The sequence below is a fragment of the Gilvimarinus sp. 2_MG-2023 genome (assembly GCF_030547685.1).
GTDB lineage: Bacteria > Pseudomonadota > Gammaproteobacteria > Pseudomonadales > Cellvibrionaceae > Gilvimarinus.
On the sequence record NZ_JAUOQM010000018.1, the window covers coordinates 147832 to 205164 of the forward strand.

Sequence of the window (57333 nt, forward strand, 5' to 3'; positions counted from 1 at the left end):
CGCTGGGGTGAATTTCTTATTTGTATAACGCCGCCGGCAAAATTATAATGGAAGCTTCCGGCCGCGAGGCCCTATAGCCTGAGTAAAGGATGGTGATGTGGCGCAATTTTTCCAGGTACACCCCGATAATCCCCAGCCGCGCTTGATCTCTCAAGCCGTCGATATCGTTCGCAGCGGCGGTATTATTGCCTACCCGACCGATTCGGCCTATGCGCTTGGCTGTCATATTGGTGACAAAATGGCTCTGGATCGCATCCGTATGATGCGCAAGTTGGACAAACACCATAATTTCACCTTGATGTGTCGTGATCTGTCAGAGATTGCGACCTATGCCCGTGTCGATAATCAAGTGTTCCGTCTGCTTAAAACGCACACTCCGGGTCCCTATACCTTTATTCTTGAAGGCACCTCTGAGGTTCCCAGACGCCTGCGCCATCCCAAACGTAAAACCATTGGTTTGCGTGTGCCCGATAACAATATTGCGCTGGCTCTGTTGGAAGAGCTCAACGAGCCGCTGATGAGTAGCACTTTGTTATTGCCAGGCGATGAGTTCCCGCTGACGGATCCCTATGACATACGCGATTTGCTAGAGCATCAAGTGGAGCTGGTGATTGACGGTGGGTTTTGTGGGCTGGAGCCTACCACTGTGGTTGGGCTAACCGATGGCACCCCCGAGTTGGTGCGCCAAGGCAAGGGTGATTTTTCGGCCCTGTTAGCCACTTGAATAGCCCTTTGAATCATTTGCATAATGAGCGTGGAGTAAGCCCGTACAGGTTTGTAATAGGCAGTAGCGCCTTGCGTTTGTTACGGTTAATGTTGATGCGATCAATAAACTTCTCACAGCTACTAGCATTTCTGCCACACGCAATGATGCAATTTATAGACTCTGGAGTCTGGGGCGAGCATGAACGAAACCGTTGAGCCACAAGATGTTGCTGTCAGCGCTGATGTAACGGCTCCGGAAACATCTGAGCCGCACCCCGAGCAAGGCGAAATGCCCTTCGCGATGGTGCAGGGCAAAGCCTATACTCAGCTGCCCAAAGATTTGTATATTCCGCCCGATGCGCTCGAAGTCTTTCTTGAGGCCTTTGAGGGGCCTTTGGACTTACTGTTGTACTTAATCCGGCGTCAGAATCTCGACATACTCGATATTGATGTATCGGAAATTACGGCCCAATACATGGCTTATGTCGATTTGATGGATGCTGATCATTTCGAATTGGCCGCTGAGTATCTGGTGATGGCCGCTATGCTGGCCGAGATTAAATCGCGCATGTTATTACCGCGCTCTGTAGAGGAAGAGGAGGAGGGGGAAGACCCACGAGCCTCTTTGATTCGTCGACTGCAAGAGTACGAACGTTTCAAGCAAGCCGCAGAAGATATTGATGAAATGCCCAGAGTGGGGCGCGATGTGCATCAAGCCAACGCCGAGGCGCCAGATCGCAACCTGACCAGGCCCGATCCCGAGTTGGAGTTGCAAGAACTTCTACTGGCTCTGTCGGAAGTGTTGCGGCGTGCCGATATGTTCGAAAGTCATCATGTAGAGAAAGAAAAACTGTCTACCCGCGAGCGCATGGCGCAAGTGTTGGATAATTTGGCGGGGAAGAACTTTGTTCCTTTTGTCAGCTTGTTCAAAGTTCAAGAAGGCCGCTTAGGGGTTGTGGTGACTTTCTTGGCGGTTATGGAGTTGATTAAAGAATCCTTGGTGGAAATAGTTCAAAGCGAATCTTTTGGTGCAATTCACGTAAAAGCGAAAACCCAATAGTATGGAAATTCTACAACTACAAGCCATTATCGAGGGGGCGCTGCTGGCTGCCGGTGAGCCCTTGTCGCTAAAAAAGCTCGAAACACTGTTCGAAGATGACGAGATGCCAGAAAAGGCACAATTTGAAGAGGCATTACAAAGAATTAATGAATCTTGCCAGGACCGCGGTTTTGAACTGAAAGAAATCGCCTCGGGTTGGCGTTTGCAGGTACGCGAAGAGCTAGCGCCCTGGATCAACCGTTTGTGGGAAGAAAAACCGCAAAGATATTCTCGGGCTCTACTGGAGACTTTGGCTTTGATCGCCTATCGTCAGCCGATTACCCGTGGTGATATCGAAGAGATTCGCGGCGTGGCGGTCAGCTCACATATTATTAAAACGCTCACCGAGCGCGAATGGGTTAAAGTCGTTGGCCAGCGCGATGTGCCCGGCCGTCCATCACTGTACGCCACTACGCGCCAATTTTTAGATTATTTTAATTTAAAAAGTTTGGATCAACTGCCGACCTTGAGTGAAATTCGCGATATTGATGAAATGAATTCAGCCTTGGACCTCGGTGGTAATCGGCCCGCTGGTGAGTTGACCGAAGAGCCGGCCGACAGAGACACTGATGTTGATCTCGACTCTGATCCCAATTCGGCGCTACAACCACAGTTGTCCACTCAAGATGAACTGGAGCCGGATGCACAAGTGACCGTACAGGGCGTGCAAAGTGATGAAGACTCGACGAACACCGACCCCGAACACCTTATCGATAGAGACGATAACAGTGAGACAATCCCCGCTGCGGATACACCCGGTAGCGATGAAAACAACGACGATATTAATGCGGTAAGTCCGCCTGAACACTCCCATGATGATGGGGCGCTTGCGTCCATTGCCGATTCTGAAACCGAAAGCGATGAGCGGAGCGTTTAAAACAGACGCCACAATATGGTTAAAAAAGTTAAGCAAACACAGGATCACAAAGAAGAAGACACTACCGTGCCCGCCATGGATCAGCCCGATGAGAAACTGCAAAAAGTTTTAGCGCGGGCCGGTATAGGCTCACGCCGTGAAATGGAGCGTTCCATTTCAGCAGGGGTAGTGACCGTAAACGGCCGCCCTGCGACCTTGGGGGATCGGGTGACGCCTGAAGATGTTATTACCCATCAAGGTAAAACGGTTAAGACCAAAAACGAAGTAAGCCGGCGCCGGGTGATTTTGTATAACAAGCCCGAGGGGGAAATTTGTTCGCGCAATGACCCTCAGGGTCGACGAACCGTCTACAACGCGCTGCCACGATTGTCGGGAGAGCGCTGGATCTCAGTGGGGCGACTCGACTTTAACACCAGCGGTTTGCTGCTGTTTACCAACGATGGCGAGCTAGCTAATCGTCTGATGCATCCATCCTCAGTCATTGATCGTGAGTATCTGGTGCGTATTCAAGGTGAAGTTGATGAGGCTATGAAGCGCCGACTGGTAGAGGGGGTGCTGCTCGACGATGGCACTGCACGTTTTACCGATGTTGTCGATGGCGCGGGTGAGTCCCGCAATCGTTGGTTTTATTGTGTTGTCATGGAAGGGCGCAACCGTGAAGTGCGACGCCTGTGGGAGTCGCAAGGGGTTCGTGTCAGCCGCTTAAAACGTGTGCGCTATGGCAATATCTTTATTCCGTCTCACGTTCGGGTGGGGCAGTGGTTGGAGTTGAACAACAAAGAGATTACCGACTTGTGTATGACCGCTGGCATCGAACCGGTCAAACGTTCCAAGACGGATGATCCTGACTTTAAACGCCAGCGTGAGAGACAGGAAAAGCGTTTGCGCGCTGGTCGTGGTAAACGCCCCGGTAGAGCAAAGCCGCCCGCCAGACCCAAGGGCCCGACTAAGCCTTAACTCCAGTGGCGGCGTCGAGTGGTATCTGGGCCGGCTCGCAGCAACTGCGGTTGCGGCCCTGGCGCTTGGCGTCATAGAGTGCGCGATCCGCTCTTTCCAGTAAGGCCTGTAACGGTTCGCCGGCATCCATACAGGCACTGACCCCAACACTGATCGTGGGGCGAATATGAGCTCCGTCCATTACTATATCGATTCTCTCCACCGCTCGGCGCAGCCTTTCGGCGGTAATTAATCCACCGGCGGCGCCGGTGTCACTGAGCAGTACTGCAAACTCTTCACCGCCGTAGCGGAAGGTCATATCCGTTGCGCGACTGACTTCTTTCAAGGTAGTGGCGATCTGTTTTAGAACGTCATCGCCACGACTGTGGCCATACTTATCGTTGATCTGTTTAAAGTGGTCAATATCCAACATCACCAAAGCAAAAGCTTTACCATTGCGCTGTAAGCGCTGATGCTCGCGTTCTAAGGCCGTGTCGAGTGCGCTGCGGTTGCCCACTTCTGTCAGTGGGTCAACCAGGGCCATGCGCAATGCTTGTTGGTATTTCTTGGCGTTGTTTAGTGGAAAAGCGAGTGACGCGAGTAGAGTCTCTAGCATCAACTGTTGATTTTCGCTGAATCGGCTTTTTCGAAAGAAGGTGATTTCTCCCAAATTACTGCCAGGCAAATTCATGGTGTAGTGACAGCGGTGAAGCGAGCGCTTGCCGACTAGTACTTTACCTAGAATCACGTCTTCGTAAACCAAACCGTGGTATTGCACCAGTTGTTGTGAATGCTTGAAAAACAACGTCAGCAGCTCGGTTGCTTCCAGGCTAATTTGCAAGGCGTGGGCTAAGCGGGCCCGTACGTCCAGTAAGGCCGAATTGGCGAGCTGTTCACTTATCAGTTCAGAGGCGATGGCTTCAGTGCCGATACCTGAAGATAAATCTGCCATAGTCTTTCCGCTCTTGTGTATAGGTGAGCTATCGGTTGGGCTGGCCCTAGCGATAGCGTTGATTGAAAGGTGTACAGCGAATAACGTGCCAAATGTGAGGATGGTGAATAAAAGGTTTTAAAAACAATAGCTTATGTTTGTTTCTCAGAGTTTTTTTGACGTAAAGGTCAAAAGCTTGACTGGTTTTGGCGGCAATGGCGGAAAATTCTTGCCGCCAGTCAAAACAATGGCAGTCCGGTTTTAGGCAGTACAGGGAGGTATTTTGGGAAGTGTCACAGTGATGCAAAGGCCGGTCTGTGGGAGGTTTCTGGCTTCAATGTGCCCGCCATGGAGTTTTATAGTTCGCTGCGCAATGGCCAAACCTAAGCCATAGCCACCACTTTGGCGATCGCGGGCCTGATCGGTTCGATAAAATGGTTGAAAAATAGCGTCTAATTGGTCAGGTGACACTCCGGGTCCGGTGTCGTGAATTTTTATCTGATAGTGATTTCCCCTGTCGTGCAGCTCGGTCCGGATGCAGCCGCCGCTAGGGGTATAGCGCAGAGCGTTGCGTAGGATGTTATCAAAAACACCGGCCAACATATTGCCGCGAGTGGCGACCAGCGCCTCGGGTAGTGAGTTGGATAAACTTAATTGAATCGCTTTTTGTCTTGCGTCTCGTGCTATGGCTTCATGCAGCGCTTCTAATAGGGCTGTTAAGTCCATGGTGTCATCGAGAGTCCAGCTGTCGTCATCTAAAACAGGCAGCGCTAAAATATCTGAAATGATGTCATTCAGATAATCTGCCGCCTGCTTTATGCGCTTTAGCTCGCGGTCGTTAGTACCCTGACTGCGCTGCTGGGCTAGCGCCAGAGCAATTTGCAGGCGGGCCAAGGGTGTGCGCAGTTCGTGCGATACATCCTTGATTAAGCGTTTTTGTTCAGCCATGGCTTTCTCAAGGCGCTCGGCCATATGGTCAAAATCATTGGCCAGAGAAGCAATTTCATCACGCCTTTGGTTAAACCGCTGACTAATGCGCACACTTAAATCCCCCTTGGCAATAGAGCGGGTCGCCCTTTGTAGGGTGGATAAGCTGCGTGCTAAGTGGCGGGCGAGAAAAAAGCACGCGACACCACTGACCAAAATTGAGGTCAGTAGAAGTGGCCAAATATTATTAATAAAAAGCTGCCAGGCGATGTCGCCTGAGCTTTTCTCACCCTTGCCGGCGGCCAAAGTGAAAATCTTAACGCTTTTACCGTCGTTTAGCGTGACGTGACGTCCCCAGGTTTTCTCTTCACCGATTATGGTGTTCTCAAATGGGTGACTGGGATTAATTTTGGGTACCAGCTTCTGCACTCCTTCGGGTAGGGGGCGGCCTAAGAAGTCCCGGTTGTTGGAGTCGACAATATAAAAAAATCGGGTAGACCATTCTGGCATAGTGCGCATATCGGCCAATACTTGGGCCGAGTTGCGATTGATGGCTGAGCCCACCATTTGAAAGAGAAAGCGTTGGGCGGGCTCGGTCCCCCGGTCATCCCGCAAGCGTTGCAGGTTGTTGTCTGGATTAATGTCGCGCCAATGCACAATCACATTGGTGGTGACGATAATCACCGCCGTGATACACCAAAAGGTTAAAAATACCCGCAGGTACAGTCGTGTCATGGTGTCGCGGGGGCTTCACTGGGGCGAGTTAGCATATAACCGGCACCGCGCACGTTGATGATTTGATCCTTGCTGGCTCCCACTGTGGCGAGTTTTTTGCGAATATTACTGACATGCACGTCGATACTGCGATCGTAGGGGGTCAGCTTGCGCCCCAACGCTTGTTCGGTGAGTTCATCTTTGCTGATTACTTGCCCGGCGTGACGCACTAATAATTCCAACACGCTAAACTCAGTACCGGTTAAAGGCAAGGATTGATCGAGCCAAAATGCCGCACGGCTACCCATTTGCAGCGATAAACTATCTACCTGCACCGTGCCGGACTCTGGTGGGGCGCTCTGCGCGGTAGCTGTACGGCGTAAAATGGCCCTTAGGCGAGCGACCAGTTCACGCGGATCGCAGGGCTTGGGGAGGTAATCGTCGGCGCCTATTTCCAGACCAATCACCCGATCAATGGTGTCGCCCTTGGCGGTCAGCATAATGACCGGGGTGTGCTGCTGACCGTATTCGGGATGCTGCCTGAGCATTTTAAGAACATCGAAACCGTTGTGTTGTGGCAGCATAACGTCGAGTATTAAAGCCGAGTACGAGTTGTGGCGTGCCATCTCAAGAGCTTCAGCGCCATCATAAGCGGTGGAAACGCTAAATCCTTCTGCATTGAGATATTCTTGCAGCAATTCGGATAACTCTTTGTCGTCATCAATCAGTAAAATGTCAGCCATTGATACCTCTACATTAACTTTCTTCCTGGCAGCTGTCTGCGCCGCCGCGCAAGTTTGCAACAGGCATGGCATGCTGTCATGGTTTGTACGTTGGCTTAACCTAACTTAACCACACAACTGCCACTTGCGCTAACAGTTGGCAGCTGGGAAAATCCAGCCCAGTATTTCCAGCTAGGTACAGCTAACAGAGAATGTACCTTTTTTAGCGGTGTTTGTACCAGTTATTGCTCGGTTTCGTTGTTTTTAATCAGAAGGTGTTCGCCAGTGGCCAAAGTAGGGCTTTTTTTCGGTAGTGATGAAGGGAATACGGAGTTTATTGCTCAGCGTATTCGCAAGCGTTTGGGCGCAGAGGTGGTAGATGTGCACGATATTGCCGATGTCACTCAATTGGAGTTTACCCAATACGACAATGTCATCCTCGGTATCCCCACCTGGGATTTTGGCCAAATTCAGTCCGACTGGGAAGAGTTTTGGGATGATCTGGCCGAAGTGGACTTTTCCGATAAAACCGTGGCTTTGTTTGGGTTGGGTGATCAATTTGGCTATGGTGATTATTTCCTCGACGCGATGGGAATGATGCACGAGGTGATCGCCGCATCAAATCCCCACAGAGTGGGTTATTGGTCAACCGAGGGTTACGAGTACGAAGCCTCCAAAGCCGAAGAGGACGGCCAGTTTGTGGGTTTGGCCATTGATGAGGATCAACAGGAAAACCTCAGTGCCGAGCGTTTAGACCGCTGGTGCGAACAGATTCATCGCGAGTTTGGCCTGGACACCCCTCTACAATTGGGGGATTAGCCCATATGAAGTGGCCCAGTTAGGTTTCGGCGATAAATACGGCTCGAATGGGCGCTGGGTGCCCCTCTTGGGTGAGACTCGGGTTATCTTCCTTTAAGAAGTTACTGAGCGAGTGATAACGCATCCAATCGGTGGCGCGCTGCTCATCGGTGGTGGTAGGGCAAACATCCACCGTGCGCGGGTTTTTAAAGCCGCACTTGGCCAGCCAGCCGATCATTGTGGGTGCACTGGGCAAAAACCAGACATTGTTCATCATGGCGTAGCGTCCCGGCGGCACCAATACCTCGCCTTCATTGCCTGCGATCACCAGTGTTTCCAACACCAATTGCCCGCCAGGCCTTAGGGTCGCTTTCAGTTCCCGCAAATGGTCCATCGGCGAGCGTCGGTGGTAAAAAACACCCATGGAAAACGTTGTGTCAAACGCGCCTAACTCTGGGGGCAGCGCCTCAATGCCCAGCGGCAGCACGTCGACCGGTAAAGACTGACCCAGCAGTTGTTTGATCATAGCGAATTGCACGATAAACCGCGGAGAGGGGTCGATACCGATCACTCGCAGAGCGCCTGCGCCATGCATGCGCCAACAGTGATAGCCATTGCCGCAGCCTACATCCAATACCAGTCGGTTTTTTAGCGGGGCAATTTGATCTTTAATGCGATCCCACTTCCAGTCTGAGCGCCATTCGGTATCGAGGTGTATGCCATGCAAAAAATAAGGGCCTTTGCGCCAGGGGATTAATTGCTGTAAGGCGTGTAACAGTTGAGCGTGGGTCTCAGGTGCTATCTGCCCGGCAACGCTGACGCGAGTTTTCAGATCGATTTGTTCGGGGTTGATCTCGGGGATTTGTTCAAGCGCGTTTAGCCAACCTGATAAGTCACCGAAACGCTTGGGGCAGAGACCTTGAGCCACTTGTTCTGGCAGCTGTTGCGACCATTGGGCAAGCTTGGGGTGTTCGTTTAAAAACGTGTATAGAGCGTTATAGTCGATCATTTAATGGCGATGATTGAGGCAAAATTTAAACACTGAAACCAGACATCTACACTGCTAAAACCGGCTTGGCGCAAGCGCAGACGGTGAGCGTCGAGTGACTCTGGGATCAAGACGTTGTCGATGGCGGCGCGCTTTTGCGCGATTTCCAGGTCGCTGTAACCATTAGCACGTTTAAACTGGTGATGTAGGTCGGTCATTAGTTGCTGATGGGGAAGGTCGTCAAAGGCGACTTTTTCCGACAAAATTAACACGCCGCCAGTGTTTAGGCCCTGGGCGATATCGCTCAATAACCTATCGCGCGCATTGGGCGCAATAAACTGCAGCGTAAAGTTAAGCACCACCATCGAAGCATTGTCGATTGCAATGTCTTCAATGCCGCATTCTTCTAACCGAACCGGAACCTCTTCATGGCTATCGGCCGCGATAATCTGCCGAGCTCTGGCAATCATTGCTGCCGAGTTGTCGACGCCGATTATGCTGGCCCCTGCGGCGCGAATATTATGGCGCATCGCCAAGGTGGCCGCCCCCAATGAACAGCCTAAATCGTAGCAATGGCTGTCGGAGGTCACGTAGCGCTCGGCCAGCGTGCCGATCATGGATAAAATGGTTGGGTAACCCGGTACCGACCGTTTTATCATATCGGGAAAGACGTCGACCACTTGCTGATCAAAACTAAAGCTGCCGACCTGGGCGAGAGGGTTGGCGTAGAGTGTATCTCGAATATCCGTCATGATCGTGATGCGGGGCCTGTTGGCTAGAATTGCAGTGCGGCTATTTTATCGGTTAGGCGCAAGAGTCTCAATCATTTGTCGAATTAACCGGCCGCAATTGTCATAAAACTGTCATTAGGCAGATTGATAATCCGTTTATGTCGTATCTACCTTCAATACCTGCCCCCAGAACCCACTCGGACACTGAGCCGCAGCGCCTGCGAGATCAGTTACAGTCGGTGATTGATAGCGGTCAACTATACGCCGTTTTTCAGCCTGTCATTAATATGATTAATAGCCAAATTGTCGGTTATGAGGCTTTGATTCGCGGCCCCGAAGGCAGTGCTTTGGCATCTCCTGCGCAACTATTTTCCGCCGCTGCCAGTGAAGGGCAATTGGCTCGGTTGGAATACGCCTGTCGAGAGGCGGCCTGCCAAAGCTTTATAGAGCATTCACTGCCCGGTAAACTTTTTCTTAATATGACGCCACTGGCATTTACCGATAGCCAGTATCGCGATGGCGTTACTATGGCAATATTGCGCAAGCTCAAGCTAGATCCTGAACGTGTGGTCTTCGAGTTAACCGAAAAACAACCTTTAGATGAGTTTGAGTTGCTGACCAATGCCTGCGAGCATTTCCAGCGTCAGGGGTTTGCTGTGGCGATTGACGACTTGGGTGCAGGGTATGCCGGTTTGCGAATTTGGAGTGAATTGAACCCCGATTACGTCAAAATAGATCGGCACTTTATCAGTAACATTAACGCCAGTGCGGTGAAGCGAGAGTTTGTCCGTTTTATGCTCGATATCGCACAAAGGATCGGTAACAAAGTCATTGCCGAGGGGATTGAGACCGAAGAAGAGTTCAAAACCTTAGTGGCTATGGGGGTGGAATATTTTCAAGGTTATTATATTGCACGTCCGGCTCGCACGCCCATCACCCAATGCCCGCCACACCTAAACAAAGCAAAAGCCGTCGCCATGCCGGTATCACGGGATACCTTTCAGCATACACTGCGCGAGGTGACAGTGGCGCATGAGCCGCTGTCGCCCAGCGTAACCGCTGGTGAAGTGGTGCGAATGTTTCGCGCGGATGTACGCCTAACGTGCGTACCCGTGGTCGCCGATGACGGTAAGGCTCTGGGGGTGATCAGCCGCTCTGAACTACTCAACACTTTTTCCTGGCGCTACTCTTACGAATTGCACGCCAATAAACCCATTTCTGGGTTTGTCAGCAGCCGTTCGCTATTGATGGATATCAACAGCGACTTGAACAGTGCCGGAAGGTTGGTGACCGAAGACCCCGCGCAGAATTTAAGTGTGGATATTATTGTCAGTGAAAACGATCGCTACATTGGCGTGGCCAAGGTGCGCAATATATTGCGCTCAATTGCCGATGAAAAGCTGCGCGTCGCGCGCCACTCCAATCCGTTAACGGCACTGCCTGGCAATGTTCCACTGTATGAGTGGATCGATCAGTTATTATGTCAAAAAGCAGATTTTATTGTAGCTTATTGCGATATTAATCACTTCAAGCCCTTCAACGATGCGTTCGGCTATTCTTGTGGCGACGATGTCATTATCTTACTCGGTAACTTATTGCGTCAGGTCATCGATCAAGAACAGGATTTTATCGGCCATGTCGGGGGGGATGACTTTGTGGTCGTCTTTCGCAGCATCAATTGGCGCGAGCGCTGTGAAAAACTGTTGCACAGTTTTACTCAGAGTATCTATCAACAAATGCCAGAGGAGCAGCTCGATTATTGGACGGAAGATCGCAACGGCATGCGGCGCCGGTTCGGCCCGCTGGAGATTGCCATTGGCTGTGTGCACCCCGACCCCGAACTTTGTTTAACCCACCATCATGTGGCCATGCTTCTGGCCGACGCCAAACACCGGGCAAAATCGCTAGGCGGTCACCAGGTTTTCTTCTCGCGCCGCCGCACGCCAGAAAAGCATTGCCCTTCTGAGACTTAATCCGCCCCTGATCAGGCCCCAAGCTCACTGGTATACTTGCTAGGCTGTGTTTGCCTGCCGAGGGTTTTGCGTTATGCTGAGGCAAAACCACAGGCAGGCAGTGACCTATGAGTCCTAACGGATTTGAGTACAAGCGCGTATTAGTTGTAGATGACTTTGATAACTTCCGCACAACGGTTATGCGCATGTTGCAAGAATTTGGGGCTCGCAGCGTGGATACTGCCGCTCATGGGAATGACGCTGTCAGTAAGTGTCGTTCCACGTCTTACGACTTGGTCTTATGTGACTACAATCTGGGGCCGGGTAAAAGTGGCCAGCAGGTGCTGGAGCAGCTGCGCCATGAGAGTTTACTCAAACACAGTTCGCTGTTTGTACTTATCTCTGCCGAATCAAGTAAAAATATTGTTATGGCGACCTATGATTACGAGCCCGACGCCTACCTAACCAAGCCTATTACCGCCAAAACCCTACAGCAACGTTTAGAACGATTATTCCATCAAAGTCGTGAGATGTGTAAAGTCTATAACGCCATGGATGATGGCGATTTAGACGCTGCGATCACTCGCTGCGGTGAGCTTCTGCGTGGACAGAGTCGTGTGCGACCATTAGTGCAAAAGTTATTGGGGCGGCTATTATTGCGAACTGGCCAGTTTAACCCCGCCGAGCAGTTGTTCCGCAAGGTGTTGCAAGTTCGTGAGTTAGATTGGGCCATGGTCGGGCTCGCGCTGGCAAAAAAAGGGCAGGACGATTGGGTGGGGGCCCAGCAGTGGGTCGAACAAGCGCTAAGCTTAAACCCAATGTGCATGCCTGCCTACGATTTGTTGGCGGATATTCATGCGGCTCGGGGCGATCGACAAGAACAACAACATACTTTGGCTCAGGCGGTGGAAATATCTCCCCTGTCGATTATGCGTCAGCAGGAATTAGGCGCTGTTGCCTACCAAAATCACGATCTAGAGCAAGCCCTGGAAGCGTTTAAAAACAGCATTAAATTGGGTGAGCACTCCTGCTACGACGATAAAGACGTATATTTACAATTTATTCGCTCTTGCGCCGAGCTGGCACCGTTGCAGCCGGATGTGGCTAAAAGTTATGCGCGGGAGGTGGGCAAGTCGATAGGAGAGTTTGGCAATCGATTTGGCCGTGATGGTCACAACGACGTATTGCTGCGCTCAGCGAATTGCGCCTACCTAGCTGCAACAGGAGAGCAATTGGCCGCACAACAGTTATTGCAAGAGCTAATGGAGCAGCACCAAGAGTCGCCGGCAACATTAGCCGCTCAGCTCGATTGGATCAGTGCTTGTGAGGTGTTAGGGCGACAAGAGTGGCGCGATCAGTTGGTTAATGGTGTGTTGCAACAATATCAAGGTAATGAGGCGGCGCTGGAAATGATAGATCGCGTGCTGGAAAACCCAACCAGTGAAAAGAATCGTCAGCGTGTGGCACAAATAAATAAACAAGGTATCGCCTATTATGAAGGCACGGATTTTGAGGCTGCGATCGACTGCTTCAATCGCGCAGTACGAGAATTTCCTAAACATGTTGGCATTGAACTGAACCTATTGCAGGCCTTAATTGGGGCATTGGAACAAAGCGGGCAGCCCCATTTGTTAAAGCAGGCAAAGCACTCGTGTGAACGCTTGGGTCAGTTAGTGGATGGAGAGCACCCTCAAGCCGACCGGTTGGCGCAACTTGTCGGAAAATTTCAAGAGGTCAGCCAACAAATTTTGCGTGACGGAGAACAGGTATGACAGATAAAGGCTTGCCGGTAGACTTCTCATTTGTGCTTGCCTCCAGTGTGCATGATATGAAAAATTCGGTGGGAATGTTAATGCAAACCATCGAGGAATTATCAGCGAGCGCAGCGACTGATAATGCCGAGCACAACCGACAATTGTCGACACTAGGTTATGAGGCCGCCCGCATTAATGGTGACTTAGTTCAGCTGCTAGCACTCTACCGGATGGAAAATCAACGCATGCTGGTACAGCTGGAAGAGTGTTATTTGGATGAAATCATTGGCGATCAGTTGGCGCGCAATGACATTTTATTCCGCTCGAGAAATATCGCAGTGGAGGTAGACTGTGGGGAGGATGTTTGTTGGTATATTGATGCTGAGTTGATCAGTGGCATGCTGAACAATATCCTGGTTAATGCCGCGCGATATTGCCTCAGTCGCATTAAAGTGACGGCGAATATTGAGGACGGCGTTTTGCATCTGATTGTTGCAGATGACGGTCGCGGCTACCCAGAATCTATGCTTACCAGTCCGACAGTAATGCGTGATAGCGTCTCATTTACTGAGGGGAATACCAACCTCGGATTGTTGTTCGCTCAGGAAATTGCCAAATTGCACCGTCGAGGCGACTTACATGGCTATATCACTCTGGCTAATGGCGGTGTGTTGAGCGGTGGGCAAATCGAGGTGGTGTTGCCTTAGCTGCATACAACCTTGAAATAATCGCTATTACTCAGCTTGAGATTAGTATCGGTCATCCTTCTTTTGTGTATTAGCAGTGCAACTGACCAAATGTGACCTGCCTGTCTTGCAAAATAGCGAGGGCTGTTGCATTATTCTGACGTAGGGCAATCGATTTGAACAAGGGAATCTTCAATGCTTAAAATCCGCTTTAAAAACAAAAAATACAGTGCGGTATGGCTAGTGGAGCCAAGCATTGGTATCGGCCGCTCACGAGCCAATGAGCTAGTGGTCAGCGCCCCCGATATAGCTGATAAACATCTTACTGTTGAAGTAAATCACGAAGCCTTGGAGTTGGTGAACTTGGTTCCGGGTTCCTCTGTGTCAGTCAACGGTGAAAAAGTGGGCGAGCGAACCAAGATTAAGCCCGGAGATGTTATTTCTCTTGCCAGCATTGAGCTGGAGATTATTGACCCGAAAGATGATTCGGTCACCAGCGAGTCTTCACGCCAAAGCACCAACCCCAGAAATCCAGTCTCGACCGGTTGGGCTCTTAAGGCCAACCATACTGCTTTGGGCAACCGGGTATATCCCCTGCAGGCGGATAATATCGTCGGCCGCTCAAGCGATTGTGACATCACCTTGGCCGCCGCTCATTTGTCGCGCCGTCATGCCAGGCTCGATGTTAAACAAGGTGTGCTCTACGTAAAAGACCTGGGCTCGGCAAATGGTACCTACCTCAATGGGAAAGCCATAACCGAGGCTAGGGTTAAGCGTGGTGATGAGTTGCGCTTCGATACGCTAAGTTTTGGGGTGATTGGCCCTGCTGACGATATGGCGCAGACCACCATCCGCGCCGCAGGTAAGGCTGCGGGGCCGCGCCCAGCAGCGCCACGCCCAGCGGCCAAAGCCAATAATGCCCACAGCGGTGCCGATGCCTCGCTTAAAAAAGAGGTAGAAAGCTCTGAGGCTCAAAACCCCCGCTTTGCAACAGCCGGCATGGGTGTTTTAGTGGTGCTAGCCATTATTGTTGTGGCAGCATTGTTTTTGACTCGAGGCTAGAGCCTTATATATCCCACAGATTTGCTGGAGCACCCGCTTTAGCATTATTTATTCTTAAGAAAGCCTCAAGAAATGCTATTTCCTGCCGCTAGCGGGGAATAGCTTTTTTGTTGAGGTTGGTATTATGATTTCTACTCACGCCCCAAGTTTGTCCTCATTAGCGCCCGCCACGCTAAACTCAGCGCAGAAAAATGCGCCGCAAGACCCACAGCAGCTCTTAAGTCAAAGTGCGCAAAAGCATATCGAAGGCAATACGACCCGGGAGTTCCAACCCTTAACCGCGGAGCAAGCGGCCAGTAATATTCTCGGGTTTATTGAGCAGCAACTACAGCGCGACATCGCCAATGGTGCCAGCACCGAAGAGTTGGAGTCGCTTCTGCAAGCGGGCTTAGAAGGTTTTAAGAAGGGCTTTAATGAAGCCAAGGATAAGCTCGAAGCGCTGAACATGCTCAACGACACAGTGGCTGAAGATATCGGTAAAACCTATCAACTGGTTACCGACGGCATTGCCAACTTTGCCGATCGCTATGGCATCACTCAAGCTGATCAGCCACTTGCGGTCGAGCCGCCTGCCCAGGCACAGGCCGTGCAAGGCAATTATGAATATGCCTCGGCACAGAGTTTTAGTTTTGAGGTAACCACGCAAGAGGGTGACCGGGTCACTATTCAGGCCAGTGCCAGCCGGGGTGAAAGTGCCAGTTTCACTCAGTCCGAAGCGGGGGCTCGGTATTCCTACGCCTCGGTGTCGAGTAGCCAATATCAATTAACCGTTCAGGGCGACCTGAATGAAGAAGAGCAATTGGCAATTGAATCTTTGATAGGACAAGTGAATACACTGGCCGACGAGTTTTTCACCGGTGATTTACAAACTGCTTTTGATTACGCCTCGGAGTTAGGTTATAACACCGAACAAATCAGCGGTTTTGCCTTAAATTTAACTCGTGTGGAAATTCAAAAGGCCAGTGTTGCCTATCAACCTCAAGGTAATAATGCGGATTTAGCGTCTCAGCTAAAGCCGGTGGGTGATTTTATTCAACACATCAATAATGCACTTGATGATGCCAGCGGTTTTGCTAACCCCCACAGCCTGTTGCAGCAGATGATCGATGCCATGTACGCCGATGACACCGTGCCTGGCAATCGAGATGGCGCAGCCTTTGCTGATTTTGTCAGCCAATTTTTGACCCCAGCAGAGCCCGAGCCATCGGTTAGCCAGACACCACAAACCTCTGTCTGATCATGGTGTTGGTTGTAGCACAGTGTCGAGAGCGTAGTGATCGATTAAACTGCCAGTCGCTTTAAATGGTGAGTCGGTTTAAACTGTGAGCCGATATGAAAACACTGATATTTCTAACGACAGCTGGTTGTCACTTGTGTGATCGCGCGCGCGAGGTGATCGCGCAAAGCTCGGTGCAGCCGTTGCGCCTACAGGCGATTGACATTGCCTGTGATGATCAATTAATAGAACGCTATGGGTTGCGTATTCCGGTACTGCGTAGCGCCAGTGGTGAAGAACTTGATTGGCCCTTTAGTGCGGAGGATGTACAGGCTTTAATGCGTTGAATGTTAGTTGTTGTCGGCTTGTATAGTGAGCTGAGTATCGTCGACCCAGCTTAGTGTTTGTATATAAAGTGCAGTGAGTGAACCCGGGTCTAGGTTTCGACTTTTCAAGTAGGCCCAGTCAATGGCACTCCAGTTGCCGTGTTCGTAATCAATCACCGTCAGTAACAGTTTCCCTTCTTCGCCAGCGTGTTCTAACAGCGCTGCCTTGAGTTGATCGCTCAGTTGTATGCTGCCAATGACTTGCTCCAGAGGCGCATCCATAAAGGCATCCAGCATTGAAAGTAAGCCGGCGGTAAAAAATCGGTCACACTCATATTCCGGTCTGCTTTGAGCGGCAATTAATTCGCAGAACTTTGCCCTACTCAACGCTTGTGCTGATAGTTCAGCAGGCTTGTCACTCAATTTAGCCATGGCTAATAAGCCAATCCAATTCTTGATGATCTTCAGGCCGAGTAAAGTAAGGGCCTGACGCAGCGATTCAATCGTGCGCGGTAAACCGAACGCTGCTGAGTTGACCAGCCGCAGCAACTTATAGCTTAGCACTGGGTCTCGCTCAATAATTTTTTCGACATCTTCAAAGGCCACATTCGGTTCATTTAGCTTGGCCAGTAATTGCAGAACCGCTTGTTTGCTTTCACTTAAACGTCGGCCCTTGATAATTGAGGGGCGCTCTAGAAAATAACCTTGAAATAAATCACAGCCTAATGATTTACAGTGTTCAAGCATGGCCATAGATTCGATTTTCTCGGCGAGAACTTGTATGCCGAGCGCCTTGGTTTTTTTGATATGATCGGTCAGTTGAGAGTCCGAGAGAGCCAGTACATCGAGTTTTACGATGTCGGCATAGGCCAGTAAGGGCTCTGTTGTTGGTGTGAGTTCAAAGTCATCCAGAGCAATGGCAAAACCTGCTTCGCGCAGTGTTTTAAGCCGGTGTAACAAGCGACTATTAACTGTTTCATTCTCCAACACTTCAATCACCAGCTGCGAGGTATCGAAGGGGAATGTTGTATCCATTAAGTCGCCGGTAAAATTAATATACGCTCGGTTGTTGCCGACTACTTTGTTGAGCGACAGCTCAGTGAAAGCGTTAAGGAGTACTTGCGAGCTGGCGCTGTTGCCGTCGGTGATGACAGCGTGGTTGTCTTCACTGGTACGGTATAAAAGCTCGTAAGCGACCACCTGCATATCGCGGTCGAAAATGGGCTGGCGAGCTAATAATGGACAAGTTTTTGACATTAATTATTAATCCGAGCATCAATCGTGTTTGGCCCTATACCTTTCTTTAATTCTAAAATAAATTACTGTTATTGTGCAGTAATATACGTCGCCTAAGCCGAAAGGGTGGTGTATTCTTTATTAGATGTACCACCAGTGTACTTATAAAAGTGTGGTAAGGCGAGGGGCCGCAAGATATGTCCAGTCTATTAGACAGTGTAGATCAAAGAACCAATCTGGTCGGTGAAAACCGACTGGAGCTTCTGATATTTGAATTAAGCGGCCGGCAGCGCTTTGCGATCAATGTGTTTAAAGTGCAGGAGGTCTTAAAAATGCCTTCTTTACGCCAAGTGCCTCACAGCCACCCCCATGTGTGTGGTGTGGCTCATTTGCGCGGTAAAACAGTGCCTATTATTGATCTGGGCCTTGCCATTGGTATGGGGCCGACCCAGGGGCTGGCGGATGGCAATCTTATCGTTGCCGAATACAACCGCTCTATTCAAGCGTTTGCCATTGGCAGGGTTGACCGTATCGTCAATCTAAATTGGGAGGATATTCTGCCGCCGCCCAAAGGTACCGGCCGGGCACATTACCTGACGGCCATTACCCGGCAGGAGGGGACAATTGTCGAAATTCTCGATGTGGAGCGCGTATTAGCTGACATTATCCCTTATAACTCCAGGGTGTCTGAGGATGTCTTAAATACCGATATTGCTGCTCGGGCGCGGCAGTTAAACCTCAAGGCCTTAGTCGCTGAAGATTCCTCTACCGCAGTCACCCAAATTAGAGAGACCTTGTCTGATTTAGGTATTGGTGTGGTCGCTATGCAGGATGGTCTAAAAGCGCTCAATAATTTAAAATCGCTGTCCGCGAGCGGCAAACGAGCAGTTGATGAGTATTTATTGTTGATTACCGATGCCGAAATGCCGGAAATGGATGGCTACCGGCTAACCGCCGAAATTCGCCAAGACAGTGCCTTAAGTGATTTACATGTAGTAATGCACACATCCTTAAGTGGCAGTTTTAATCAGGTATTGGTGGAAAAGGTGGGCTGCGATGCTTTTTTGTCAAAATTTGCCCCCGATGAGTTGGCCACCGTGGTACAGAAACGATTGCAGGCCTACTTGAATGACCTGCCCGCCTAACAAGCGTTAAACGAAGAGCTCGTTCTATCGGGACGACGGCTTACAGTGAGTGAGCGGCTTCTTGATCGCGAATAAACGGGCGTTTATCCCCTAGGCGATACCCATAAATAACCGAATAAGCCAGTACGTTTTGCACATAACCCCGCGTCTCGCGATAGGGAATGGTTTCAATCCATACATCATAGGGCAGGCGGGCGCTTTCCTCTTGATTCAACCATTGCTTCACCCGGTTGGGTCCGGCGTTGTAGGCCGCGGCGGCGAGAATGCGGTTGTCGTTAAATTCGCCCATTAGCTGATTGAGATAGCGGCCACCCAAGGCAATATTGGTTTGCGGGTTGAGCAGGTCGTGATTTGACACCTGCATGCCCGAGCGCGACGCGGTTTGCTTGGCGGTCGAGGGCAGTAGCTGCATCAGTCCCAGGGCGCCGGCAGAGGAGCGTGCATCGGGAGTGAAAGCGCTTTCTTGTCGTGCGATAGCGAATAATAGATGCGGCTCTAGTGCAGTATCTTTGGCGGTTGACTGCACATGTTCGCGATAGGCGAGGGGGAAGCGTATCCCCAGGTCGTCCCAGTAGCGGATTTGAATCATCGCTTGAATACCATTGCGGTGCCAGCCCCAGCTTTCGGCCAACTTGCCTGCGGCTACCACTTCGGGTTCGGTCATTTGTTGAGTGATGTGGTACCACTCGCGCCGAGCGTTAAGGTTGTCGCCGATAATCAGTAGTTCGCGCGCGCGCAGAACACCCGGCTTTTGGGAGACCTGCTGGTGTAGCGGTTCCGACACTTCGAGAGGCCGGTCCAGCAGCTGATATTCAAGCCCCAGAATGTCTGCGGCCAAAAAGCCGTAAAAAGAGCGGGTGTTGGCAACGGTTTGGTACAACTCGCGAGCTTGTTTTGCGTGTTCTTGCGGGTCCGTTTGTACCAGAGCTCGGGCGCGCCAATACTGCCAGCGCTCGGACTGTTTGGCTGTGTCTGGCAGAGTTTCGACCCAGCGCAATACGCCGTCCCAATCTTGGTTGCGCAAGGCGTCGCGCAGTAGTGATTCAGTGACGCTTTGGGTATTTAGGCTAGGGGTGCTGGCCAATAACGCCTGTGCTTGTTGGGTATGGCCCTGTCGTAACAGACGCACCGCAATATAGCCTTGTGTGTCTCGGCGCGCTTGGTCGTCAAACAGTTGTTGAGCGTCATAGCGGTGCCAAAGATCAATCGCGGTTTCGGCATCGCGCAGCGAGAGGCGCTCCAGACCGTGCAGTATAAGTGCTTGCATGCGATCGCTCTGATCGCTAAAACGGCTCATATTCAGTAGCAGTTTAGGATTGCGGTCTACCTGGTAATAGAGGTTGGCTAAAGGTTGCAGCGCAGGTGACATCTGGCGGCTGATATAGCGTGCCAACGAGCGATGTCGCGCTTTTAGGGTCTTTTCAAATCGCTGCCAAGCAATATCATCGGTTAAATATCCGGCTTTTTGCCAAGCGGCGAATAGTGGGTCGCAGGCCTTGTGTTGAGATTTGTTGATATTCCAAAGTTCGTCTACGTCGGCAAAAGCCGAGGTGTCACCATTGATAAGACGTGCCCGAAGGTAATAGCAAGTCAGTTCGGCGCTGGTGTTATCGGGGTTGTAAAAATCTTGCACACTCTGCCACTGGCGTCGCTCGGACAGTTTTTCGAGCCAGACACGTTCGAGTTTTTCGGCCAGATATGATTCAGGGTATTGCTCCAGAAACTGCTGAACCTCGACAGGGCTTACCCGGGACAGGCGCCGCCTGATGTAGCGATATTCTAAATAGGGCTTGAGCGAGTAGTGCTCAAGACTGGCAACCAGATTTCGGTACTCGCTATAGCGGCTAGCGCTCAACGCTTTTTGCGCTTGGTCATACAACTTGCGTTGCTCTGATTTGTCGGCAATAGTGCTGGGTGCGGCTGCCCACGCTAATGAGGAACTCAGGCCGAGGGCTAGCCCCAAAGCCATGGTTTTGGTGAGCGTGCCACAAAATCGAGCGATGGGGCGCTGTATGGCTTGTGAGTTGATTCGCGGCATTTTTTACCTCTGACCGTTACCACTGGCGTTGCTGCGTCAACGTTGGGCTAAATTTCGGTGACAGGTCACCGAGCACGACTTATAGCGGAATCTGCACTACAAGCGTTAAGTATGGATCAATTTGCCTGTAAGTATGGATAAAAAAACACTTTTTTTGCCATTACAGACAAATGTGTACCTCTAATAAACCAGACGATCGAAATCGGGCTGTTCGTTAGGGGTGAATAAGGTATCATGCTGCCACTTTTCCGATCACAAATGCAAACTTTTTAGCCTGCTAGCGTTAAATAATCACCTTAGATCACTGATGTTTAGCAATAAGCGCTGTCTCACACTTTGGACCTTTTATGCCTCTAATTAATGTCGATAAAGCCCATCTCAATTATGGATTACAAGTATTACTGGATGGGGTGGACTTTGTTATTGAAAAAGGCCAGCGATGGTGTCTGATCGGGCGTAATGGCGCCGGAAAATCAAGTTTCTTAAAAACCTTGAGCGGCGATGTTGCCCTCGATGGAGGCACCATTAACCTAGATCGCGGCGTTCGTGTCGCGCGATTGTCGCAAGATTTACCCGATGCCGATGGGCGTACGGTTTTTGAAGTGGTGGCGGCTGGAGTGCCCAAAGTGGGCGAATTACTGCGTCGATATTACCACCTGCTTGAGCAGCCGGCCGAGAGCCAAGGCAGCGAGCAGTGGGTAGAGCAGTTGTCCCAGGTACAAGCTGAGCTTGAAGCGCGCGATGGTTGGAGCTTACAACAACGTGTGGAGTTGGTGATGTCGCGCCTGAGTCTAATCGGTAGTGTCCCTATGGCGTCTCTGTCGGGGGGATGGCGCCGTCGGGTGGCACTTGCTCAAGCTCTGGTGTTGGAGCCCGATGTGCTCTTGCTGGATGAGCCCACCAACCACCTGGATATTGGCGCTATTGAGTGGCTCGAAACGGAATTAAAAAACTTTACTGGCGCTATTGTCTTTATTACCCACGATCGGGCGCTGCTGCAATCGGTTGCCACTCATATTGCCGAGCTGGACCGGGGCCAACTGAGCACCTGGACTGGCGATTACCACAGCTTTCTGGAATACCGTGAACGAGCACTGGCCGAAGAGTCCCGCCACAACGCTCTATTCGATAAAAAGCTCGCCCAGGAAGAAGTCTGGATTCGCCAGGGTATTAAGGCGCGCCGTACCCGTAACGAAGGGCGGGTGCGCGCGCTTAAAGCAATGCGAGATGAGCACAAAGCCCGACGAGAACGCCAGGGCACCGCGAAAATGAATCTGGCAGAAGGCGGTTTGTCGGGCAAGTTGGTGGCAGAGCTGAAAGACGTCAGTTTTGCCTATGGCGATAAGCCCATTGTGCGCGGGTTAACCACACAGATTATTCGCGGTGATCGGATAGGTTTAGTGGGCCCCAATGGCGCCGGTAAAAGTACCTTATTAAAGCTTATTTTAGGCCATCTGTCCCCGGACACCGGCTCGGTCAAGCTCGGCACTAATTTGACGGTGGCTTACTTTGACCAATTGCGCGATCAGCTCGATCTTGATAAAAGCGCCGTCGATAATGTGTCTGAGGGCCGCGATCACATCGAAATCGGCGGCAAATCAAAACACGTTATTTCCTATTTGAGTGATTTCTTGTTCTCTGGGGAGCGAGCCAGAACCCCTGTGCGAGCACTGTCTGGGGGCGAACGCAATCGAGTTTTGCTGGCCAAGCTGTTCAGCAAATCGGCTAACATTTTAGTGCTCGATGAACCCACCAACGACCTCGATGTAGAAACTCTTGAGCTTCTCGAAGAGGTGTTGGGGCAGTTTAGCGGCACTGTGTTATTGGTGAGCCACGACCGGGCCTTTTTGAATAATTTGGTCAGCAGTGTGATCGCCTTTGAAGGGCAGGGACGGGTGCTGGAGTATGTAGGCGGCTACGATGACTGGATTCGTCAGGGCGGGCATTGGGCCGATGAAGTCTTAGAACAAGGTGAGCCGGCCCCAGTTCAGCCCGAAAGTAGCGCCTCTGAGGTGAAACCTACCAAAACGGATAAAAAGAAACTCTCGTATAAGCTGCAGCGTGAGTTCGATAACTTGCCAGGCAAAATTGAAACTTTAGAAGAGCAATTGGATGCCCAGCAGGCGCTCGCCAGCGATCCCGACTTTTACGCCGGTGACCCTCAGGCGGTGGAAGACCACCTGCAAAAACTGGCCGATATTCAGCAGCAGCTTGAAACCTGCTTTGAGCGTTGGGCAGAGCTGGAAGATATGGGCGGCTAGCGTAATTGGTGGCACCACAGGCCAGTGTGGTGCTTATTGATCGTGTTATTCGGGCATTGTGGGTGATACCCGTATTGCCAGTACGTCGCGGTTGGCGCCGTGCAAGACGCTGTTGGAGGTTGAGCCCAGTAGTAAGGCGAAACCTTTGCGGCCATGGCTGCCCACGGCGATTAAATCGGCTCCTAGCTGCTGGGCTAGATTGTGTAGCTCGGTGGCGGGTTGCCCCACCAGAATGTGTTGTTGCTCGATCTTGCAGTCGACCTGCTTCACCAGCCGTATAAGTTCTTGCTCGGCTTTCAATTGCAGCTGATCTTGAATTTCGGACAAATCGACGGGCATATCACCGCCATAGGCAAAGGTTAACGGCTCAATCACATGGGCAACAGAGACATCGGCCCCACAACACTGGGCTAAGGCAACGGCCTTTTGCAGAATATCGGGGCACTCTCCGGTAAGATCCAAGCCAACGAGTATATGTTTGTAGGAATCCATAAATCCTCCCTGCCATTGTTTCTCTTTAATAATGGTTGATAAAGCACAACTTTGCCAGAGTAAAGCAATCTTATTTATGCGGTTAGGAGCAGAGACTTAATGAATATAGTGGTAGTGATCATTCTCGTGCTGGTGGCGGCTATGGTTATCGGTCCGGTGGCGATGTTGCGGCCCAGCCCGGGACAAAAAAGGCGCGATAATCTGCGCGCCAGGGCCCGGCAAAACGGTCTGTCCGTCAATTTACGCCTCCCCCCGCGCGCCTCAACTGACCTTGAGGCGCCGAGCCATACCCCCGTCTACTCTTTAATTAGCAAGGGCCACTGCAACTGGTTTTTATTGCGCACCCGCTACGCCCATCAGGCACATCTTAACGACTGGTGGCAGTTTGTCGCGAACAAGCCTAGCACGGCAGTGGAGACCTTTCTCGTGCAGAATTTGGATCGTTTGCCTAAAGGCGTGATCGGTGTGGGCAGTCAGGGCAGTGAGCTTGTGGTATTTTGGCGCGAAATCGGTGAGCTGGAAGCGGTCGATACCATTGGCGAGTTTTTACAGCAATTGGCCGAGTGTCAGCTTTCATCCACAAGCTCGCTAACTTCCCCGTAGCCGTCGGCAGACTCTGGAAAGAGGTCATGCTCGACAGTGGCCTTGGGGTGCTGCATAACGGCGCTTAACTGGCGCACCATTTCTAGTCTTCTTGGGTCGGGGTTACTTGAACCCTGCAGTAAATCCTGTGCCTTCTGAAAATAACTTAGAGCGGCGGTAATTTGGGTGTTGTCCCGGGCACTGTAGCCCGCGGCAATAATAGAAAGTACGCTGACCATCAGTCTGGCCCAGTCGATTTGCGCTACAAGTAGCCGGGCCTGTTCAGGGCTGAGTTTTTCAGCCGCTAACTGGCTGTGAATGATGCGTGCCCCGTGACCCAGTGAGAGTTGCAAGGTGGCAATCTCAGTGTCACTGCTGCACAGACGACGGAGGCTGGGCCTAAGAGCGCCTGCCGCCAGTTGCTGCTGGCGCTTGTGTGCCAACTCCATCCGGGCCTGGATAGGCGCCGGATTAAACGGCTCAAGCTGTATTAAGCGCTCTAATATCGCGCTGATTTCTTGGTTAATGTGTTGGGCGACATCTGTGGTTTCTAAGGTGCGCAAGACAGTCGTAAGCGCATCCTCCGCACTTTCTAATGCTTGGTAAAGTCTCTGTTGGTGTCTGAGTCGATGCTTGAGCGTCTGCTGTCGGACATTGACAGCATTCACTGCCACTAATGCGGCAAAAATGATGACGATAAGCGCAAAAATTGTGGCTGCAGACATAACGCTGGCTCTAAATTTTATCTGCGTCGGCTTAATGCCCTTCCTGTATCTTCTTGGGAGGCTTGGCCTGAATGCTGTAAAATTCAATAAAAACAAAAGGATAGGTTTGGTCAAGGGCAGGTTAATAAAGTGCTTCCGAGCACACCCCTGTGGCACATAATTTAGCAAGAAAAGGCAAAAAAAGGAAAGTAAATATGCACGCCGCGCTTGACCGAGGCGCAGAGAGGACTTATATATGCCCCATCTATGGCGACGGTTTAAGTGTGTGGCGCGGCCAATGCTACATCACGTTAGCCTGCAAATTTCTGATTTATTGACAAGGATATACAAGCGCATATGGGTAAATCTCTGGTAATTGTGGAGTCTCCGGCCAAAGCGAAGACCATCAATAAATATCTCGGCCGAGACTACATTGTAAAATCCAGTGTCGGTCATATTCGTGACTTGCCGACCAGTGGTAGCGGCAAGAAAGTTGATCCTAAAGAGCGAGCTAAGCAAGCGGCTAAAACCCGTAAAATGTCGCCCGATGCAAAAGCCAAATACAAAGCGGAAAAAGCCCATACTCAATTGATCAACCGAATGGGTATCGATCCTGAGCATAACTGGGATGCGAATTATCAGATTCTTCCCGGCAAAGAGAAGGTCGTCAGCGAGCTGCAGCAATTGGCTGAAAAAGCCGACACCATTTATCTCGCAACGGATTTGGACCGCGAAGGGGAGGCCATCGCCTGGCATTTACGCGAGGCAATAGGCGGCGATGAAAGCCGCTATCGCCGTGTTGTTTTTAATGAGATTACCAAAACGGCCATTCAAAATGCCTTTGAAGAGCCGGGCCCCATTGATCAAGATCGGGTTAACGCTCAGCAAGCGCGCCGTTTTCTTGATCGCGTGGTCGGCTATATGGTATCGCCACTGCTGTGGGAAAAAGTCGCTCGCGGCCTGTCTGCCGGACGAGTGCAATCGGTAGCCGCTAAACTTGTGGTTGAGCGCGAGCGCGAAATTCGCGCCTTTATTCCCGAAGAATACTGGAATATTTTTGCCGATTTAACGGCCAAAGCCGGTGACAATATCCGCTTTGAAGTTAAAAAACACGAAGGTAAAAACTTCCGCCCCAATAACGAATCCGATGCAATGGCGGCGGTAACGGCGCTAAAAGACTCCTCTTATGAGGTCACTGGCCGGGAAGATAAGCCGACCCAGTCCAAGCCTTCGGCGCCGTTTATTACCTCTACCTTGCAGCAAGCCGCCAGCACGCGTTTAAGCTTCGGGGTAAAGAAAACTATGATGCTGGCCCAGCGCTTGTACGAAGCCGGTTATATCACTTATATGCGTACCGACTCGACCAATCTGAGTAAAGAGGCGGTAGAGGCTTGTCGGGAATATATCGGTGAAGAGTACGGGGCAAAATATTTACCCAAGGCCCCCAATTCGTATTCCAGTAAAGAGGGTGCGCAAGAGGCGCACGAGGCTATTCGCCCCTCAAGTGTTACCGTCTCGCCCACTCAATTGAGCGGCATGGAGCGCGATGCCGAGCGCCTTTACGCTTTAATTTGGGCTCAATTTGTCGCTTGTCAGATGAGCCCAGCTGAGTACACCAGTACCAACATTACTATCACCGCAGGCAACTTTGAGTTGCGTACTCGCGGTCGGGTCATTCGTTTTGATGGCTATACCAAGGTGCTGCCAGCGGTCAGTAAAAAAGACGAAGATGTGGTTTTACCCGAGGTAAAAATTGGCGATGTTTTGCCGCTTAAGAAAATCGACCCGTCACAACATTTTACCAAACCACCGGCCAGATTCAGTGAGGCGAGTTTGGTTAAAGAACTGGAAAAACGCGGTATCGGTCGCCCGTCGACCTACGCCTCGATTATTTCCACCATCCAGGATCGCGGCTATGTCCGGTTGGAAAATCGACGCTTTTACGCTGAAAAAATGGGCGATATTGTTACTGAGCGCCTCAGTGAAAGCTTTCAGGATTTAATGGATTACGGTTTTACTGCCAGTATGGAAGAGTCGCTCGATGTGGTGGCCGAGGGCGGCAGAAACTGGCGTGAATTGCTCGATGAGTTCTACGCCGGCTTTATTAAAAAGCTGCAGCAAGCTCAGAGTCAAGAAGAGGGCAGCATGCGGGCCAATAGCCCGACCGAAACCGACATTGAGTGTGATAAGTGCGGGCGCCATATGCAAATTCGCACCGGCTCAACCGGGGTGTTTTTGGGTTGCTCTGGCTATGCTTTGCCGCCCAAAGAGCGCTGTAAAAACACCATGAACCTTGTCTCGGGTGATGAGGCGGTCGATGTGGAGGCCGACGAAGACGCCGAATCGCGTCAGTTGCGCTCCAAGCGTCGTTGTAAACTGTGCAACACGGCCATGGACAACTACTTGCTCGATGAAAAACGCAAGCTACACATCTGCGGCAACAACCCAGACTGCCCGGGTTATGAGGTTGAACTAGGCACCTTTAAGCTGAAAGGTTACGAAGGGCCCACGCTCGAATGCGACAAATGTGGCAGTGAAATGCAGCTCAAAACCGGTCGCTTCGGTAAGTATTTTGGCTGTACCAATGATGACTGTAAAAACACTCGCAAGCTGCTAAAAAGTGGTGAGGCGGCTCCGCCCAAGATGGACCCGGTGCCCATGCCCGAGTTGCAGTGCTTAAAAGTAGATGACACCTACGTATTGCGCGATGGTGCATCGGGCTTATTTTTGGCTGCCAGTGGCTTCCCGAAAAATCGTGAGACCAGAGCACCTTTGGTGGCGGAACTGTTGCCACACAAAAAAGAAATTGATCCCAAATATACATTTTTGTTCTCTGCGCCTACCGCCGACCCTGATGGTATCCCCACTGTGGTGCGCTTTAGCCGTAAAACCAAAGAGCAATACGTACAATCGGAAACAGACGGCAAGGCCACCGGCTGGAAAGCCTTTTACCTGGGGGGGAAGTGGCAGCCGAATAAATAACGGCTGCCCACTCTAATCACGATGCAGGGCTTATTATAATGGCAGCTTCGTTAACGTCACAGGTTAATCAGCGATTGGCCTGTGCTCGCATGTTGCACACTGATTTGGCCAGTGCCCGATCGCCGGTACACAAACGGGCGCTGCTCGATGCCTGTCTTTTTCATTTACTGTGTGGTTATCAGTTTTATATCAAAGAGCTGGCGAGCTATTACGGGGTGAAATACGTGCAAGGCTTAAAGAGTGAAACCGACGCAGCCCAAGCGCTCAGCCAACTCGATAAGCACCCAGCGGAAATACAAGAGCTGTGTAATTTAGCTGAGCTACCAAACTCTTGGCTCAGCCAGTTGCGCGGGCTCTATGATGATGTCTGGGCCATGCCTGGCAAGGTTTCTGCGATAGATGCTAATGCGATAGCGGTGACCAATCTCGACGCTCAGAGATTGCCTGAGTTGGATGATGAGCTAATTGCTCAATTTTGCCACCAGTTTCAAGAGTTGGTGAATCGCCATCGCGAAACCAGCGTGGAATGCTAAGCCTTGGGTTGCAGTTCCATTTCTATAACCACTAGCCCGGTCTTTAGTTTATTACCTACTCCCCCAAAGCCAGAAAAAGTGCTATCCAGCGGTGATTTGGCAGGGGTTCGAACGGCACATTTATTGATCAGTCCAGTTCTGGTATAATCACTCTCTTATCCGTTTAATTTATGAAAGCTCGGTATTTCTGGGCGGAGTCTCTATGTCAGCGTCTTTGTTTGAAATTGTGGAATTGGCCAATGGCGATGTTGTACTGCAGCGTGCCGACGAAGAGGGCGAGCCTTTATTGTCTATCCGTTTTTCCACAGAATCTCTGACGCTTATGCGCGATGGTAAATTTGATATCGCCAAAGCAATGATTGAAGCGGGTATGGAGGCGGCTAATGATCTGCCGGAAGATGATGAGTCAGCCTTTGAGGCCGCCACTACAGAGACAGAGTCCGCGCTTTACGATAAGCGCACCCTGCATTAACCCCAACGCTTACCGAGCGGCGCTGTAACGTTATTATTAGCCTGTCCCGAGCCTTTATGGCCGACACTGTGATCAAAATTGATAGATAAGCATCCAGCGCTCAAAGTAAGGCTATTTAGCCGCACAACACCCAGATGCACCTAGGCGTTTCTCTAGGCTTATCTCTCGCGCAATAACAATCCGTGACAATGACCTTGATTGGCCGCTTGTTCGAGCTGTGCCAGCGCCTGACGGCCCAATTTTCCTGGGCTGGCAATCACCGTGTGACTGTTACCTAGGGCGAGAGCATCCCAGCTGACCCACAATTGCTTTTCATCGTCTTTACAGTGCACCAGACGCAGTCGTGTGGTGTCGACGTCGTAGCGCTGTAACAGCTCATGGGGGATGGTTTCGCGGGTAATCCAGGTTAGCCAGCGCCCGTCGCTTTGGTGGCTAAGGTGAGCAATCATGGGCATGACCATGGCCCAAGATTGCGCCGCGCCATGGGTAAGCACCAGCTCAGTTAGGGTGGCCTGTTCCTGCTGTTGGCTGTGGTTAAGTTGTAGATTAGTCACGGCGCAACACTCCTACACTGAGGCCTTCAATGGCGAAGTCTTGATCGCGCAAATCCACACGAATTACATCAAAGTCGGGGTTTTCCGGCCAGAGTTCAATCAGGGCGCGATTACCTTCGCGTTTAAAGCGCTTGACCGTCACCTCTTCCTCGATGCGTGCAACGACAATTTGGCCGTTGTGCACCTGGTCGGTACGGTGAACTGCGAGTAGGTCGCCATCTAAAATACCGGCATCGCGCATACTCATGCCGCGCACATTGAGGAAAAAATCGGCCCGTGGGCTAAAAAAATCGGCCGGCATTTTACAGTAATCTTCAATATGCTCTTCCGCCAAAATAGGGTTGCCGGCGGCCACTTGGCCGATTATAGGCAGACCTTCCTGTGTTTCAGGAATGCGAATACCGCGCGAAGCACCGGGTATAAGTTCAATAGCGCCTTTGCGGGCCAGTGCTTTAATGTGCTCTTCGGCTGCATTGGCCGACTTGTAACCGAGCATACGGGCAATCTCTGCCCGCGTGGGCGGGTAGCCTGTCTCCTCAGAGTAACTTTTAATCAGTTCAAACACTTGCTGTTGGCGTGCGGTCAGGTTTTGCATAAGCATCCCTATTTACTCAGTGGCTGGTGATTGGCCTATTAAAAAATAAACGGCTCACTAGCCCGGCGGTTGTTTTACTGTTTGGTTATACAGTATCTGTAATTATATACAGTTAATGTGCGGGTGCAAGAGTTTTTCGATACACCACACAGTAGTAGATCTAAGTGACTGAAATTTATAAAGTTAATGGAGTTGAGTGGGATTGGCTGCAGTTTATAGGCAGCGTTGATATACTGCGTCCCCTGTATCCGTAGGTCAGAAAGGTGAGAAAAAATGGATCAAGTGCAAACTTGGGTGGAGCAGCTGATTGCCAATGAAAAGCTGTGGATGGTGCAAGTGTTTTTGTTGGTGTTTGTCACTTTGCTGTTGGCAGCTTTTGTACGCCGACTGTTAAAGGTCGTCGTAAAGCATGCCCACAAGTCAAAAAACCGGTGGGACGACACCATTGTCGAAGCTGCTATGGCCCCGCTGCGCTGGCTGATTTGGCTGGTGGGGTTGTCTTGGGCGGCAGAAATTGCTCACGATGTAACCGAAGAGTCAGTATTGCAGTACGCCGATTCAATCTTGCGAGTGGGTGTCATTGTTTTGCTGAGTTGGTTTTTAGTGCGGCTTGTGAAATACGGTGAGAAAAATTTTCTTATCCCTGAATCGGGTAAAACGGCAGATCCTACCACGGTGATGGCGGTGGGAAAGTTGCTGCGTATCGCCATTGTTATTACCTCTGGGTTGGTCTTACTGCAATCAATGGGGTACAGCATCTCAGGTGTGTTAGCGTTTGGCGGGGTAGGTGGTATTGCTGTTGGTTTCGCGGCCAAAGACCTGTTGGCCAACTTCTTTGGCGGTTTGATGATTTATTTGGATCGCCCCTTTAAAGTTGGCGATTGGGTTCGCTCGCCCGATCAAGAAATAGAAGGTACGGTTGAAGAGATAGGCTTGCGCCTGACTCGCATACGCACCTTTGATAAGCGTCCACTGTACGTTCCCAATCAAACGTTTACTCAAATATCGGTGGAAAACCCCTCGCGTATGTTCAACCGGCGGATCTATGAAACCATTGGTGTGCGCTACGAAGATGCCGAAAAAGTGCCTGCTATTGTCGAAAAAGTTCGCGCTATGCTGGAGCAGCACGAGGAAATTGACAACAATCAGACCCTGATCGTCAACTTTAATGCCTTTGCGGATTCGTCACTGAATTTCTTTGTGTATACCTTTACTAAGACGGTGAACTGGGTGCGTTATCACGAAGTTAAGCAGGATGTATTGCTAAAAATCTTGAAAATCGTGGCTGAGCATGAGGCTGAATGTGCCTTCCCAACACGCACTTTGCATTTGCCAGATGGCGTCAGCGTAAATAGTGGTAATGGAGAGTGAGTGTAACTTGCCTGTACACACTTGCGGATATAGACGCGGCGCTTGCCGGTGTGGCTGCCGCTATTGATCGCGATTTCAGTGACTGTGCCGAGCCTATTGTCGTGCTGGTTATTATGAAAGGCGCACTGGTGACGGCGGGGGTCTTGCTGCCCAAGCTGACGTTGCCAATCGAGGTGGATTATGTCCACGCGACCCGCTATCAGGGCAATGAACCCGCCTCTGAACTTACCTGGTTGCATCGCCCTCAGGTAAATTTAGCCGGGCGTAGGGTCTTGCTGGTAGATGATATCTTAGATCAAGGGATTACTTTGGCTGAGGTGCGTGAATATTGCATAAATCAGGGGGCAGATAAGGTGAAAAGCATGGTGCTGGCCCGCAAAGTGTTGGCTGAGCCCGCTGTGATTAATGCCGACTATGAGGCACTCACTGTACCCGATCAGTATGTGTTTGGTTTTGGTATGGATGACAGGGAATTGTCGCGTAACTTGCCCGGAATCTATGTAAAGAGCACCTCTTAGCTATGAAAACAGGCTGAATGGTGGACAATTTGCACACAATAAAGTAAAAAAGAGTAAGGATTGGCTAAATGAAGCCAGTGCGCAGTGGTGTGGGACCACTTGCAGTTTTTGCAGTATTTATGAATAAAAATAATGAGGTTAGCAGTATGTCTGAGCGCTTATCCGGAACGGTAAAGTGGTTTAATAATGCCCGTGGTTACGGATTTATTACCCGTGGTGAAGAAAGCGAAGATGTGTTTGTGCACTATCGAAGTATTCGCGGTGAGGGATACCGGTCTTTAGCGGAAGGGCAAAACGTAGAATTCGCGGTACAAAAAGGCGACAAAGGCCTACAGGCGGACGACGTAGTACAGCTGTAAAGACAACTGTAAACACAGCTATAAAAGCACAGCTAATACGTACAATTTTAAGCTTTGATAGAGTACATCAAACAAAGCACTCAGATGCCAGCCGGCGATTTTAATTATCGCCGGCTGGCTTATTATTGATCTTCCTTATTCTTACGCGGCCGCCTTCTGTGGTGCCCTTTATTGTTGTACCGCACCTTCCTGTTGAGCCGCGCTTTCTGGCTCTGTTGCCTCCTCTTCGGGGGGCAATTCATAGGGCAGAATTTTGATCAATAAGCCGAGACGGGGATGGTCAAGGTAGTGAAGCTCGGTACTGCGCATACGGCGGCGTTGATCCAGCGTGTAGATTCGGCGCGGTATATAGGGGGCATCGAGAAAGTCGTTGAGCAGGGTGTCCAGCTCGCTGGATTGGGTCGACTCGCCGCTCATATTGTTTGCGCTAAACATAGTGTTATCTTGTCCAAAGCCTGACTGCGAGTGATTTAAATCCATGGCCGAGAGTGTGGCCTCAGAGGTAAATGCCTTGTGCAGTCGTTTTTCGGGGCTTTCCGGCAGAGATGGCCATTGGCGATGGCTCTGGCCTGTGTTGATCTGAAATTCGGTAAACCACAAGTCCGTGTGCATATGTAGGTAACGCGCAACGTTAATGTTGAGGCTGCCTTCTAATTCGCGGTGCTCACCATAACTTTCACCACCTTCAATAATGATCCACGGCGCCTGCGCCTTGCCTGTGACAAATTGACGCCAGGCCTCGTGAAATAAAACACGGTAACCCGGTTGAGCATTAATGCGGCGCTCCAGAGCATTGAGTTTGCGTGTGTCCTGCGGTAGGCGGTAGCGCTCACTGCGCGCCAAATCCACGGGTTCTACTGCATCAAGTCTGGCTTGTTGCTCGTCTTGTGATTGCCCCTGAGAGGTGTTGGTGTCTGCCGTTGGTAGATTCGTATCGTCGTTGTAATCCGTTGGCCGCTGTTCTTGAGGCGCTTGCTGAGCTTGTTCCAGCCGCTGTCGATAGTCGGCCTCAGGGTCTTTTAGCGCTTCCCAGTTGAGTGGGTAGTCCAGTGTGATGTCTTCAGGCCAGCGCTCATCACTGCTTAAAGGACGAGCAAAAACGATGACTTCGACTTCATACCAGCCTTCGTGCGGGGAGCTTTGCGCTAGGCCGGCATTGCTGCAAAACAATAATAAAGAGGATGAGATGGTACTCAGTAGCGGGGTAAAGATTGATTTCATGGGCAATTGCTTCCGTTGTCTGGTCGACAGTCTAGCGCTTATGGTTCGCTAAACGCTAGGGCCTGTTCACACTAATTGAGTACGACCTGTTGCGACTAAAAATTCACCAATCAAGGCGCGAGGAGAGATGTCTGGTTACTCCAAATGAAAGACGAGAAACGCAGAGTGGTGGTTTTTTAGCCACAACCCGAAGGGCTGGGGCCAGTTTTTCCTCTAGCGTTGTTGCCTCTCGTTTATTTGGAGTAACCAACAGTACTCACGGCGCCTAGCTGGAAGCAAAACTGGCTTCCAGCAGGTGGATTCTAGCAGCCTGTTAGAGTGAGCAGGCCCTAATTCGACTGTAAGGTTTCCAGTAAATCTGTGATGCGCTGCAGCCGCTCTTCAGGTTCCTCCATCGGAATTTTAAAGCTTAAGCCGCTGGCCCCGGCCAGAGAAAATACCTTTGGCTGCGCTTGCACCAGCTGCACAATTTTTAACGGGTCTACCTGTATGTCGGCACCAAACGCAATTTTGCCGCCCGAGGCAGAGGCCTCCAGTTTAGTGACCCCCATGGCCTCCGCCATCAGTTTAAGCTCGGTAACGCGCATTAAGTTCTTGGCCGGCTCAGGCAGTAGGCCAAAGCGGTCAATCATTTCAACTTGTAGCTCGCGCAAAGCCTCGCGGTTTTCGGCTCCGGCGATACGTTTATACAGCACCAAGCGGGTGTGTACATCCGGTAAATAATCATCCGGTATCAGCGCCGGAATACGCAGGTTTACATCAGTGTTGTCGGCTAAAGGGTGTTCAATATTAGGTTCTTTGCCAGCGCGCATGGCTTTAACCGCGCGGTCGAGCATATCCATATACATGGAAAAGCCCACAGTTTGAATCTGTCCGGATTGTTCGTCACCTAACAGTTCACCGGCGCCGCGAATTTCCATATCGTGAGTGGCGAGGGTAAAGCCTGCGCCCAGATCTTGCGCCGCGGCAATGGCTTCTAGCCGTTTCACTGAGTCGGCGGTCATGGCGCGCTTTTCCGGCGTTAATAAGTAGGCGTAAGCCTGGTGGTGGGAGCGACCTACGCGGCCGCGCAATTGGTGTAATTGGGCCAAACCAAATTTATCGGCGCGGTGAATAATGATGGTGTTGGCGCTCGGAATATCGATGCCAGTTTCAATAATGGTGGAGCACACCATGACATTGAAGCGCTTGTGGTAAAAGTCGGACATCACTTTTTCCAGCTCGCGTTCGCGCATTTGGCCGTGGCCTATGCCGATGCGCGCCTCGGGCACCAGCTCCTGCAGCGCTCGCGCTGTGCGCTCGATACTTTTCACCTCGTTGTGCAGGTAATACACCTGGCCGCCGCGCAAAATTTCGCGCAGTATCGCCTCCTTAATAACGGCGTCTTCATGTTGGCGTACAAAGGTTTTGACCGATAAGCGCCGCGCCGGGGGCGTGGCAATGATGGACAAATCGCGGATGCCTGCCATCGACATGTTCAGTGTGCGCGGAATAGGCGTGGCCGTCATGGCCAGCATATCGATCTCGGCGCGCAGCTTCTTTAATTGCTCCTTTTGACGGACACCAAAGCGGTGCTCTTCGTCGATAATCAACAGGCCCAAATCTTTGTATTTAATGTCTGGCTGAATAAGTTTGTGGGTGCCGACCACAATATCAACCTTACCTTCGGCCAGGCGCTTCTTAACCGCTTCAACGTCTTTGTTGGTGCGAAAGCGCGACATAACCTCAATGCTAAATGGCCAGCTGGCAAAGCGGTCTTTGAGGCTTTCATAGTGCTGCTGTGCGAGCAGGGTGGTGGGGGCAAGAATGGCCACCTGCTTGCCCGCGTGGGCGGCGACAAACGCCGCGCGCATGGCCACCTCTGTTTTGCCGAAGCCGACATCGCCGCACACCAGTCGGTCCATCGGCTGAGGGGCGAGCATATCGCGCACGACATTATCGATGGCCACCTGCTGGTCCGGTGTCTCTTCAAAGGGGAAGCCTGCTGAAAAGGTTAAATAATCGGCCTTGGGGTCGGTAAAGGCGTGGCCTTTGCGCGCCGCACGTCGCGCGTAAATATCCAGCAGCTCGGCGGCGGTATCGCGTACCTGCTCGGCGGCTTTGCGTTTGGCGCGGCTCCACTGCTCTGAGCCCAGTCGATGCAGTGGGGCGACGTTCTCATCGGCTCCGCTGTAGCGGCTAATTAAATGTAAACTGGTAACGGGCACGTAGAGTTTGGCCTCGTCGGCGTACTCCAACATTAAGAATTCGTTGGTCTCATTCTCAATCGTGATGGTCTCTAGGCCGCGATAGCGACCTACGCCGTGGTCGATGTGTACCACCGGCGCGCCCACTTGCAACTCGGTAAGGTTTTTGACCACATTGTCGGCATTGTCTTGGCTTTGTTTGCGGCGCCGTGTTTGTTGCACTCGCTCGCCAAATAACTGGCTTTCGGCAATTAGTGCGATGGCGGGGTCTTCAATGTAGAGCCCTTGATCAATGTCGCCCACGGTAATGGCGAGCTTGTCGCTGCCGTCGATAAACGCTTGCCAGTTTGGAACTTCTTTTGGTTGCAGGCGACTGCGCCCCAGTAATTCGAGCAGGGTTTCACGCCGGCCAGCGGATTCGGCGCAAAACAAAGCGCGGCCAGAGAATTCCATTAAAAAGGCTTCTAGCGCGGTTAACGGGTTCTCGCTTTGGGCGTTAACCGGCAGTGAGGGCGGCTCCGAGCAGGCGAAGTTGTCGCGACCCGCGCGGCTCTCGATAGCGTGGCTGCTCAAGTCGGTACGGCTGATTGCTTTGAGTGAGCCAAACAATTGTTCGTCGCGCAGGTAGATTTCTTCCGGAGCCAAGAGTGGCCGGGTATTGTCTACACGACGCGATTCAAAGCGGGCTGACAGCTCGGTCCAAAAGTGTTTTACGGCCGCATTAATGTCGCCGGTGGTATAGGCGACAGTGTTATTTGGCAAATAATCAAATAAGGTGCTGGTGTGATCGAAAAACAGCGGTAGATAGTATTCGATACCAGGGGGGGCAATACCGTCGCTGATATCGCGGTAAATTGAGCAGGCGGTGGGGTCAACGTCAAAGCGTTGGTGCCAGCGCTGCTTAAACGCACTAACCCCCTGTTTGTCGAGTGGGTACTCCCGCGCCGGCAGCAGCTCGATCTGCTCGATTTTATCTTCTGTGAGTTGGGTGTCGGGGTCGAAAGTACGCAGGCTGTCAATTTCATCGTCAAACAGGTCGATGCGCAGCGGCCATTCGCTGCCCATGGGGTAGAGGTCGATCAGAGAGCCGCGCACCGTGTACTCGCCATGCTCGTAAACGGTATCCACCGATCGGTAGCCCGCTTTGGTCAGGTTGGTGCGCAGGGTGTCCACATTCAACTGGTCGCCGACTTTAAGGTCAAGGCTTCCGGCCAGCAAATAGTCTGTGGGCATTAATCGCTGCATCAAGCTGGTGACTGGCACCACAAGAATGCCCTGTTTTACGCCGGGCAGCTTAAATAGGGTGCGCAAGCGCTCTGAAATAATGTCCTGGTGTGGGGAGATACTGTCGTAGGGCAGTGTCTCCCAGTCGGCCAGGTGCAGTATGTCGAGCTCGGGGCCGCTAAAGAAAGATAATTCGGATTCCAACCGCTGGGCGCTGGCAGTGTCGCTGGTAATGACTAAACTTAACCCTTGGTGCTCGCCTGCGGCGCGGGCCAAAGCGAGGGCAGAGGCGCTGCCGTGCAGCTTGCCCCACTGGCGTCTGTCGCCGGCTTTGGTAGAGATTTTCGGGTGCTGGGGGTTTAGTTCAGTCATAGTCGTGGATAGTTGCAGAAATCAGGCGCGATTGTACCTGTTTTTGCTTCAACCTGTAGTCGGTGGTGCAATCCTTGGCCAATTTCGCCGGCCGACAAGACTTTGCTGAGTAAATTTGTGCCTATATGCTGGCCTTTGTCGGCGTCGATCTTTATAATTGCCGCGATTTTTAAGCTGGTGGGGCAAGTTGCGCCCGAATTTCGCCACTCGTATTGGTGAGTTGGGTAAATGCCTGAGAAATAGCAAATTGATCCTCTGGACGGCATTATTAATGCTGCCAGATTAGTCTTGCCAGATACCGATAAAGCTTCAATGCAATAGAAGCCGCTGGTACAACACCAGCACAGCACACTGCGGCTCCATTGAGTCGTGCTACATATTAATCCAACGAGTGATTAGGTCAGACGTATGATAAAGATTCGTCGGGGATTGGATTTACCTATATCCGGTGCGCCCGAGCAGGCTATCAAGGACGGGCCAGCTGCCCGTACCGTGGCAGTCATCGGCCCAGATTATCACGGCATGAAGCCAACTATGGCGGTAGCCGTGGGTGATAAGGTCAAGCTTGGACAGTTACTGTTTACCGATAAAAAAACCGAAGGGGTTCGCTATACCGCTCCAGCATCGGGTACTGTTGCCGCGATTAATCGTGGTGAGCGCCGCATGCTGCAAACTGTCGTCATTGACGTCGAGGGTGATGCGGCCGAATCCTATCAAGCTTACAGCGATGCTGAGCTGCAACAAGCCGACGGCCAAGCCGTTCGCGATCAGCTCAATCAGTCCGGTCTATGGACCGCACTGCGTACACGCCCTTACAGCAAGGTGCCTGCGCTGGACGCCAAACCAAACTCTATCTTTGTCACAGCGATTGATACCAATCCTCTGGCAGCGAACCCTGAGGTTGTGCTCAAGGGGCAGGAAGCAGCTTTTAAACAAGGCCTGCAAGTTCTGACCAAATTGACCGACGGCAAGGTATTCGTCTGTAAAGCACAGGGCGCTGATATTCCAGCCGCGGATGGTGGTCAAATTCAGCTTGCCGAGTTCGGCGGTGTGCACCCAGCAGGTAACGCGGGTACGCATATTCACCACCTGGACCCGGTCAAAGCCGATAAGTTTGTCTGGACCATTAACTACCAAGATGTTGTTGCTTTCGGTGTGCTGTTTAGCGAAGGCCGCATCGAAACCTCTCGGGTAGTGGCTCTAGGCGGACCACAAGTTGAGGCTCCGGCACTGGTACGCACCCGTATAGGGGCCAACCTCGAAGAGCTGACCGCCGGCGCACTCAAAGGCGGCAACAATCGTCTTATTTCCGGTTCGGTATTTGGTGGTCGCACCGCTCGTGGGCCCTACGCCTACCTGGGTCGCTATCATCAGCAGGTCAGTGTGCTGAGCGAAGGGGACGACCGCCCCATGCTGCACTATCTGCGCGCCGGTACCAATTACTTCTCGGTATTGAATCTGTATTTGTCCAAACTGATGCCGTCCAAGCGCTTCAACTTCACGACCACCACTATGGGTAGTGAGCGCGCTATGGTGCCTGTGGGCTCGTACGAGAAAGTAATGCCGCTGGATATTCTGCCTACGCAACTGCTGCGTGCGCTGATTGTTGGTGACACAGATACTGCTCAAAAATTGGGTTGTTTGGAGCTGGAAGAAGAAGATCTGGCTCTGTGTACTTTTGTCTGCCCGGGTAAGTACGAATACGGCCCGATTCTGCGCGACAATCTCACCCGAATTGAGCTGGAGGGTTAAGGGATGAAAGCATTGCGTAATTTCCTCGACAAAATCGAACCGAACTTTCATAAAGGCGGTAAGCTAGAAAAGTGGTACTCGCTGTTTGAGGCGATTGATACCGGCTTATTCCGACCTTCGGATGTCACCAAAACTACCAGCCATGTGCGCGACGGGATTGACCTCAAGCGTATGATGATCACGGTGTGGGCCTGTACTTTTCCCGCCATGTTCTTCGGCATGTACAACGTTGGTCATCAGGCCAATGAAATTTTGGCGCAAATGGGCTCCGGTGCCGGTGAAGGCTGGCGTATTGCCCTGATCAGTCTCGTAGCAGGTTTCGACCCCAACAGCATTTGGGATTGTTTGGTGCACGGCGCCGCTTACTTCCTGCCTATTTATGCGGTCGTGTTTATTGTCGGCGGTTTTTGGGAGGTGTTGTTTGCTTCTATCCGTGGTCACGAGGTGAATGAAGGTTTCTTTGTAACCTCTGTGCTGTTCGCGCTTATTTGCCCGCCCGATTTACCCCTGCTTTACGCCGCTCTCGGTATTAGCTTTGGTGTGGTGCTGGGTAAAGAAGTGTTCGGTGGTACCGGCAAAAACTTCTTAAACCCGGCGTTAACCGGTCGTGCCTTCTTGTTCTTCGCCTATGCTCCGGCTATGTCGGGCGATGCAGTTTGGACCACGGTTGACGGCTACACCGGCGCCACTGCGCTGTCGCTGGCCGCGCAAGGTGGTATGGACGCCATTGCTGGTCAAATGACTTGGATGGATGCCTTCTTGGGTAATATTCAAGGCAGTATCGGTGAGACTTCAACCTTGGCAATTTTTATCGGTGGCGCTGTGCTGCTGGTGATGGGTATTGCTTCCTGGCGCATTGTGCTGGGCGTTATGCTGGGTATGATTGCCACCGCGTTGATATGTAACCTGTTTGGGGATGCCGCTGGCAATCCGGCCATGGGGCTACCCTGGTACTGGCATTTGGTCATCGGCGGCTTTGCCTTCGGTATGATCTTTATGGCGACGGACCCTGTGTCGGCGGCAATGACCAACACGGGTAAATATTGGTTTGGTGCTTTAATTGGTTTTATGGTGGTCATCATTCGCGTAGTAAACCCTGCCTTCCCCGAAGGCATGATGTTGGCGATATTGTTTGCCAACTTGTTTGCACCGCTGATCGATTACTTTGTGGTTGAAGCAAATATTAAGCGGAGGTTGGCGCGTGGCTAGTAATGATTCCATCAAAAAGACGCTCATAGTAACGATTTTACTGTGTATCGTCTGTTCGGTGGTGGTCTCTACCGCTGCCGTTCTCCTGCGCCCTGTGCAGGAAAAAAACAAGTCGCTGGACTTTAAACGCAATATCCTGGCCGCGGCCGGCCTTGCGGATGAAGCCAGCAGTCAAGGTGTTGAAGTCGTCTTTAGCGACCGGGTTAAAACCCGTGCGGTTAATTTTGACAAAGGTACCTTCACCGACGAAGTGGCTGTTGCCGAATACGATCAGCGCAAAGCGTCGAAAGACCCTGCGCGCTCAGAAGACTTAACGGCCGATCAAGACCTTGCCAAAATTGGCAGTCGTGAAAACATTGGCCTGGTGTATATGATCGAAGGCGACAGCGGGCTCGAAACCTTAGTGCTGCCTATTCGCGGTTACGGTCTGTGGTCAACCCTGTACGGCTTTATGGCGTTGGACTCGGATCTGAATACCGTAGTGGGTTTGGGCTTCTACGAGCACGGCGAAACTCCGGGGCTGGGTGGCGAAGTTGATAATCCCGCCTGGAAAGCACTGTGGGAAGGCAAAGAAGTCTACGGCGACGATGGTGATGCTCAACTGAATGTGATTAAAGGCATGGTTGACGCCAACACACCAAACGCGGAGCACAAGGTCGATGGTCTGTCAGGTGCTACTTTGACAAGTCGCGGCGTCGGTAATTTGGTTCAGTTTTGGCTGGGTGAAAACGGTTATAAAACTTTCCTCGCCAACTTGAAAAAAGGGGAGGCCTAATACCATGAAAGTAAAAGAGCTTTTATTTGCCCCGGTATTTTCCAACAACCCCATTGCACTGCAGATTCTCGGTATCTGTTCGGCCCTGGCGGTAACCAGTAAATTGTCTGTGACCTTGGTGATGTGTATCGCACTGACCTCGGTAACAGCTTTTTCGAACTTATTTGTTTCATTGGTGCGTAACCACGCGCCGGGCAACATTCGTATCATCGTGCAAATGACCATTATCGCCTCGCTGGTGATTGTGGTGGACGAAGTGCTAAAAGCCTACGCTTACGAAATCAGTAAGCAGTTGTCGGTATTTGTTGGTTTGATTATTACCAACTGTATCGTAATGGGTCGCGCCGAAGCCTTTGCCATGAAAAACCCACCGCTTGCCAGCTTCTTTGATGGGGTCGGTAATGGTTTGGGTTACAGCGCTATTTTGATTGCGCTGGCGGTGATTCGTGAATTGTTCGGTTCCGGTAGCCTGCTGGGCCATCAAATCTTGCCTCTGGCCACCGAAGGTGGTTGGTACACGCCCAACGGCCTGTTATTGATGCCACCAAGTGCGTTCTTCTTGATCGGTTTATTTATTTGGGGCATTCGTGTCTGGAAAAAAGATCAAATTGAAGCGCCGGATTACAAAATGGCACCTAACACTAAGCCGCAAGCGCAGGAGGTCTGATCGTGGAAGCGTATTTAAGTTTATTTGTTCGGTCGATTTTTATCGACAACATCGCTCTGGCGTTCTTCCTGGGGATGTGTACCTTTCTGGCGATCTCGAAGAAAATCGGGGCGGCATTCGGACTGGGTATCGCGGTTGTTGTGGTACAGGTTATTACCGTACCGGTTAACAACTTGCTGTATAACTTCGTATTGGCCGACGGCGCACTGGCGTGGGCCGGCCTGCCGGATGTGGACCTGAGCTTCTTGGGTTTGATTACCTACATCGGTGTTATTGCCGCGTTGGTGCAAATTCTGGAAATGATTCTGGATAAATACTTCCCGGCGCTATACAACGCGTTGGGTGTATTCTTACCGCTGATTACAGTGAACTGCGCCATTTTGGGTGGTTCATTGTTGATGGTACAGCGCGATTACGATTTTGGTGAAAGTGTCGTGTTTGGTGCAGGCTCCGGTGTGGGCTGGGCATTGGCTATTACCGCTTTGGCTGGTATTCGCGAAAAAATGAAGTACTCCGATGTACCTGAAGGTCTGCGCGGCCTGGGTATTACATTCATTACCGTTGGTCTGATGTCGCTGGGCTTCATGTCCTTCGGCGGTATTGATCTGTAATCAGCGAGGAATCACATTTTGAATATTGAGATTATTCTTGGCGTTGTGATGTTCACCGTTATTGTACTGGCCCTGGTGTTTGTGATCCTGGGTGCGCGTGCGAAGTTGGTATCATCCGGCGATGTTAATATTGTCATTAATGACGAAAAAACACTGACCGTACCTGCCGGTGGCAAATTGTTGCAAACGCTGTCTGGCGCTGGCTTGTTCTTGCCTTCAGCCTGTGGCGGCGGCGGTACCTGTGCCCAGTGTCGCTGTGTGGTCAAAGAAGGTGGCGGCTCTATGCTGCCTACCGAAGAGAGCCATTTCACCAAGCGTGAAGCCAATGAAGGCTGGCGTTTGTCTTGTCAGGCGCCGGTCAAGCAAGACATGAAAGTGGAAGTGCCTGAAGATGTCTTCGGTGTTAAGCAGTGGGAGTGTACCGTTGAGTCAAACCCCAATGTGGCGACCTTTATTAAAGAGCTGACGCTAAAATTGCCCGAAGGCGAAAACGTCGACTTCCGTGCCGGTGGTTACGTTCAGTTAGAATGTCCTCCTTACGATATTAATTTTTCTGACTTTGATATCGAAGAGCAATTCCGCGGTGACTGGGAGCGTTTCGGTTTCTTTAACTTAAAAGCTAAAAGCACTGAAACCGTTCAGCGTGCCTACTCAATGGCGAACTACCCAGAAGAAAAAGGTCTGGTTAAGTTCAACATTCGTATTGCTACGCCACCTCCAGGCTCGAAAGACATTCAACCGGGCGTTATGTCCACTTATGTCTTCAATCTGAAGCCGGGTGACAAAATCACTGTATTCGGTCCGTTTGGTGAGTTCTTCGCCAAAGACACTGACGCGGAAATGGTGTTCGTTGGTGGTGGTGCGGGTATGGCGCCAATGCGTTCGCACATTTTTGATCAGCTTAAGCGCTTAAACAGTAAGCGTAAAATTTCATTCTGGTACGGCGCTCGCTCTTTGAAAGAGCTGTTTTACCAAGATGAATACGACATGCTGGCCAATGAGAACGACAACTTCACTTGGCATGTGGCCATGTCTGACCCACAGCCTGAAGATAACTGGGAAGGCCTGACCGGCTTTATCCACAATGTTCTGTTTGAAGAATATTTGAAGGATCACCCAGCCCCGGAAGATTGTGAGTTCTATATGTGTGGGCCTCCGATGATGAATGCTGCGGTTATTAAACTGTTGCAAGACCTCGGTGTTGAAGAAGAAAACATTATGCTTGATGACTTTGGTGGCTAAACAAAGGTGATAAATCAAGTAATCATGTTTGCCTACAACGCAATGACAAAAACGAGGCTGGTGTTACTAGCCTCGTTTTTGTTTGTGGGATTGTGTATTGCCGGCTGCGAGCGAGCGCCTGAGTATGAGGTCGCCAAATTCAGCGGGCGTACTATGGGCACCAGTTATCACATCACCCTGGTGGGGCAGGCAAACACTCCTTTGGGGGTTGATGTTAATGCGCTGCAAGATCAGGTAGATGAGCAGCTGCAGTACATCAACCAGTTAATGTCCACCTACATTCCCGACTCGCAGTTAATGCGTTTTAATGACGCCGAGGCTGGGCAGTGGGTGGATCTGTCTTCTCCCTTGCTGGAAGTGCTAGCGATCAGTCAGGACATCAGTGAAGCCAGCGATGGCGCTTTTGATGTAACTGTGGGCCCACTGGTTAATTTATGGGGCTTTGGGCCGCAAATGCAGCCGGAAGTCGTCCCAAGTGAAGAGGAGCTAGCCGCAGCTCAAGCATTAACCGGTTACCAGAAGCTTGAGCTAAATGGCAATCAAGCGCGCCGAAGCGCGCCAATTTTTGTCGACTTGTCCGCCGTGGCCAAGGGCTATGGTGTAGACTGGATAGTACGAGAGCTGGTTGAGCAGGGTATTGCCAGCTTTATGGTGGAAATAGGAGGCGAAGTACGCGTTAAGGGCCACAGCCCGCGAGGCTCGAAGTGGCGCATTGCGGTTGAACAGCCCAGCATGTTGACAGGCTCGGTAGCTAAAGCCATCAGCTTGAGTGACCACGCTATTGCCACCTCTGGCGACTACCGCAATTATTTTGAGGTTGATGGGATGCGTTACTCACACACCATTGACCCTGTCACCGGCAAACCCATCAATCACAAGCTAGTATCGGTAACGGTTGTCGCCGATACGGCCGCTCGTGCTGACGCCTGGGCCACCGCACTGAATGTGCTGGGGCCGGAGCAAGGCATGCAACTGGCCGAGGCGGAAAAACTTGCCGTCTATATGATTGTCAAAGACGGTGACGGCTTTACCGAGTCGCAATCCAGTCATTTTTCTCAGTTCACGGGCCCTTGAGGCCCGGAACGAACGTTTAAAAGAGGTGCTCGTATGGGTACATTTTTAGTGGCCTTCTTCGCCATGTTGCTGATTATCAGCGCCATGGCTATCGGCGTTATTTTTGGTCGTAAACCCCTGACAGGCTCCTGCGGAGGGGTTGGAGACGCATTGGGTGAGAAAGATTACACCTGCGAGTTATGCGGTGGCGATGAGAAAAAATGCGAAGAGATTAAAAGCGGTGAAACCCCGCAAAATGGTCATTTAGCCGTTAATGCGGCGGACAAAAAGCAGTAACCCGTCAGAGGTTGTGCCCCACCTGCGGGCAAACAAAAGCTGCTAAAAGCGAGAGAGCTCACTGCGCCTGAGGGCGCCATTCAGGAAGGGGATACCGAGTGTCACAATATACCTTTGATGTACTGATTATTGGTTCGGGGCCTGCGGGCGAAAGTGCGGCCATGGCATCGGCCAAGGCCGGTAAGCGGGTGGCGGTGATAGAGGGACGTGCGTTAGTGGGGGGCAACTGTGCCCACAAAGGCACCATACCGTCAAAGTCGCTGCGCCATATGGTCAAGCAAATTATTCAGTTTAAAACCAGCACTTTGTTTCGCGAGATTGGCGAAACCTGGCGTTTAACTTACCCCAGAGTTTTGGCTTCTGCCAGCGCGGTTATCCCCAAACAAGTAGAGCTACACACCGACTTTTACATTCGCAATCGCGTGAAGCTCTTTTCGGGCTTTGCTCACTTTATCGACGCCCACACCGTGGCTATCGACCTATTGGACGGCGCGCGCGAAGAAGTGGTCACCGCCGATAAAGTGATTATCGCTACCGGTTCGCGCCCTTATCAGCCGGCCGATATCGATTTTACCCAGGCACGGATTTACGATTCCGATTCGGTGTTGGAAATGCAGCACACCCCGCGCCATTTAATTATTTACGGGGCCGGTGTTATCGGCTGTGAGTACGCCTCTATTTTCTCGGGTTTAGGTGTTAAGGTCGATTTAATCAACAACCGCGACCGTTTATTGTCCTTCCTCGATGACGAAATCTCCGATGCCTTAAGTTATCACCTGCGCGATAACGGTGTACGGGTACGCCACAGCGAAACCTACGAAAAAATCGAAGCGAACGAACACAGCGTGACCGTTAAACTGCAGTCGGGCAAGCGAATTACCGCCGATGCCATCCTGTGGTGTAATGGCCGCAGTGGCAATACCGACAACCTCAATCTGGAAGCCATTGGGCTGGAGCCGGATCATCGCGGTAATTTGAAGGTGAATGAACAGTACCAAACCGATGTAGACAATGTTTACGCTGTGGGCGATGTGGTTGGTTGGCCTAGTTTGGCCAGCGCTTCATTTGACCAAGGCCGGGCGTTGGCGGCGGTTATTCTTGGCAAAGAATGCACAAAAATGTCCGAAGTGCCTACCGGTATTTACACCTTGCCGGAAATTAGCTCGGTGGGTAAAACCGAAAGCGAACTGACAGAAGCCAAAGTACCTTATGAAGTGGGCCGTTGCCTGTTTAAAAACACCGCACGCGGGCAAATCAGCGGCGAAGATGCCGGGATGCTTAAATTGCTCTTTCATGTGGATACCGGTGAGCTGTTGGGCGTGCATTGCTTTGGCGCAGAAGCCGCCGAAATTGTCCACATCGGTCAGGCGATTATGTCGCAAGCCAATGGGGGTAATACGATTAACTTCTTTTTAAACACCACTTTTAATTACCCCACCATGGCGGAGGCCTATCGCTTGGCCGCCTTGGATGGGACCAATCGGATTAATCGTCGGTAAACTTGAGTGTTGGCGGCCCCTTTGGGGCCGTTTTAGCTATTGCTTAGCTTTATCATCAGCTATCAAACTTTCCAGTCAATTATTGTCCTCTGTCGCTCATTGAGCACTCTCTATTTATAGGTTATTAAAGGGGTTATATGCCATTTACAGCGCTTGGTTTAAGTGAGTCATTGGTGCGAGCCATTGCCGAGCAGGGCTATGAATCCCCTACACCGATTCAAGAGAAAGCCATTCCTGTTGTACTTTCAGGGAAAGACTTGATCGCTACAGCACAAACCGGTACGGGTAAAACAGCGAGTTTTGTATTGCCTATTATCGAGCGACTTGCCGGTCGTAAGTTGCGGGGCAAGCGTATTCGCGCGTTAGTCTTAGTGCCGACTCGCGAGCTGGCTGTACAGGTGGCTGAGAATATATCCCGCTATGCAAAATATTCAAATATCAGCTATTTAGCGATGTATGGCGGCAGTGAAATTGCCTTGCATAAACGACAGTTGATTGATGGTGTGGATATTGTTGTGGCAACACCCGGTAGGTTGTTGGATATGGCTCATCAGCGAGCATTACACTTTGATGAGCTCGAGTGTCTGGTGTTGGATGAAGCCGATCGTATGCTCGACATGGGTTTTATCGGTGATATTAACAAGATCATCGAGCGCTTACCTGAGGAGCGCCAAAACTTATTGTTTTCTGCCACTATCTCGCCACAGGTTAAGCAGCTCGTTAAAACCACGATTCATCATGCGGTAGAAATACTGCTGGCCGGCAGTGACGTTAATAAGCCTGATATTTCGCAATGGTTAGTAACCGTTGATAAGGATAAAAAATCAGCGTTGTTGAGTCATCTTATTCAGACCCATCAATGGCAGCAGGCGCTTATATTTATTCGTACTAAACATGGGGCGGTGAAGTTGGTCGAACAGTTGGCCAAACGTGGCATTGTTGCCGACTATATTCATGGTGATCGCAGTCAGGTGGTTCGCATGCAAATTCTGGATGACTTTAAATCGGGTAAGTGCGGCTTGCTGGTTGCTACGGGTGTGGCGGCTAGGGGGCTGGATATTGATGACTTAGATCGTGTTGTTAATTACGATTTGCCCAATGAAATAGATGAATATATTCACCGCATAGGGCGAACAGGCCGAGCGGGTGCAAAAGGCGAGGCTGTTTCATTGGTGTCTAAAGATGATTTTAAGACGCTTTGTAGTATTGAGAGTCGATTGGGGCATATTATTGAACGCCGAGATTTAGAAGAGTTCGCACCCAGAAAAGTTGTGCCCATTTCTATTTTAAACTATGTGCCAAAAAGCAAACGTACTTAAACTAACCGCCGCTAAAATATTTACCCCAATCCAAAAACTGTTGGATTAAACGCGGCAGTTATCAATACCACTATTGGCTATGGTGCATACACGGTCGTGTTTCGGCCTTTTTCTTTGGCCTGGTAAAGTGCTTTATCTGCTCTAGAGAGCATGTCTGATTGCCTATCATTTTCTTTAAATAATGTTGTTCCTATGCTGATTGTCACCTTATCAGCTTCACTAAAATCTGTGTTGGCAATGTTTTCTCGCAGCTTTTCGGCGAGTGTGATTAATTGGTGCTGGTTTGTTTCAATGGCAATAACAATAAATTCTTCGCCACCCCAGCGAATAAGTGTGTCATTGCCGCGTATGGAGCGCGACAGTTCTTGTGCAATGGTCTTGAGGGTGACATCACCCACGTCATGGCCATAGGAGTCGTTGATGTTTTTAAAATAATCCACATCAATGATTAGCAAACCAAACGTGTTCTTATAACGAAGACCGCGTTCAATTTCTTGAGCGAGTATGATGTTGAGCTGATGGCGGTTATACACTCCGGTGAGTGGGTCGGTAATGGCTAAATCTTTCAGTGCTTGCTGGCTGATAAACATTTGCTTGCGTGTTCGGTCAAAGATCAACGCTCCCAGAAATCCAAATGAAAAGCTACAAAACACCCAAAAAACATACATTACATAGACATCTTTCGACTCAATATAATAAAAAGCGGAAGCAAGTAAAATAATTGTGGCGCAGATCGCGCTGACTAGGGCGTACCGAAAAGTCATGCCCGAGGCAATAAAAATCCAAAAGATACCAAGATAGCCTTCGGGTACATACATGGAGGTGTTGCCCAACTTACTGGCAATATAGGCGTGGCCCGATATGCTAATGATTGGAAAAATAGCGAGTGCTAGCATGACATATTTATAATAGCGCTGTTTGTAGGCAAAATAGCTGATAAACAGCAATAAAGGTATAACCGTTGAGAAGTGAAACTTCATCATTAAGGTTTGAATGTGCGCCGGTGCCCAAGACTTATCAATTAAGGTAAACAACACATACAGTATGGCCGTTAAAAAGCTAATGGCCGATATTTGAACTTGCCGTGAAGGCTGATCCCATTCGGCATATCGCTCATAAAAAGATGGCGTGTGGCGGCCTTTAGTGAGGTCAAATGGTGAAATAAGCTGAAGTAAATTCTGCATATTAAGCGTTGTGCTCCAGCAAAGGCAGATGGCTGTTGGGGGCCATTCATACGTTAGGTTGAGTCTTTCTGCTAATTTTCGCGCCACAAAGACTACCGGTTAACAGTGCGCAACGGAAATAACAATAAGTAATATTAATTAAAGCTAACACAATAATTAATACGGCCATAGTTTCAGTTTTATGCACAGTGATATTCAATGCTGAAAAAGCTCGTTCGAAGCGGTATTGGAGAAAGCGACAGTAAGCGTCTTTAAACCCCCCAACTGCAGACACACTGCGTAGCAAGTGATTGGCAGAGTGACCACGTGTCTAACACGTTAAAAGTCCAACCTTTGGCGCATGAACACACGGTTTCAATATTGGTTGACAATTTGGTAGGGGGCTGTACACTAATCTGACTATGCGTATCAGTTCACCGCTGTGTGAATGTTAAACAATAATTAGAGTGATGATAGCGGGTACCTTCCTGCTGTTGAGATATTCAAAGCTGTCGATAGCCCCCTGTTCCGGGTTTTACCCCTAGGAGTACCCATGTTTCGATGTAACCCCCTAATATTAGTCCTTCCACTTGTCGCGGCAGTATGTGCCGGCTGTGGTTCATCCAGCTCCAGCAGTTCTACCACTATTCCAGGCTCATCCTCTTCCAGTTCGTCTGTGGCTCCGACGGCATGTACAGGCACCGAGTCTTTGGTGATTGTTGAGGCCACGGATGATGGCAGTAACGACGGTCACGGGCCGGCTAATGTTCTGGATGGAAGTTTGAACAGTGATTCACGCTGGTCGTCTGAAGGCGATGACAAAGCCTTAGTGTTGGATTTGGGTACACTGGCCAATATTGCCGAGGTGAAAACCGCTTGGTTAAGCGCCGATGAGCGCACCGCTTTTTATACCATTGAAGCGTCTACTGACAACAACAACTGGGTCACCTTGGTTGCTAGCGGCCAGTCGCAGGGAACCGAGGGTTTCTACGCGGACACTTTTGATCGACTGGACGCTCAATATGTGCGCATTATTGGACAAGGGAATTCCGTCAATCTTTGGAACAGTTTACTAGAAGTTGAAGTGCACGGCTGTGGTGGTTTAGATGAGCAGCCAACCATACCCAATGGCCCGCCAGCACTTAGTGAGTTAGATCCTAATCAGCCCCCTTCTGAGAATTTTGATTTGTCGCGCTGGTATATCAGTATCCCTACGGATGAAGACGGCAATGGCCGCGCCGATAATATTAAAGAAGATGATTTAAACGATGGTTATGAACAGCCCGATTATTTTTACACCGGTGCAGACGGTGGCATGGTGTTCCGTGTGGGGCCAACAGGTTTTAAAACTTCAACCAACACCAGCTATACCCGAGTGGAGCTGCGGGAAATGTTGCGCGCCGGTAACACGAGTATCGACACTCAAGGCGTAAACGCCAATAACTGGGTGTTCGGCAGTGCGCCCGCCGAAGACCTGGCCGCCGCCGGGGGTGTTGATGGCAACATGCGGGCAACCTTGGCCGTAAACCGAGTATCAACCACCGGGGAAGCCTACCAGATTGGACGGGTGATCATTGGCCAGATTCATGCCAATGACGATGAGCCCGTGCGGCTTTACTACCGCAAGTTGCCCAGTAATGATAAGGGTTCTATTTACCTGGCCCATGAAATCCAAGGCGGCGACGACACTTGGTACGACATGATCGGCGGGCGCTCCAATATTGAATTTAACCCAGAAGATGGGATTGCGCTGGACGAGGTGTTCAGCTACGAAATCAATGTTGAGGGCAACGAGCTGACCGTGTTTATTTATCGGGAAGGCAAGCCTACCGTAAAACAGGTGGTGGACATGAGTAGCAGTGGTTACGATCAGGGCGGGCAGTATATGTATTTTAAAGCCGGCGCCTATAATCAAAATAATACCGCTGATGAAGAGGACTATACTCAGGCCACTTTCTATGCACTTGAGCACTCCCATGACTAAATAGTGACTTGCGTGGTCACGAAAAACCAGCGCGGCGTAAAGCTTCGCTGGTTTTTTTGTGCCTACGGGGTTGGTTGTTAAGCCGGACGCAGACGGCTTATCCGTACGCACCCGCGCTGTATACTAGCTCGTAGCTGTGGCTGTATATTTCTAAAATATTGCCGAACGGGTCTTCCATATAAATCATACGGTAGGGCTTTTCACCCGGGTAATAATAGCGAGGCTCGGCCATGCGTTTTTTACCCCCTGCAGCCACAATCTTCTCCGCAAGTTCTTCAACATTGGGGTCTTGTACACAAAAGTGAAAAATCCCCGTTTTCCAATATTCAAAATTATCCTCGGGATTTTGCTGGTTATTAAACTGAAAAATCTCGACACCTATACGGTCACCCGTCGATAAGTGAGCAATTTTAAATCCTCCCCAGCCGGCCCCAAATACATCCGTACACATAGCGCCAATGGCACTTGTGTCTTCTTCAATTTCGGTGGAAGGCATAATTAAATACCAGCCCATAACCTCGGTGTAAAACTCCACCGCTTTATTTACATCGGGCACTGAAATGCCAATATGAGAAAAACTTCTTGGGTAGGCGCTGCTCATGATGATTCCTCGTTTGCTGAAAGAGGAGCTAGGTTACAAGTTACAATAAATAACGTAAAATAATCATATGAAATAAATATGAGTACAATTTGTAATGATTAATACAGTGTGGCTACGTACCTTTTGTACTTTGGCGCAGGTGGGGCACTTTACTCAAACGGCGCACCGCTTACACATGACTCAGTCGGGTGTAAGCCAGCATATTGGCAAGTTAGAGGCTCAGTTAGAGGTGGCGTTAATACTGCGCCAAGGCAAAGGTTTTACGCTGTCAGAGGCAGGCAAGCGCCTGTACAGAGATGCCGGGGAAATCTTACAAGCGCTAGCAAACTTAGAAACGCAGATCGGGCAAGACCCTGCCTACGAAGGTGTAGTGCGCGTGATGTCACCAGGCAGTGTAGGGCTTAAGCTGTATCCTCAGATGTTATCGTTGCAAGCCGAGCACGCCAAACTGGTTATTGAATATCGCTTTGCCCCCAATGCCGACATTGAGCGTTCCGTAGCCGACGCTAGCGCTGATGTAGGGTTTATAACCCGCGAGTCTGCACACGCGGATATCAGCTGTGAACCCATAGCCACAGAGTCACTATTACTGGTTACACCTGCTGATTTTGATCAGCCTAGTTGGCAGGGGTTAAACACATTAGGGTTTATCGATCACCCCGATGGCAGCCATCATGCGCGATTATTACTGGGGGCCAATTACCCCGAGTTTGAGCACGCGGGATTAATACCTAAGCAGGGTTTCTCCAATCAAATAAGCATGATTTTAGAGCCCGTCAGTTTGGGGCTGGGCTTTACAGTGTTGCCAGCCCATGCGGTTGCGGCATTCGCTAGACCCGATGAAATTAAAATTCACCCCCTACCGGTTCCCGTGCTTGAGCCTTTGTACTTATGCGTGCCTCGCCATAGGTTATTGCCTAACAGTGTACAGACAGTGATTGCCGCCGCCAAAAAGTGGCTTTAGGGCGTAAATAGGCGGTAACGTAGGGTTATGATTATTGTGATAGGCGTGGTTGGGGTAAAATTTGTACTGCTTGCTATGCTTTTTTAAAGCCGCCGCATTAAAGAAGTGAGAAGTAAACTCGCTCCAGAGCAGGCCTTTATAGAGTCAATTTGATGCCAGTGGTGATGGCCGCCCCCAAAGTGTTATTCAACACACCTTTTAGTGCTTCGGTCGTTACCGATGAGCGTTGTTTTACCGGATATATGTTATGTTGGCCGCTGGCCCCTGCTATGCCATAAACAACCAGGGTGTTGATGGGGCCTGTGAAAGGGTAGGTTGGGTGGTAACAAATTAATGAGGGTTTTATGAAGAGCGTAATTGTATTGCTGTTGAGCATGGTGGTAAGCGTTGGTGCTATCGCAGAGGAAAGTAAGCGTGAGAGTGTGGAAGAGCTGCTGCGCGCTTCTAATGCGGATGCACTGGTTGATAATATTTATGTCCAGTTTGATCAAATGCTGAGCGGTATGAAAGCGCAGATGGGTATCAAACCCTCAGAGGAAGAGATTTTCGACAAGCATATGCAAAAAATTGTCGACCTAATGCGTGAAGAGATGAGCTGGGCAAAACTGAAAGAGCCCATGATTGATATTTATTTGGAGCATTACACCGAGCAAGAAGTGCAAGATATGCTGGCGTTTTATAGTTCCGAAACCGGTCAATCGATGGTGGCGAAAATGCCAGCTGTGATGAATGACTCGGTGCAGTTATCCCAAGGGATGATGCAGTCTTTTATGCCTAAAATTCAGCAATTAGGCCAAGACCTACAAACCGAACTAGAGGCGCACCGCGAGGCTGAACAGTCGCAATAACCCTATGGTTGTGCTCAATGCCATTGGTTGTTAAATAGACCGGTGGCATTGTCAGCTTTATCGGGCAGGTTTGGCAAACGCTGGGTGTTTATCGATTCTGGGCATGCTTGAGTTTTGTGTTTGAAATTTAGACAATAGGCAAAACTCTCATATACTTGATGTTTATAGCCCTAACTGGTGTATCATCCCGCTATACACAGTGATTTATACTCAATCACTCACTTAGGTTTAACAAGAAGTTCGCTGTATGACTCTGGCCAATCAACTGACACTGTTACGCATCGCCCTGATTCCTTTATTTGTGCTGGTGTTTTTCCTGCCTTTCAATGGCGCTCATTTTATTTCAGCACTTATATTCAGTGCTGCCGCCATCACTGACTGGGCCGATGGCTACGTCGCCCGCAAATATAACCAAAGCACTAAGCTTGGTGCCTTTCTCGACCCCGTAGCCGATAAGCTGATGGTGGTGATTGCGCTGGTTCTACTGGTAACTCTGCACCCAGAAGCTTGGTTTGCCGTTTGCGCACTGGTTATTGTCGGTCGCGAAATTGTCATTTCCGCGCTACGCGAATGGATGGCCGAGCTGGGGCAGCGCGCCAGTGTGGCGGTCTCTTATATTGGTAAGATTAAAACCACTTTACAGATGGTTGCCCTGATTGTGCTGTTGGCCGATTTTAACTGGCTCAACTGGGCCGGCTATATCGCCCTGGTGGCGGCTGCGGCCCTGACGCTCTGGTCAATGGTCTTATACCTTAAAGCCGCCGCGCCTTTCCTGATGGCGGATATGGGGGCAGAGCCGAGCCAGGCTCCAGAACAAGCTCAAGCGCCAGATGACAGCGATAGCCCGCAGTAAGCTCACGCTTGCCTGTGTGGTTTAATGCCAGAGACGAAAGTCTAACTGCTTAATAATCAGACAGTTAGGTTTGTGAAAACAATATTTTTTTATATTTAGAGGTAGGCAGGGCAGCCATTATGGGCTAGAATGCCGCCCTCTTAACGGCGCGATAGCAAAGCGGTTATGCACTGGATTGCAAATCCACGTAGCCCGGTTCGACTCCGGGTCGCGCCTCCACTTTCCTTACCCCATCGCGGGTAAAGAAGAAACAGCTAAACGCTGTACCCGTTGCCCGGGTGGTGGAATTGGTAGACACAGCAGACTTAAAATCTGCCGACCTTTATCGGTCGTGCCGGTTCAATTCCGGCTCCGGGCACCATTATTTTTTCTTCGCTCCAAGCTCCCAGTAAATTGAAACAAGCGGTATTTTTCGAACCAAGCCGTCATTGAACCGGTTCCCGGTACAATTGGCTCGCACGTACGTGTGCTCGGCCTTACAGGCCAGCGAAGCTGCCTAAATCTGTTCCGGACAGATTTTTCCGGCTCTGGGCGCTATTATTTCTTTTTTGATTATCTATTGTTGTGTTTCCGGCTAACATTTCGTCAGGTGGGGCAGAGTGGATCTAGTGTCCGCCTTAAACTCATTGGATGGAATATACATGGGTTTAAGGCGGTTATTGAGCGAGGGCTAGAAGCTTTTACTGAGTGCTAAATGCAAAATGCCGGCAATGCAGAGTAGGGCGCCGGCCGCCGCACCCCAGCGGATTGCTTTGGTTGAAGACTTCATCGCTACGATGCCGCAGCCAATATAGGCCACAACGAGTAGCAACTTGACTGTCAGCCAGTTTATGGGCCACAGAGGGTAGCCAACCAGGATGATTAAGCTGATACCGCTTAACAGAAGAGCCGTGTCGATGATATGTGGCGCAATATTGAAAGGCTTGGCATGGATAAAGCGAGCGTTACACTGGGTTGCGATAAATCGCAGAAAAAACAGCCCGATGGATAAAACAATCAGTAGCAGATGCGTATGCTTTAATGCCATATAGCCCATGGTGGGAGTGTCCTTTATTGTGGGTGGTCTGGCTGGAAGTTTATCACAGTCTTATTTCTCGCCGGGAAATCACCCTTGTCGAGTTGGTGTTCGTTGGCTATTCGCTATACGCCTTGTCGGGCGTTGTTGAGAGTGGAGTCAATGGCACTTTACAGTATTTCTGATAAGCTCAGTAGACTGTTTATTGCTTGAGCAAGTGGTGATGTGATGAAACGATTTTACCTGATTGGGTTTGTGGCGTTGTTCGGTTTACTGGGCAGTGGTTGCGAAAAGTCCGATCGCGATAACAATTCTCAAGGGGCGGGCACTGTGTTTGACGATCAAATTCAAGCCCATCAAACCGCTAAAGATTTGGAAAAGAGCCTCCTGGAGGCGGCTGAAAAACGAGCCGAGCAAATGCCCTAGAAAACCTGTGGGGCTCTTCTAGGGCGCCCGCCCGCAAGTGTTTAACGCCGGGCCTGGCAATAGCTAAATTATTGCTGCCCCAATTGGTTAACTACTTGGGCAAAGTTGGTAACCCCTTCCGCAATTTGCTCAACACCCTCGGACACCTGATTAATTCTATCCTGCCCTTGGGTGGAGATGGTGCTGACGTCTTCCATCTGTTGTTTAATTTGGTGGGTTAATTGGTGGTTCTCCCCAACGACCGTAGAAATTTCTTGCGTCGCCTCACTGGTGCGAGCCGCAAGTTGCCTAACTTCATCCGCTACCACCGCAAACCCTCGGCCCTGATCACCGGCCCGGGCCGCTTCAATAGCCGCATTAAGGGCCAATAGGTTGGTTTGTTCTGCAATCGCGCGAATGGTGGTGACAATCTCAGAGATGCTATCTGATTGAGTGCTGAGCTTATCGGTCAGGGAGGCGGCTTCATGGATTTGGCTGGCGACCTGGTTTGAGGTGCTGACCGCATCCCCCAGCAACTCTTTGGCGTGAGTGGTAATCTGCGAGGTTTCCTCCGATGTGCTGGACGCTGCCTCAACCGCGGCAAGAGCGGCCTGAATACGCTCGGTAATATCCGAGGCAAACTTAATGACTTTATATACTTTACCTTCGGCATTTTTCATAGGGTTGTAGGTGGCTTCTAGCCAAACACTCTCACCGGCCGAATTTATGCGCTCAAACTTACCCGAGTTAAAATGACCATTGGCCAGTTGCTGCCAAAAGTCTGGGTTTTGCCGATAAAAACTGTCGTGACAGAACATCCGGTGGTGCTTGCCCACGACCTGTTCTAGTTGATAACCCGTGGCGGCTAAGAAGTTACTGTTAGCGCTAAGTATGGTGCCGTCTGGGGTAAACTCGATCACTGCCAGTGAGCGGCTAATGGCGTCAAACATGGCGTTGCGATCTAGCAAGTCTATGTGGTGTTGGGTTACATCAGAGGCTATTTTGATAACCTTAGTAACTTTGCCGTTCTCCCGAACTGGAAAGTAATTTGACTCCAGCCAAAGCGCTTCACCATTTTTATCGATACGTTTGAAGGTGCCGTTCTGACTGATACCGGCGTTTAGATTGGCCCAGAAAGTGTGATACTCCCCGGAGCGGGCATAATCCTGCTCGCAAAATATCTTATGGTGTTTTCCTTTTATCTCATCGATAGAGTAGCCGACAAGGCTTAAAAATATCTCGTTAGCATCCAAAATATCCCCGCCCGGGGTGAACATAATATAACCAATGTGTGTGCGGATGGCGCTAATGTAAGAGCATAACTGACGATTTGTTGCTTCTAATTGGCGGTTTTCCGCCTCTAGCTCACGGTTTCTACCAAACATCATGAATCCTTCCTAGATAATGCGGTTTAATCAATTATCGACCAAAGTCTTGGTTTCTCAAGTTTTTATTGTGGTTTAACCGCGGGGGGGATGCTTGTCGAACGCAGCTCGATACGCCGTGCAGCCAAGGGGTAACGCCGAGGGGGAGTAAACGTATGCACAGTCGGGCGGGGCTCTTCCATGAGCATATTGCCGTGACTACGTTTGCAGTGGTGTGTTCTTGTTAGGGTTGTTGGCTAGACAACCCCTTGTTCAATCATAGCTTCGGCTACTCGCTTAAAGCCGGCTATATTGGCGCCAAGTACTAAATTATTCGGTTGTCCATATTCTTGCGCCGCATTACTTGCAGCGGTAAAGATATTTTTCATAATGGCTTTGAGTTGTTCGTCGACTTCTTCGAACGTCCAGTTGCGCATGCTGGC

The 57333-nt window shown here is 50.6% G+C and carries 53 protein-coding genes and 2 tRNA genes (1 of these 55 only partly in view); 37 read left to right on the top strand and 18 right to left on the bottom strand.

The window, feature by feature from the left end; genetic code table 11:
- Positions 1–97 precede the first annotated feature (97 nt).
- The 4 genes from Q4526_RS03550 (at position 98) to Q4526_RS03565 (ending at position 3638) form a co-directional block, all read left to right on the top strand.
- The gene (locus Q4526_RS03550) at positions 98–724 is read left to right on the top strand and encodes an L-threonylcarbamoyladenylate synthase (RefSeq protein ID WP_215975515.1); all 627 of its coding nucleotides are present in this window, start codon (positions 98–100) and stop codon (positions 722–724) included.
- A 180-nt stretch (positions 725–904) separates the two neighbouring features.
- Positions 905–1765 carry a ScpA family protein gene (locus Q4526_RS03555; protein WP_215975516.1) on the top strand — a complete coding sequence of 287 codons (861 nt, stop codon included), beginning with the start codon at positions 905–907 and terminating at the stop codon, positions 1763–1765.
- Between the two features lies 1 nt (position 1766).
- Positions 1767–2681 (top strand): SMC-Scp complex subunit ScpB, encoded by a 915-nt coding sequence (scpB, locus tag Q4526_RS03560; RefSeq protein WP_303609525.1) that lies wholly within the window; start codon positions 1767–1769, stop codon positions 2679–2681.
- A 75-nt stretch (positions 2682–2756) separates the two neighbouring features.
- A complete protein-coding gene (locus Q4526_RS03565) occupies positions 2757–3638 on the top strand; it encodes a pseudouridine synthase (RefSeq protein ID WP_303604280.1) in 882 nt (293 codons plus the stop codon).
- On the opposite strand, the gene Q4526_RS03570 is transcribed toward Q4526_RS03565, so the two are convergent.
- From Q4526_RS03570 to Q4526_RS03580, 3 genes are all read right to left on the bottom strand, one after another.
- Entirely contained in the window at positions 3628–4569 is a 942-nt protein-coding gene (locus Q4526_RS03570) for a GGDEF domain-containing protein (protein WP_215975518.1), read from the bottom strand. The genes Q4526_RS03565 and Q4526_RS03570 overlap by 11 nt on opposite strands.
- Before the next feature lie 240 nt (positions 4570–4809).
- Positions 4810–6210, bottom strand: coding sequence for an ATP-binding protein (locus Q4526_RS03575; RefSeq protein WP_215975519.1), 1401 nt, complete (start codon positions 6208–6210; stop codon positions 4810–4812).
- Positions 6207–6932, bottom strand: coding sequence for a response regulator transcription factor (locus tag Q4526_RS03580; protein WP_215975520.1), 726 nt, complete (start codon positions 6930–6932; stop codon positions 6207–6209). Before Q4526_RS03580 ends, Q4526_RS03575 begins: the two co-directional genes overlap by 4 nt.
- A 264-nt stretch (positions 6933–7196) precedes the next feature.
- On the opposite strand from Q4526_RS03580, the gene Q4526_RS03585 reads away from it, so the two are divergent.
- A complete protein-coding gene (locus Q4526_RS03585; protein WP_215975521.1) occupies positions 7197–7730 on the top strand; it encodes a flavodoxin in 534 nt (177 codons plus the stop codon).
- 19 nt (positions 7731–7749) lie between these two features.
- Here Q4526_RS03585 and cmoB read toward each other — a convergent pair whose 3' ends face one another.
- Positions 7750–8718: a tRNA 5-methoxyuridine(34)/uridine 5-oxyacetic acid(34) synthase CmoB gene (gene cmoB, locus Q4526_RS03590; RefSeq protein WP_215975522.1), complete on the bottom strand. Its 969-nt coding sequence runs from the start codon at positions 8716–8718 to the stop codon at positions 7750–7752.
- Positions 8715–9449 carry a carboxy-S-adenosyl-L-methionine synthase CmoA gene (cmoA, locus tag Q4526_RS03595; RefSeq protein ID WP_215975523.1) on the bottom strand — a complete coding sequence of 245 codons (735 nt, stop codon included), beginning with the start codon at positions 9447–9449 and terminating at the stop codon, positions 8715–8717. Before cmoA ends, cmoB begins: the two co-directional genes overlap by 4 nt.
- A 137-nt stretch (positions 9450–9586) precedes the next feature.
- Here cmoA and Q4526_RS03600 point away from each other — a divergent pair, with 137 nt between their 5' ends.
- From Q4526_RS03600 to Q4526_RS03625, 6 genes are all read left to right on the top strand, one after another.
- On the top strand, positions 9587–11401 hold the full coding sequence (locus Q4526_RS03600; protein ID WP_215975524.1) for a bifunctional diguanylate cyclase/phosphodiesterase: 1815 nt from the start codon (positions 9587–9589) through the stop codon (positions 11399–11401).
- 107 nt (positions 11402–11508) lie between these two features.
- Positions 11509–13152 carry a response regulator gene (locus tag Q4526_RS03605; RefSeq protein ID WP_215975525.1) on the top strand — a complete coding sequence of 548 codons (1644 nt, stop codon included), beginning with the start codon at positions 11509–11511 and terminating at the stop codon, positions 13150–13152.
- Positions 13149–13841, top strand: coding sequence for a sensor histidine kinase KdpD (locus tag Q4526_RS03610; RefSeq protein ID WP_215975526.1), 693 nt, complete (start codon positions 13149–13151; stop codon positions 13839–13841). Before Q4526_RS03605 ends, Q4526_RS03610 begins: the two co-directional genes overlap by 4 nt.
- Positions 13842–14015: 174 nt before the next feature.
- A complete protein-coding gene (locus Q4526_RS03615) occupies positions 14016–14882 on the top strand; it encodes an FHA domain-containing protein (protein WP_215975527.1) in 867 nt (288 codons plus the stop codon).
- A 124-nt stretch (positions 14883–15006) separates the two neighbouring features.
- Positions 15007–16119, top strand: coding sequence for a DUF5610 domain-containing protein (locus tag Q4526_RS03620; protein WP_215975528.1), 1113 nt, complete (start codon positions 15007–15009; stop codon positions 16117–16119).
- Positions 16120–16214: 95 nt separating this feature from the next.
- Positions 16215–16445: a glutaredoxin family protein gene (locus Q4526_RS03625; RefSeq protein ID WP_215975529.1), complete on the top strand. Its 231-nt coding sequence runs from the start codon at positions 16215–16217 to the stop codon at positions 16443–16445.
- Positions 16446–16448: 3 nt separating this feature from the next.
- Here the strand turns inward: Q4526_RS03625 and Q4526_RS03630 are convergent, their stop codons facing one another.
- Positions 16449–17681 carry an EAL and HDOD domain-containing protein gene (locus Q4526_RS03630; RefSeq protein ID WP_215975530.1) on the bottom strand — a complete coding sequence of 411 codons (1233 nt, stop codon included), beginning with the start codon at positions 17679–17681 and terminating at the stop codon, positions 16449–16451.
- A 176-nt stretch (positions 17682–17857) separates the two neighbouring features.
- On the opposite strand from Q4526_RS03630, the gene Q4526_RS03635 reads away from it, so the two are divergent.
- On the top strand, positions 17858–18805 hold the full coding sequence (locus tag Q4526_RS03635) for a chemotaxis protein (RefSeq protein WP_215975531.1): 948 nt from the start codon (positions 17858–17860) through the stop codon (positions 18803–18805).
- A 40-nt stretch (positions 18806–18845) separates the two neighbouring features.
- On the opposite strand, the gene Q4526_RS03640 is transcribed toward Q4526_RS03635, so the two are convergent.
- Positions 18846–20843, bottom strand: a complete 1998-nt coding sequence (locus Q4526_RS03640) for a transglycosylase SLT domain-containing protein (protein WP_303604263.1) — start codon at positions 20841–20843, stop codon at positions 18846–18848.
- Positions 20844–21190: 347 nt separating this feature from the next.
- Here Q4526_RS03640 and Q4526_RS03645 point away from each other — a divergent pair, with 347 nt between their 5' ends.
- Positions 21191–23104, top strand: coding sequence for an ATP-binding cassette domain-containing protein (locus Q4526_RS03645; RefSeq protein WP_215975532.1), 1914 nt, complete (start codon positions 21191–21193; stop codon positions 23102–23104).
- Between the two features lie 45 nt (positions 23105–23149).
- Here Q4526_RS03645 and Q4526_RS03650 read toward each other — a convergent pair whose 3' ends face one another.
- On the bottom strand, positions 23150–23596 hold the full coding sequence (locus Q4526_RS03650) for a universal stress protein (RefSeq protein ID WP_215975533.1): 447 nt from the start codon (positions 23594–23596) through the stop codon (positions 23150–23152).
- A 99-nt stretch (positions 23597–23695) separates the two neighbouring features.
- Here Q4526_RS03650 and Q4526_RS03655 point away from each other — a divergent pair, with 99 nt between their 5' ends.
- The gene (locus tag Q4526_RS03655) at positions 23696–24199 is read left to right on the top strand and encodes a hypothetical protein (RefSeq protein WP_215975534.1); all 504 of its coding nucleotides are present in this window, start codon (positions 23696–23698) and stop codon (positions 24197–24199) included.
- On the opposite strand, the gene Q4526_RS03660 is transcribed toward Q4526_RS03655, so the two are convergent.
- Positions 24163–24903 carry a hypothetical protein gene (locus Q4526_RS03660; RefSeq protein WP_215975535.1) on the bottom strand — a complete coding sequence of 247 codons (741 nt, stop codon included), beginning with the start codon at positions 24901–24903 and terminating at the stop codon, positions 24163–24165. The genes Q4526_RS03655 and Q4526_RS03660 overlap by 37 nt on opposite strands.
- A 336-nt stretch (positions 24904–25239) precedes the next feature.
- Between Q4526_RS03660 and topA the strand changes: the two genes are divergently transcribed.
- From topA to Q4526_RS03675, 3 genes are all read left to right on the top strand, one after another.
- The gene (gene topA / locus Q4526_RS03665) at positions 25240–27864 is read left to right on the top strand and encodes a type I DNA topoisomerase (protein WP_215975536.1); all 2625 of its coding nucleotides are present in this window, start codon (positions 25240–25242) and stop codon (positions 27862–27864) included.
- Positions 27865–27902: 38 nt separating this feature from the next.
- The gene (locus tag Q4526_RS03670; RefSeq protein ID WP_215975537.1) at positions 27903–28397 is read left to right on the top strand and encodes a DUF6586 family protein; all 495 of its coding nucleotides are present in this window, start codon (positions 27903–27905) and stop codon (positions 28395–28397) included.
- A 202-nt stretch (positions 28398–28599) separates the two neighbouring features.
- Positions 28600–28869 carry a hypothetical protein gene (locus tag Q4526_RS03675; protein ID WP_215975538.1) on the top strand — a complete coding sequence of 90 codons (270 nt, stop codon included), beginning with the start codon at positions 28600–28602 and terminating at the stop codon, positions 28867–28869.
- 158 nt (positions 28870–29027) lie between these two features.
- Here the strand turns inward: Q4526_RS03675 and Q4526_RS03680 are convergent, their stop codons facing one another.
- Together Q4526_RS03680 and lexA are read right to left on the bottom strand one after the other, a co-directional pair.
- The gene (locus Q4526_RS03680; protein ID WP_215975539.1) at positions 29028–29423 is read right to left on the bottom strand and encodes a cell division inhibitor SulA; all 396 of its coding nucleotides are present in this window, start codon (positions 29421–29423) and stop codon (positions 29028–29030) included.
- Positions 29416–30018, bottom strand: a complete 603-nt coding sequence (gene lexA, locus Q4526_RS03685; RefSeq protein ID WP_215975540.1) for a transcriptional repressor LexA — start codon at positions 30016–30018, stop codon at positions 29416–29418. Before lexA ends, Q4526_RS03680 begins: the two co-directional genes overlap by 8 nt.
- 273 nt (positions 30019–30291) lie before the next feature.
- Between lexA and Q4526_RS03690 the strand changes: the two genes are divergently transcribed.
- From Q4526_RS03690 to Q4526_RS03700, 3 genes are all read left to right on the top strand, one after another.
- Complete coding sequence (locus Q4526_RS03690) at positions 30292–31389, top strand: mechanosensitive ion channel family protein (protein ID WP_215975541.1); 1098 nt, start codon at positions 30292–30294, stop codon at positions 31387–31389.
- On the top strand, positions 31386–31907 hold the full coding sequence (locus Q4526_RS03695; RefSeq protein WP_215975542.1) for a hypoxanthine-guanine phosphoribosyltransferase: 522 nt from the start codon (positions 31386–31388) through the stop codon (positions 31905–31907). Before Q4526_RS03690 ends, Q4526_RS03695 begins: the two co-directional genes overlap by 4 nt.
- A gap of 146 nt (positions 31908–32053) precedes the next feature.
- Complete coding sequence (locus tag Q4526_RS03700; protein WP_215975580.1) at positions 32054–32266, top strand: cold-shock protein; 213 nt, start codon at positions 32054–32056, stop codon at positions 32264–32266.
- A 168-nt stretch (positions 32267–32434) separates the two neighbouring features.
- On the opposite strand, the gene Q4526_RS03705 is transcribed toward Q4526_RS03700, so the two are convergent.
- Positions 32435–33487, bottom strand: a complete 1053-nt coding sequence (locus tag Q4526_RS03705; protein ID WP_215975543.1) for a CsiV family protein — start codon at positions 33485–33487, stop codon at positions 32435–32437.
- Positions 33488–33816: 329 nt separating this feature from the next.
- Positions 33817–37269 (bottom strand): transcription-repair coupling factor, encoded by a 3453-nt coding sequence (mfd, locus tag Q4526_RS03710; protein WP_215975544.1) that lies wholly within the window; start codon positions 37267–37269, stop codon positions 33817–33819.
- Between the two features lie 408 nt (positions 37270–37677).
- Here mfd and Q4526_RS03715 point away from each other — a divergent pair, with 408 nt between their 5' ends.
- The 10 genes from Q4526_RS03715 to Q4526_RS03760 all read left to right on the top strand — a co-directional run bounded on the left by Q4526_RS03715 (position 37678) and on the right by Q4526_RS03760 (position 47693).
- Positions 37678–39021 (top strand): Na(+)-translocating NADH-quinone reductase subunit A, encoded by a 1344-nt coding sequence (locus Q4526_RS03715; protein WP_215975545.1) that lies wholly within the window; start codon positions 37678–37680, stop codon positions 39019–39021.
- Positions 39022–39024: 3 nt separating this feature from the next.
- Positions 39025–40230: an NADH:ubiquinone reductase (Na(+)-transporting) subunit B gene (locus Q4526_RS03720; protein ID WP_215975546.1), complete on the top strand. Its 1206-nt coding sequence runs from the start codon at positions 39025–39027 to the stop codon at positions 40228–40230.
- Positions 40223–41005 (top strand): Na(+)-translocating NADH-quinone reductase subunit C, encoded by a 783-nt coding sequence (locus tag Q4526_RS03725; RefSeq protein WP_215975547.1) that lies wholly within the window; start codon positions 40223–40225, stop codon positions 41003–41005. Before Q4526_RS03720 ends, Q4526_RS03725 begins: the two co-directional genes overlap by 8 nt.
- 4 nt (positions 41006–41009) lie before the next feature.
- Positions 41010–41672: an NADH:ubiquinone reductase (Na(+)-transporting) subunit D gene (locus Q4526_RS03730; protein ID WP_215975548.1), complete on the top strand. Its 663-nt coding sequence runs from the start codon at positions 41010–41012 to the stop codon at positions 41670–41672.
- Between the two features lie 2 nt (positions 41673–41674).
- Positions 41675–42283 (top strand): NADH:ubiquinone reductase (Na(+)-transporting) subunit E, encoded by a 609-nt coding sequence (gene nqrE, locus Q4526_RS03735; protein ID WP_215975549.1) that lies wholly within the window; start codon positions 41675–41677, stop codon positions 42281–42283.
- Between the two features lie 18 nt (positions 42284–42301).
- Positions 42302–43525, top strand: coding sequence for an NADH:ubiquinone reductase (Na(+)-transporting) subunit F (nqrF, locus tag Q4526_RS03740; RefSeq protein WP_215975550.1), 1224 nt, complete (start codon positions 42302–42304; stop codon positions 43523–43525).
- 6 nt (positions 43526–43531) lie between these two features.
- Positions 43532–44599: an FAD:protein FMN transferase gene (locus tag Q4526_RS03745; protein WP_303609526.1), complete on the top strand. Its 1068-nt coding sequence runs from the start codon at positions 43532–43534 to the stop codon at positions 44597–44599.
- Positions 44600–44632: 33 nt separating this feature from the next.
- Positions 44633–44875 (top strand): (Na+)-NQR maturation NqrM, encoded by a 243-nt coding sequence (nqrM, locus tag Q4526_RS03750; protein WP_215975551.1) that lies wholly within the window; start codon positions 44633–44635, stop codon positions 44873–44875.
- A gap of 98 nt (positions 44876–44973) precedes the next feature.
- Positions 44974–46374, top strand: coding sequence for a Si-specific NAD(P)(+) transhydrogenase (gene sthA, locus Q4526_RS03755; protein ID WP_215975552.1), 1401 nt, complete (start codon positions 44974–44976; stop codon positions 46372–46374).
- Between the two features lie 137 nt (positions 46375–46511).
- Positions 46512–47693, top strand: coding sequence for a DEAD/DEAH box helicase (locus Q4526_RS03760; protein WP_215975553.1), 1182 nt, complete (start codon positions 46512–46514; stop codon positions 47691–47693).
- A 77-nt stretch (positions 47694–47770) separates the two neighbouring features.
- On the opposite strand, the gene Q4526_RS03765 is transcribed toward Q4526_RS03760, so the two are convergent.
- Positions 47771–48877 carry a GGDEF domain-containing protein gene (locus Q4526_RS03765; RefSeq protein ID WP_215975554.1) on the bottom strand — a complete coding sequence of 369 codons (1107 nt, stop codon included), beginning with the start codon at positions 48875–48877 and terminating at the stop codon, positions 47771–47773.
- Positions 48878–49409: 532 nt separating this feature from the next.
- Here Q4526_RS03765 and Q4526_RS03770 point away from each other — a divergent pair.
- Positions 49410–50840, top strand: a complete 1431-nt coding sequence (locus Q4526_RS03770) for a polysaccharide lyase family 7 protein (RefSeq protein WP_215975555.1) — start codon at positions 49410–49412, stop codon at positions 50838–50840.
- 97 nt (positions 50841–50937) lie between these two features.
- Here the strand turns inward: Q4526_RS03770 and Q4526_RS03775 are convergent, their stop codons facing one another.
- A complete protein-coding gene (locus Q4526_RS03775) occupies positions 50938–51441 on the bottom strand; it encodes a lactoylglutathione lyase family protein (RefSeq protein ID WP_215975556.1) in 504 nt (167 codons plus the stop codon).
- A 94-nt stretch (positions 51442–51535) separates the two neighbouring features.
- Here Q4526_RS03775 and Q4526_RS03780 point away from each other — a divergent pair, with 94 nt between their 5' ends.
- The 5 genes from Q4526_RS03780 (at position 51536) to Q4526_RS03800 (ending at position 54467) form a co-directional block, all read left to right on the top strand.
- Entirely contained in the window at positions 51536–52405 is an 870-nt protein-coding gene (locus Q4526_RS03780) for a LysR family transcriptional regulator (RefSeq protein WP_215975557.1), read from the top strand.
- A gap of 344 nt (positions 52406–52749) precedes the next feature.
- On the top strand, positions 52750–53253 hold the full coding sequence (locus Q4526_RS03785; protein ID WP_215975558.1) for a DUF2059 domain-containing protein: 504 nt from the start codon (positions 52750–52752) through the stop codon (positions 53251–53253).
- Positions 53254–53500: 247 nt separating this feature from the next.
- A complete protein-coding gene (gene pgsA, locus Q4526_RS03790) occupies positions 53501–54106 on the top strand; it encodes a CDP-diacylglycerol--glycerol-3-phosphate 3-phosphatidyltransferase (RefSeq protein ID WP_215975559.1) in 606 nt (201 codons plus the stop codon).
- Between the two features lie 145 nt (positions 54107–54251).
- Positions 54252–54325: transfer RNA gene (locus tag Q4526_RS03795), tRNA-Cys, on the top strand.
- Positions 54326–54378: 53 nt separating this feature from the next.
- Positions 54379–54467, top strand: a tRNA-Leu gene (locus tag Q4526_RS03800).
- Between the two features lie 309 nt (positions 54468–54776).
- On the opposite strand, the gene Q4526_RS03805 is transcribed toward Q4526_RS03800, so the two are convergent.
- Positions 54777–55142, bottom strand: coding sequence for a SirB2 family protein (locus Q4526_RS03805; RefSeq protein WP_215975560.1), 366 nt, complete (start codon positions 55140–55142; stop codon positions 54777–54779).
- 207 nt (positions 55143–55349) lie between these two features.
- On the opposite strand from Q4526_RS03805, the gene Q4526_RS03810 reads away from it, so the two are divergent.
- Complete coding sequence (locus tag Q4526_RS03810; RefSeq protein WP_215975561.1) at positions 55350–55547, top strand: hypothetical protein; 198 nt, start codon at positions 55350–55352, stop codon at positions 55545–55547.
- 68 nt (positions 55548–55615) lie between these two features.
- On the opposite strand, the gene Q4526_RS03815 is transcribed toward Q4526_RS03810, so the two are convergent.
- Positions 55616–56914, bottom strand: coding sequence for a PAS domain-containing methyl-accepting chemotaxis protein (locus tag Q4526_RS03815; protein ID WP_303603196.1), 1299 nt, complete (start codon positions 56912–56914; stop codon positions 55616–55618).
- A gap of 233 nt (positions 56915–57147) precedes the next feature.
- Positions 57148–57333, bottom strand: partial view of an NADP-specific glutamate dehydrogenase gene (gdhA, locus tag Q4526_RS03820; RefSeq protein ID WP_215975562.1) — the 3' portion only. The gene runs 1167 nt beyond the window's last position; the window shows 186 of its 1353 coding nt (coding positions 1168–1353); the start codon falls outside the window, past its right edge; it ends in the stop codon at positions 57148–57150.

Excerpts from the sequence above, each read along its gene's own strand:
- Q4526_RS03555 (WP_215975516.1), top strand. The coding sequence starts at position 905 with ATGAACGAAACCGTTGAGCCACAAGATGTTGCTGTCAGCGCTGATGTA.
- scpB (WP_303609525.1), top strand. The coding sequence starts at position 1,767 with ATGGAAATTCTACAACTACAAGCCATTATCGAGGGGGCGCTGCTGGCT.
- Q4526_RS03565 (WP_303604280.1), top strand. The coding sequence starts at position 2,757 with ATGGATCAGCCCGATGAGAAACTGCAAAAAGTTTTAGCGCGGGCCGGT.
- Q4526_RS03570 (WP_215975518.1), bottom strand. The coding sequence starts at position 4,569 with ATGGCAGATTTATCTTCAGGTATCGGCACTGAAGCCATCGCCTCTGAA.
- Q4526_RS03575 (WP_215975519.1), bottom strand. The coding sequence starts at position 6,210 with ATGACACGACTGTACCTGCGGGTATTTTTAACCTTTTGGTGTATCACG.
- Q4526_RS03580 (WP_215975520.1), bottom strand. The coding sequence starts at position 6,932 with ATGGCTGACATTTTACTGATTGATGACGACAAAGAGTTATCCGAATTG.
- cmoB (WP_215975522.1), bottom strand. The coding sequence starts at position 8,718 with ATGATCGACTATAACGCTCTATACACGTTTTTAAACGAACACCCCAAG.
- cmoA (WP_215975523.1), bottom strand. The coding sequence starts at position 9,449 with ATGACGGATATTCGAGATACACTCTACGCCAACCCTCTCGCCCAGGTC.
- Q4526_RS03600 (WP_215975524.1), top strand. The coding sequence starts at position 9,587 with ATGTCGTATCTACCTTCAATACCTGCCCCCAGAACCCACTCGGACACT.
- Q4526_RS03605 (WP_215975525.1), top strand. The coding sequence starts at position 11,509 with ATGAGTCCTAACGGATTTGAGTACAAGCGCGTATTAGTTGTAGATGAC.
- Q4526_RS03610 (WP_215975526.1), top strand. The coding sequence starts at position 13,149 with ATGACAGATAAAGGCTTGCCGGTAGACTTCTCATTTGTGCTTGCCTCC.
- Q4526_RS03615 (WP_215975527.1), top strand. The coding sequence starts at position 14,016 with ATGCTTAAAATCCGCTTTAAAAACAAAAAATACAGTGCGGTATGGCTA.
- Q4526_RS03620 (WP_215975528.1), top strand. The coding sequence starts at position 15,007 with ATGATTTCTACTCACGCCCCAAGTTTGTCCTCATTAGCGCCCGCCACG.
- Q4526_RS03625 (WP_215975529.1), top strand. The coding sequence starts at position 16,215 with ATGAAAACACTGATATTTCTAACGACAGCTGGTTGTCACTTGTGTGAT.
- Q4526_RS03630 (WP_215975530.1), bottom strand. The coding sequence starts at position 17,681 with ATGTCAAAAACTTGTCCATTATTAGCTCGCCAGCCCATTTTCGACCGC.
- Q4526_RS03635 (WP_215975531.1), top strand. The coding sequence starts at position 17,858 with ATGTCCAGTCTATTAGACAGTGTAGATCAAAGAACCAATCTGGTCGGT.
- Q4526_RS03640 (WP_303604263.1), bottom strand. The coding sequence starts at position 20,843 with ATGCCGCGAATCAACTCACAAGCCATACAGCGCCCCATCGCTCGATTT.
- Q4526_RS03645 (WP_215975532.1), top strand. The coding sequence starts at position 21,191 with ATGCCTCTAATTAATGTCGATAAAGCCCATCTCAATTATGGATTACAA.
- Q4526_RS03650 (WP_215975533.1), bottom strand. The coding sequence starts at position 23,596 with ATGGATTCCTACAAACATATACTCGTTGGCTTGGATCTTACCGGAGAG.
- Q4526_RS03655 (WP_215975534.1), top strand. The coding sequence starts at position 23,696 with ATGAATATAGTGGTAGTGATCATTCTCGTGCTGGTGGCGGCTATGGTT.
- Q4526_RS03660 (WP_215975535.1), bottom strand. The coding sequence starts at position 24,903 with ATGTCTGCAGCCACAATTTTTGCGCTTATCGTCATCATTTTTGCCGCA.
- topA (WP_215975536.1), top strand. The coding sequence starts at position 25,240 with ATGGGTAAATCTCTGGTAATTGTGGAGTCTCCGGCCAAAGCGAAGACC.
- Q4526_RS03670 (WP_215975537.1), top strand. The coding sequence starts at position 27,903 with ATGGCAGCTTCGTTAACGTCACAGGTTAATCAGCGATTGGCCTGTGCT.
- Q4526_RS03675 (WP_215975538.1), top strand. The coding sequence starts at position 28,600 with ATGTCAGCGTCTTTGTTTGAAATTGTGGAATTGGCCAATGGCGATGTT.
- lexA (WP_215975540.1), bottom strand. The coding sequence starts at position 30,018 with ATGCAAAACCTGACCGCACGCCAACAGCAAGTGTTTGAACTGATTAAA.
- Q4526_RS03690 (WP_215975541.1), top strand. The coding sequence starts at position 30,292 with ATGGATCAAGTGCAAACTTGGGTGGAGCAGCTGATTGCCAATGAAAAG.
- Q4526_RS03700 (WP_215975580.1), top strand. The coding sequence starts at position 32,054 with ATGTCTGAGCGCTTATCCGGAACGGTAAAGTGGTTTAATAATGCCCGT.
- Q4526_RS03705 (WP_215975543.1), bottom strand. The coding sequence starts at position 33,487 with ATGAAATCAATCTTTACCCCGCTACTGAGTACCATCTCATCCTCTTTA.
- mfd (WP_215975544.1), bottom strand. The coding sequence starts at position 37,269 with ATGACTGAACTAAACCCCCAGCACCCGAAAATCTCTACCAAAGCCGGC.
- Q4526_RS03715 (WP_215975545.1), top strand. The coding sequence starts at position 37,678 with ATGATAAAGATTCGTCGGGGATTGGATTTACCTATATCCGGTGCGCCC.
- Q4526_RS03720 (WP_215975546.1), top strand. The coding sequence starts at position 39,025 with ATGAAAGCATTGCGTAATTTCCTCGACAAAATCGAACCGAACTTTCAT.
- Q4526_RS03730 (WP_215975548.1), top strand. The coding sequence starts at position 41,010 with ATGAAAGTAAAAGAGCTTTTATTTGCCCCGGTATTTTCCAACAACCCC.
- nqrM (WP_215975551.1), top strand. The coding sequence starts at position 44,633 with ATGGGTACATTTTTAGTGGCCTTCTTCGCCATGTTGCTGATTATCAGC.
- Q4526_RS03760 (WP_215975553.1), top strand. The coding sequence starts at position 46,512 with ATGCCATTTACAGCGCTTGGTTTAAGTGAGTCATTGGTGCGAGCCATT.
- Q4526_RS03765 (WP_215975554.1), bottom strand. The coding sequence starts at position 48,877 with ATGCAGAATTTACTTCAGCTTATTTCACCATTTGACCTCACTAAAGGC.
- Q4526_RS03770 (WP_215975555.1), top strand. The coding sequence starts at position 49,410 with ATGTTTCGATGTAACCCCCTAATATTAGTCCTTCCACTTGTCGCGGCA.
- Q4526_RS03775 (WP_215975556.1), bottom strand. The coding sequence starts at position 51,441 with ATGAGCAGCGCCTACCCAAGAAGTTTTTCTCATATTGGCATTTCAGTG.
- Q4526_RS03780 (WP_215975557.1), top strand. The coding sequence starts at position 51,536 with ATGATTAATACAGTGTGGCTACGTACCTTTTGTACTTTGGCGCAGGTG.
- Q4526_RS03785 (WP_215975558.1), top strand. The coding sequence starts at position 52,750 with ATGAAGAGCGTAATTGTATTGCTGTTGAGCATGGTGGTAAGCGTTGGT.
- pgsA (WP_215975559.1), top strand. The coding sequence starts at position 53,501 with ATGACTCTGGCCAATCAACTGACACTGTTACGCATCGCCCTGATTCCT.
- Q4526_RS03805 (WP_215975560.1), bottom strand. The coding sequence starts at position 55,142 with ATGGGCTATATGGCATTAAAGCATACGCATCTGCTACTGATTGTTTTA.
- Q4526_RS03810 (WP_215975561.1), top strand. The coding sequence starts at position 55,350 with ATGAAACGATTTTACCTGATTGGGTTTGTGGCGTTGTTCGGTTTACTG.
- Q4526_RS03815 (WP_303603196.1), bottom strand. The coding sequence starts at position 56,914 with ATGATGTTTGGTAGAAACCGTGAGCTAGAGGCGGAAAACCGCCAATTA.